Origin of the sequence: Allobosea vaviloviae (assembly GCF_001298265.1) — a bacterium.
Taxonomy (GTDB): Bacteria; Pseudomonadota; Alphaproteobacteria; order Rhizobiales; family Beijerinckiaceae; genus Allobosea; species Allobosea vaviloviae_B.
This window is the reverse complement of the sequence record NZ_LGSZ01000047.1, coordinates 56,186-112,890: the sequence shown is the minus strand read 5'-3', so window position 1 is coordinate 112,890 and position 56,705 is coordinate 56,186. Positions and strand designations below refer to the sequence as shown.

Sequence of the window (56,705 nt, the reverse complement as noted above, 5' to 3'; positions counted from 1 at the left end):
GGTCGTCGAGGTAATCGCCTTGTCCGGTCAGGAAGCGCTGGTCCTCACGACGGCGGAGCGAACGGGAATCGTCTGGTGGCGATGTGAGCCGGGAGGAATCCAAAGCGGTCAGGCCGTCACTCATATCGATTTATTCTCACCTGAGGGCCTTGCGGGATGTCGTTGCCGAAGCAAGCGCGGGTGCAGCGCATCGCTGGTCAGCCCGTGCTGCGTTGCATAGCGCATGCCGATGCCGGCGGGCACCACGGATCAAACCAGATCTCCGTTGACAGCCGGTCGTTCCGAGCCTGGCCTCTACGCCGCGAAGTGCCATGGATTGAGGACGGTCAGGCCAATCCCGGCGAAATCGGCCACGTTCCGCGTGGCAAGGGCGGCGCCGCGCGACAGCGCTATCGCTGCGATCTGTGCATCGAACTGGCTGATCGGCTGGCCTGCCGGCGAGCGGCGGCGATGCCTGCATAGATATCGGCGGCCTGCGGATCGAAGGACAGGACGCGGTCTTCAAAATCCTCGGCGAATATCGGTCGGATCGCCGCCTCGAGCTCGGCCCGGCGTTTTCCGTCCGGGAGAAGGCGGAGCCCGTAAAGGATTTCCGCCTGCGTGATCGCCGTCGTGAAGATCGACGGCGGCGGCTGCGCGGCCAGCCATGCCTCGACGGAGGCGTTCGGCGCCGCTGTCAGCATTTCGGATATCACATTGGTGTCGAGGACGATCATCCGCCGAAATCGACGGGTTCACGGATGGGCTCGCGAGGGGGCAGGTCCAATTGCACCCCGCCGCTCTGCGCCATGCGCGCGCGGATCGCCGCGACCAAATTGTGCGAGGGGCGCTTTTCGGTCGAAAGCGCCGCGCGCAGGATGTCGCGGGCCTCGTCTTCCATGGAGCGACCATGCGAAGCCGCCCGCATCCGCAGGCGTGTCTTCAACTGGTCATCGATGTTGCGGATCGTCATGCTCGCCATCGCCACGCTCCGTCATCACTGATGGCAAATTAAGCAGTGATTGCATGTGAGACAAGCGGCGGGCCGGTTCGACCCGCTGCGCGACGCGTCTCAGCCCTTGCCAGTGAGATAGCCCGCAAGCCCGGCGGTCGAAGAATCATGCGCGTCAGCGGGTGCCTTGCCCTCGATGACCGGCAGCAGGGCCGTGGCGAGTTCCTTGCCGAGCTCGACGCCCCATTGGTCGAAGGCGTTGATGCCCCAGATGGCGGCCTCGACGAAGACGCGGTGTTCGTAGAGCGCGATGATGCGCCCGAGCGTGAAGGGGTCGAGCTTGCGATAGGCGATCGTCACGGAGGGGCGGTTGCCGGGGAAGACCTTGTGGGGAGCCAGCGCGTCGATCGCATCCGGTGCCATGCCCTGCCTTGCCAGGATCTCCCGCGCTTCCTCGAGCGTGCGCCCCTTCATCAGCGCCTCGCTCTGGGCGAGGCAGTTGGCCAGCAGCAGCTGATGGTGCCGGGCCAGGTCCGGCTCATGTCCCTCGGCCGCGACCAGGAATTCGCAGGGGATCGTGTCGGTGCCCTGATGGATGAGCTGGTAGAAGGCGTGCTGGCCGTTGGTGCCGGGTTCACCCCAGACCAGCGGGCCGGTCGGTCGCGTGACCGGTGAGCCGTCCTTGCGGACGCGCTTGCCGTTCGATTCCATGTCGAGCTGCTGAAGATAGGCCGGCAGGCGCAGCAGGCGCTGGTCGTAAGGCAGGATGGCGCGGGCCGGGTATTCGCAAACGTCGCGGTGCCAGATGCCGACGAGTCCGAGCAGAACGGGCAGGTTCTGCGCCAGCGGCGCGGTGCGGAAATGCTCGTCGAGCGCATGGGCGCCGGCGAGAAAGCTGCGGAAATTCGCAGGCCCGATCGCGATCATGACCGGCAGGCCGATCGCGGACCAGACGGAGTAGCGGCCGCCGACCCAGTCCCAGAAGCCGAAGATGCGGTCGGGCGCGATGCCGAAGGCGCCGACCTTGTCGAGCGCCGTCGAGACCGCGGCGAAATGGGAGCCTACCGCCGCCTCGCCGAGCACGCCTGCGATCCAGCGCCGGGCGGTCGCCGCATTGGTCATGGTCTCGACTGTGGTGAAAGTCTTGGAGGCGACGATCACCAGGGTGCGCGCCGGATCGAGCGTCTTCAGCGTGTCAGCGATATGGGCGCCGTCGACATTGGACACGTAATGCAGGCGCGGGCCGTCGTGATAGGGCGCCAGCGCCAGCGTCGCCATGACCGGGCCGAGATCGGAGCCGCCGATGCCGATATTGATCACGTCGGTGAACGGGGCGCCGTCGGAGGATGCGATCGAACCGCTGCGGATGCCGTCGGCAAAGGCCGAGAGCTTGTCCAGCATGGCATGGACCTCCGGCATCACATCGGCGCCGTCGACCATGACGCGACTGCCGGCCGGGGCGCGGAGCGCGGTATGGAGCACGGCGCGCTTTTCGGTGGTGTTGATCGCCTCGCCTGCAAACATCGCATCGCGCTGGCCCGCAACATCGGCCGCTTGCGCCAGTTCGAGCAGCAGCGCCATCGTGTCAGAGGTAACGCCGGTCTTCGAATAGTCGAGCAGGAGATCGTCGGATCGGGCTGAGAACCTGTCGAAGCGGGCGGCATCGTCGCTGAAAAGCGTGCGCAGATGGCGCGTTTTCGTCGCAGCGCGATGGTCGGCGAGCTGCGCCCAAATCTCGTCCTGCACGATGAAGCTCCTGTTTCATGCCATGGGCCACGGTCATGGCCGCTCCGGCAACCCGTCGAGCGGGGCGCCGGTTCCAGGTCGGTCTGCGGAAGGGTGGTCCGAGGGGCGCCGCGAATCAACCCCGTCGCACGCTTCAGGCGACGCTGAGGCCTGCAACGCCATGCCTGGCGATCAGTTCGCCGACGAAGCCGGAGGCCTTGGCGGTTTCGACGAAGCGGGTGAGCCAGGCCAAAGCGGCATCGGTCTGGGAATCGCCGGTTCGCGCGATGCCGATGGCCTGCTGCACGGTCATGAAGCGGCCATCGAGGATGCGGGCGCCGGGCAATTGCACGACATCGGTGATCAGCCGGGCGCGCAGGCCTGCGAGCGCGTCCAGCTTCCTGTCGCGGAAATCGGCCAGGGTCTCGTCCATGGTGGTGGAGCGGATCAGCTCGGCGCGGCTGATATTGCGGTCGAGCCAGAGGCCATAGGCGGTCTTGGCGGTGACGGCGATCCGCACGCCCGGGGCATCGACGTCGGCGATGCTGGTCAGGTTGGAGCCCGCTGGCACGAGATAGGTCGCCTCGATGGCGGCATAGGCCGTGGTGAAGGCGATCGTCTCGGCGCGCTGGGGCTCGGCGCCGATCAGGCCGATGTCCCATTCGCCGCGCGTCGCCGCATCGGCGAGCAGGGCCGGGGAAGCGTAGGGCACATAAAGCAGCGCCACGCCGAGCCGGTCGGCGATGGCGCGCGCCATGTCGGGCGAAACGCCGGCGGGGCCACCATCGGACGTGCGGGACGAGACCAGCAGGAAGTTCGACAGGTTGATGCCAGCGCGCAACGTGCCGCCGGGCGCGAGGCGTTCGCGCAGGGCCGGTGAGACCGGTTCGAGATCGTCGTCAGACCGCATGAAGGCTTCCTTGATGTCGGCTTACCGGGTCGTGCGCGCCGGATCAGCCCCTTGCGAAGGGGGCGAAGAGCGCCGCGACTTCGCGATAGACGCCCTGCTTGAAGGGAATGATCAGCGAGGGCGTCGCGTCGAGGCGTTCCCAACGCCAGGCGTCGAATTCGGCCTTGTGGCCTCCGGCCGGCGTGTCGATGTCGATCTCGCTGTCGGGACCGCTCATGCGGAAGGCGAACCATTTCTGCGACTGCCCGCGCCAGCGGCCCTTCCAGGCCTCCTTGCCGATATCGACCGGCAATTCATAGGTCAGCCAGCCCGGCGCCTCCGCCAGCAGCGTGACGGAGGTGACGTTGGTCTCTTCCTGCAGTTCGCGCGTGGCTGCCTGCAGGGGAGCCTCGCCCTTGTCGATGCCGCCCTGTGGCATCTGCCAGCTATGCTGGTCGTCGACATGCTCGCGCTGGGATTTGTTGGCGCGCCGGCCGATGAAGACCAGGCCTTGCGCATTGAACAGCGCCAATCCGACGCAGGGGCGATAGCCGTCCGGCGCCGTGTCGGTCATCACGGTCTTGGTCATCGCAGCGATCCGGTGGTTTTGGGGTTGCGCAGGCCGCGCGCCGCACTCATCGGCACGAGTGCCAGGCCCTTGCCTTCGAGCGACTGCGCCCAGCGCGCGATCCGCTCGATCGAGACGGGCAGGGCGCTGGCGCTGGCGACCGCCACGCCCTGGTCGCGCGCCATCGCCTCGAGCGCTGCCAGCTCCTTGTCGATGGCATCGGGGCGGGCCACGCTGTCGAGGACGCGATCGACTTTCATCGTGGGGATCTGCGCGCGGGTGGCGGAGGAGGCGAGCAGGCTGCGCGAGGACGAGCCGTCATCGACCACCATCAGCCCGCGGCCGGCGAGTTCGCGCAGGATCGGGGAGAGCGCGGCCTCATCGGAAGTCAGGCGCCCTCCGAGGAAATTGACGATGCCGACATAGCCGGTGAAACGGCCGAGCACCCAATTCAGCCGGTCGATGTTGTCGGCCGATTTGGGACCGGTCAGCAGGGTGTGAGGTCCGGGATCGTTGTCGGGATAGTCGAACGGCTCCATCGGCAACTGGAGGAAGACCTCGTGGCCTTCGCTGCGCGCGCGTTGGACGGTGCGTTCCAGCTCGGCGCCATAGGGAGCGAAGGCGAGCGACACGGCACCGGGCAGCCGCGCGATCGCGTCCGCGGTGCCGCTCTGGCTGATGCCGAGGCCACCGACCAGGATGGCGATGCGCCCGCCGATCTTGCCGGTGGGTGGGGGACCGGCCGGACGCGCATAGATCTGTGCCGGCGTCGATCCGTCTGGGCCTATCTTGGGCAGCAGTCCGTAGCGGGTGCGCTCGACCAGCCGGCTGTCGGGGGCGGGGGCCAGCCTGACGGTTGCGTCGCTGTCGGGGATGGTGATGACGATGGCGCCGGGCACTTCGGCGCCGGGCCGCACGACATGGACGCCCGATTCGGTTTCGAGCTGTCGGGCGCTCGACTGGCCGCGCGCGACCTGCGTCGTGTCTGGCTGGGCCGCGCCAGGCTGGGAGATCGTCGGCGCGGGCTGGATCGGGGCGGCGCGCTTCTCGATCCGGGCGATCGCCATCGGCTGGCCGCCGTCGGGATCGCGGCGAATAGCGACGATCAGGGCGATCGACGCCCAAGCCAGACCGACCACGCCTGCGAGCGACAAGGCGAGCCAGCGTCCCCAGGGCTTGCCAGGGGGGGCGGCACGATCCTGGCCCAGTGGCCGGTTGAGCTCAGTGAGCGGCATTTCGGCCAAGCGAAGCCGTCCTCAAGCTTGCGAAGCGGACCCGAATCAGTGGCCGCAAAGCGAGACTCTGTCAGATTCGGATGGAATCAGACAGAGTCCGTATTGCCTCACAGCTGTTTCTCTGCGGCGCCCGGCGAACTGGGGCGCTGGCTGTACTGGCTTCAGTTGGGCTTGGGAGCCTCTGTCGCGGGAGCCGGAGCTGCGGCGTCCTTCTTGACGCCACGGATCTGGTCCAGCGCAGCGATCAACTGGGTATCCTTGGCCGCATCGCTGGGAACATAGGAGGCCGAGCCCGACTGCTCGTCCTTGCCGTCGCCGGTCTTGAGGTGCCCCTTGAGCGAGGCCTCGCCCTTGTTCTCGACGAGCTTGTCCTTGAGCTCGGGCGGAATGTCCTGGAGGACCTCGACGTCCGGCGTAATGCCCTTGGCCTGGATCGAGGAGCCCGACGGCGTATAGTACCGGGCCGTGGTCAGGCGCAGGCCGCCATTGCCGGCGAGCGGGATCACGGTCTGGACCGAACCCTTGCCGAAGGAGCGCGTGCCCATGATGGTCGCGCGCTTGTGGTCCTGCAGGGCGCCGGCGACGATCTCGGCGGCCGAGGCCGACGAACCGTTGATCAGCACCACCACCGGCTTGCCCTTGGTCAGGTCGCCCGCCTTGGCGTTGAAGACCTGGGTCTCCTCGGCGTTGCGGCCGCGCGTCGAGACGATCTTGCCGCGTTCGAGGAAAGCGTCGGAGACCAGTACGGACTGGTCGAGGCGCCCGCCGCGATTGTTGCGAAGGTCGATGACATAGCCCTTGATCTTGTCGATGCCGATATCGGCATTGACCTTCTCGATGCCCTTGCGCAGGCCTTCATAGGTCTGCTCGCTGAAGGTGCCGATGCGGATATAGCCGACATCGCCCTCGACCCGCTCCTCGACGGCCGGCACCACGATGGTGGTGCGCGTCAGCGTGAATTCGAGCGGCTCGGGCTTGCCCGGGCGGTCGATCTTGAGCTTGACTTGGGTGTTGATGATGCCGCGCATCTTCTCGACCGCCTGGGTGAGGGAGAGACCCTTCACCTCCTGGCCATCGATCTGGCTGATGATGTCGTTGGTCAGGATGCCGGCCTTGGAGGCGGGCGTGTCGCGGATCGGCTTGGCGACCTTGAGGATGCCGTCATCCATCGTGACCTCGATGCCCAGCCCGCCGAACTGGCCGCGCATGTCGGTGTCCATGTCGCGGAAGGACTTCGCGTCGAGATAGGACGAGTGTGGATCGAGCGAGGAGATCATGCCGTTGATGGCGGCCTCGATCAGCTTCTGCTCGTCGGGCTTCTCGACATAGTCGGTGCGGATCTTCTCGAAGATGTCACCGAACAGGTTCAGGCTGCGATAAACCTCGGCCGATGCCGCGACCGCGCTGGTGGAGGTCAGCAGGCGCGTCTGCGTGACCATGCCGGTCAGGCCCGCGCCGAGAACGGCTCCGGCGAAAACGAGAGAAACCTTGCGCATCATCCGCGAACCTTTTCGCCAAGCGGTTTCGTCCACCAGGGCCCCGGATCGACCGAGACGCCGTCTTTTCTGAACTCGATATACAGAACCGGCTGGCCGGCTCCCGAACCTACGATCGTCGAAGCAGCTTCGGACGTTTCACCCATAATCGCAACCGGCTCTCCCGCAAGGACGAACTGGTTCAACGCGACATCGATCCGCTGCATGCCCGCTAGCAAAAGATAGTACCCCCCGCCGGCGTTCAGGATCAAGAGTTGCCCGAAGGAGCGGAACGGCCCTGCATAAACCACCCAAGCGTCCGAAGGCGCCGAAACTAGGGCACCGGGACGCGTCTCCACGGAAATTCCGCGCGTCGAGCCGCCAGCGCCGTCGGAATCACCGAAGCCACGCAATTGTGATCCTGCCACGGGCCACGGCAGCAGGCCCCTGGCTTCGGCAAAAGCGATCTTCGGGGCGAGCCGCGCCGGGTCCTTGAAGGCAAGCGCCGCCATGCGCTGGCGCTGCTCGCGAGTCTCGGCCTCCAGTGCCTGGCGGGCTGCGTCTGCAGCGCGGGTGGCGACGGAGATTTCCTTTTCCATCCGCTCCACGAAATCGCGCAGGCTGCGGGCCTGGGCGGCGAGTGCGCTGTCCTGGCCGCGCTGGGCGTCGGCGTCCCTGGTGGCGCTGGCCTCGCGGTCTCTGCGGGCCTCGACCAGAGAGGCGAGGCGCTGGCGCTCGCCCGCGAGCTGTTCCATCTCGGCTCCGATGGCCTGGCGCTCCTTGCCGATGCTCTCGCGCAGGCGGACGAGTTCGCCGAGATCGGTGCCGAGGACCTCGATCTCCTGGCGCAGATCGGGAACCACCGCGCCCAGCAGCATCGAGGCCCGCACGGCTTCGAGAATATCCTGGGGGCGGACCAGCACGGCCGGAGGCGGGCGGCGACCGATGCGCTGAAGGGCGGCCAGCACCTCGCCGATCAAGCCGCGGCGGCCTTCCAGCGAGCGGCGGATCGCCGCCTCGCTCGATTGCAGGAGCGCGAGCCGCTGTTCGATCGCGCTGACGCGCTGTTCTGCAGCCTGCGTCCGGGCGGCGGTGTCGAGCAAGGCCTTGTTGAGCGCGGCGCGGTCGGAACGGATGCCGGCGATCTCGGCCTCCAGCCTGGCGCGGGCCTCTGCATTTCCCGCCAAGCGTTGCTCGATCGCCTTCAATTCGGCCTCGCGAGCCTGCTTCTCGACCAGCTTCTGCATCGCCTCGCGGGAGAGAGCGGCGGGGTCGGGCGTCTGGGGCTGGGCGGCGGGGGGAGAGCAGGCCAGCGAGACGGCGACAGCGATGGCGGCCAGGCATGACAGAACTCCCTCCCCCCGCTTGCGGTGGGCAGGGTTGGGGCGGGGGGCAGTGCCGCCCGGCGAGACGATGAAGGATGGTGCTCTGGCTTTACCGCCCCCCATCCCTAACCCTTCCCCACCGCAAGCGGGGGGAAGGGGACAGTGTGCGCTTCGACGAATCAGGGGCCGGAAATGGCTCATGCGCGATGATAGGGGTGTCCGGCCAGGATCGTCATCGTCCGGTAGAGCTGTTCGAGCACGAGCACGCGCACGAGCTGGTGCGGGATGGTCAGCGCGCCGAAGGCGAGCGTCAGCCCGGCCGCGTCGCGAATCTCCTCGGCGAGCCCGTCGGCACCGCCGATAATGAGGCTGGCGCAGGGGGTGCCGGCGTCGCGGGCGGCGGCGATGCGGGCGGAGAAGGCGTCGCTATCTTGGCTTTTGCCGCGCTCGTCGAGCGCGATCACCAATCCGGGCGACAGTTTCGCCGTGATCGCCGCGGCCTCGTCGCGCTTGCGCTCGTCGGGCCTGCGGCCGCGGCTTTCCGGCAGTTCGATGATTTCGGGGCCGCTCAGCCCGAGCCCGCGCCCCAATGTCGCGGCGCGCTCGCGGTAGCGCTCGCAGAGCTCCCGCTCCGGCCCGTCCTTGAGGCGGCCGACCGCGATGAGGGCAAGACGCATCCGGCCGGAGGCGTCAGCTGACGAGGCGTTCGTTGGGCCGGTCGGCGCCCCACATCTTCTCGAGATTGTAGAACTGGCGAACTTCAGGGCGGAAGACGTGGACGATGATGTCGCCGGTGTCGATCAGCACCCAGTCGCAAGCCGGCATACCCTCGACCTTCGGGGTCTGGAGGCCCGACGCCTTGAGCGCCTCGACCAGCGAGTCGGCGATGGACGCGACATGCCGATTCACCCGGCCCGTCGCAATGATCATCGCGTCCGCCAGGGAGGTCTTTCCAACCAGGTCGATGACGGTGATGTCTTCGGCCTTCATGTCTTCGAGGACGTGCAGCGCAAGGGCTATGCTGTCGGCGGAGGGGTTCTCCGGCACAGCGGCCTGGGGAAGCGGCTTGGGCTCGGCTTCGCCAAAGGGTGCCTGGCCAACGGTTGAACGGTTCAGTTCCGTATCCTCACATGTCCGACGCGCTCAGAGCGCGACCTAGGAAAAATACGCCGGATCGGGCCGAAATTCAATCGTGCTGCGCCTGTTGGCGCAACATCGTCGAAGACAGCTCCGAGCGGCGGCCATGCAGGAATATCCAGGCCGGTGCCTTGGCATCGGCCAGCGCTGCGCCCTGGCTCTCGGAAATCCGCCAGCGCGACAACCAGTTGGCGGCCGGGGAGGCGACGGAGGAGTGGGTCGAGCCCGGCCGGTCGATCACCGCGATCGGCATCATCCGGGCGATGGCGCGCCATTCGTTCCAGCGGTGAAAATTCTTGAGGTTGTCCGATCCCATGATCCAGACGAAATTGACGCCGGGGCAGCGCCGCTTCAGCGCCCGCAGGGTGTCGGCGGTGTAGCGGGTGCGCAGCATCGCCTCGATGCCGGTGACATGGATGCGCGAATGGTCCGCGAGCTTGCGGCTGAAGCGAACCCGTTGCGCCAGCGAGGGCAGGGCGGTGTTGTCCTTGAGCGGATTGCCGGGCGTTACCAGCCACCACACCCGGTCGAGCTGGAGCCGGCGCAGGGCCGTCAGGCTCGCCATGCGGTGGCCGTCATGGGCCGGGTTGAAGGTGCCGCCGAACAGGCCGATGCGCAGCCCCGGCGCATGCGGCGGCAGGCGCAGGTGCTCGGTGGTCACGGAAAGAGTGTGCGTCGCCGCGGGACGATTGTCCTCCAAATCCTGGGTCACGGCCGGATCTGGCCGCTGCCATGGACGCGGTATTTGAAGGAACAGAGCTGCTCGACTCCGACCGGTCCGCGCGCATGCATGCGACCGGTGGCAATGCCGATCTCCGCGCCGAAGCCGAATTCGCCGCCATCGGCGAATTGCGTCGAGGCATTGTGGAGGACGATGGCCGAATCGACCTCCGCCAGGAAGCGGGCAGCTGAGTCCGTATCGCCGGTGACGATGGCGTCGGTGTGGTGCGAGCCGTAGCGCTCGACATGCGCTATCGCGGCATCGAGCCCGGCGACGAGCTTCACCGCGATGATCGCGTCGAGATATTCCGTCGCCCAGTCGGCTTCGGTCGCAGGCGTCACGCGGGCGTCGAGCGCCTGTGTCGCGGCGTCGCCGCGCACCGCGCAGCCGGCATCGAGCAGTGCCGCGACCAGCGGCGCGAGAAGGGTCTCGGCGCAGGCCTCGTCGACCAGAAGCGTCTCGGCGGAGCCGCAGACGCCGGTGCGCCTGAGCTTGGCGTTGAGGACGATCTCGCGGGCCATGGCGAAATCGGCTTGCGCATGGACATAGACATGGCAGTTGCCGTCGAGATGGGCGAAGACCGGCACGCGAGCCTCGCTTTGGACGCGGGCGACCAGACTCTTGCCGCCGCGCGGCACGACGACATCAATGGCCCCGTCGAGGCCCTTCAGGATTTCACCGACGGCGGCGCGGTCCCGCGTCGGCACGAGCTGGATCGCGTCGCCGGGCAGGCCGGCGGCCTCCAGACCCTGGCGCAGGGCCGTGGCGATCTCGGTGGCCGTGCGGAAGCTGTCGGAACCGGCGCGCAGGATCGCGGCGTTGCCGCTCTTGAGGCAGAGCGCGCCGGCATCGGCGGTGACGTTGGGCCGGCTCTCGAAGATCACCGCGATGACGCCGAGCGGGGTGGCGACGCGCTCGAAGCGAAGCCCGTTGGGCTGTGTCCAGGAGGCGAGCACTTTCCCGAGCGGGTCGGGCAGGTCGGCGACGCCGGCGACGGCCTTCGCGACGCCGTCGAGCCTGCCGGTGTCGAGCAGCAGGCGGTCGATGAAGGCGGCGTTCTGGCCATTGGCGCGAGCCTCCGCGAGGTCCTGTGCGTTGGCGGCGAGGATCGACGCGGCGCGCTCGCGCAAGGCGGCGGCCATGGCGCGCAGCGCCGCATTGCGCTGGCTGTCCGGGGCGAGCGCGATGACGCGCGCAGCGGCACGGGCACGCTGGCCGAGCGCCTGCATCTGCGCGGCGACGTCGCCTCGCGTCGCGGCGTCACCGGCCAGATCGTCTCTGCCCGTCATCCCGCCGTTACGGGCCGCGCCGCTGTTTGCGACCACGCGGAGAGCGCTTTCGCTCGTCATTTCCACCCTGCCAAAAGCCATTGCGGTGCAACCCTAGAGCAAGATGCCGAAAAGTGGGAACCGGATTTCAGACGACATCATGCTCTAACTCTTTGATGAGAGACGGATTCAGATTTTGGATGGGATCACTCCGAGATTCGATCCGAAATCATCCTGCTCTCGTCGATGCCGAGCGCCATGTCGTCCCGATGGATCATCTCGGCACGGCCGGGATAGCCCAGGATCGCCTCGATGTCGCGCGAGGCCTTGCCGAGCACGAGCGAAGCCTCTCCCGCATCATAGGCGACGAGCCCGCGTCCGAGAACGTGGCCGTCGGGATCGCGGATCAACACCGCATCGCCGCGGGCGAAATCGCCCTCGATACGGCTGACGCCGACCGGCAGAAGGCTCGCGCCGCCACGCAGAGCCCGCGCGGCGCCAGCATCGACATAGAGCGCGCCACGCGGTTCGAGCGAGCCTGCGATCCAGGTCTTGCGGGCGGTCGCGGGCGTCGAGGCCGTGAGGAACCAGGTGCAGCGAGCGCCTGCGACGATCGCCTCCAGCGGATTCTTGGGCCGCCCGTCGGCGATCAGCATATGGGTGCCGCCGCTCGCCGCGATCTTGCCGGCCTCGATCTTGGTGCGCATGCCGCCGCGCGACAGCTCGGACGCCGCGCCGCCCGCCATTGCGTCGATCTGCGGGGTGATGCGCTCGACCAAGGGGATGTGCCGTGCGTCGGGGTTGCCGGCGGGAGGGGCAGTATAAAGACCGTCGATGTCGGAGAACAGAACCAGCAGGTCGGCGCCGGCCATCGTGGCGACGCGGGCCGCGAGGCGATCATTGTCGCCGTAGCGGATCTCGGTGGTGGCGACGGTGTCGTTCTCGTTGATGATGGGGATGGCGCGGAGATCGAGCAGGCGTCCGAGCGTGGCGCGTGCATTGAGGTAGCGGCGGCGCTCCTCGGTATCGGCCAGCGTCAGCAGAATCTGGCCGGCCGTCAGGCCATGGGCGCCGAGCGCCTCCGACCAGGTTCGCGCCAGCGCGATCTGGCCGACAGCGGCTGCCGCCTGGCTTTCCTCCAGGCGCAGCGCGCCCGAGGGCAGGCCCAGGACCGTGCGGCCGAGCGCGATCGCCCCCGAGGAGACGACCAGCACGTCGGCGCCGCGCTGATGCAGCGCGGCGATGTCCTCGGCCAGGGCCGCGAGCCAGGCCTGGCGCAGGCGGCCGCGGTCGCGGTCCACGAGCAGGCTCGATCCGACCTTGACGACGATGCGGCGGAACTGGTTCAGCGACGGCGTCTGCACAGGATGGAGCCGGACGGGTTGACGATGGAGACACGCTGCCTGTTGGCGAAAAGCGCGCCGTTGTAAAGCGCCTGGACCGGGGGGAAGCCACGCGACCAGCGCATTCGCGCGACAGTTGCATTGACAATGAGGTTTCAAGCGCCCATATGAGCCAAGTCGATATTTAGGCCGAACGACGTGGCCCCGCGCATGAAAATGCGCCTGCTGACGACCTTCCTGCTCAAATTCGAAAAACCGGCGCGTGAGTTCTCACGCGCTTCAACAAATGCTGAGAAAGGGTTCGTCATGAGCGCCGGCACAGTCAAGTGGTTCAATTCTACCAAGGGTTTCGGTTTCATTCAGCCGGATGATGGCGGCCAGGACGTGTTCGTCCACATCAGCGCCGTCGAGCGCGCCGGCATGCGCGATCTCAGGGAAGGTCAGAAGATCTCCTATGAGCTGACGCAGGACAAGCGCTCGGGCAAGATGTCGGCCGATCAGCTTCGCGCCGAGTGAGCCGACAAGCCGCGTCAGCGGGCCAGGAGATCAGGAAGGGCGACCACGGATGTACTGGCGCCCGCCATTCCCAGCCTAGACGATGCGGCATGACGAAGGGTCGGGGACCAATGCCCGGCCCTTTTTTCATCCTCCAACCGCAGGAGTGAGACATGCAGGTTCTCGTTCGCGACAACAATGTCGACCAGGCCCTTCGGGTCCTGAAGAAGAAGATGCAGCGCGAAGGCGTGTTTCGCGAGATGAAGCGCCGTTCGGCCTATGAGAAGCCGTCCGAGAAGCGCGTTCGTGAGAAGGCCGACGCCATCCGCCGCGCCCGCAAGGTCGCCCGCAAGCAGATGCAGCGTGAAGGCCTGATCGCAGCGCCGAAGCCCAAGCCGAAGCCGGTCCGCGCTGGAAGCGCACCTGCGCCGCGCTGATTTCAGTACCATTCGGGCGCAATTTGGATTATTGCGCCCTCGCGGGCCGCGATGCGCCCGTGACAACCCGAGAGAAGGCCAGCCTTGAAGAACCCGACCGACCGCAGCTTCACTGATCGTCAGGCCAACTCCGCGGCCGCCAAGAAGGCGCTCCTCGAGCGTTTCAAGGCACGGCCCGGTCCGGATGACCCGATCATGCAGCAGCGACGCGCGGAACGCGAAGCCGTCGCCGCCGCCCGCGCCGAGCGCGAGGCCGAAAAGGCCGCCGCCCGCGCGGAGCAGGAGCGCCTCGCCGAAATCGAGCGCCTCCGCCTCGAGGAGGAAGAGCGCATCGCCGAGATCGCGCGTGAAGTCGAACGCAAGGCCGAGCAGGCCAGGCGCGATGCCGAGCGCCCGCGCAAGGTGCTGCTGGAGGCCGTCCAGTACATGCAGATGCGTTCGGCCGGCAAGGGCGGCCGCCGCTAAGAGAACTTCCGACGCCGGGTACGATTGCGTTCCCGGCGCCGTGCTGACGGGGTTTCGCGCGCACGCCCATGGCGGCAGGAGGCTCGGCAGTCGATGACCCGGCCAAGGTGGATGCCCAGTGGCATGCGTTCTGGCCGGCGTGACACGCCTCCCCTGAGGAGACGGGTCGCTTCCGGCCGTTCGGCCTGAACCGTGAACCCGCCTTCCCCGCTAATCCGGAGCGAGCCACCATGGCGACGCGAGGACTCTCCCCCGACGAGATCAAGCGTCGCGCCCAGCTCGCCTTCGACAAGGCCGATGCGCGCAAGCAGGAAGCCTCTCGCGCGATGGAAGCCGAGCAGCTCGAGCGCGATGCCGTGCTGCAGAAGACCGCGCGACTGAAGGCGCTGCGCCTTGCCAAGGAATCGGCCGACGCCGAAACGGCGGCCATCGTCGCAGCCGAGCAGGCCCGCGCCAAGGCCGAAATCGCCGAGGCGAAAGCTGCCGCGAAGAGCGCCAAGACTGCCGCTGCGGTCAAGAAGGCGGCCAAGGTCAAGGCCAAGCCGGTCGTCTGAGGCGTTCCGGTTCGCGAACGAGCCGATAGGCTCGCTTCCAGCCCTGGCATGCAGCCCCATCCAGCGGCCATTGCGCCGCCTGTTCTCCGCGCGCCTCCGCGATCAGGCTGCGCCTCTCCGCACAATGACGTCTTCATCGCCCCATTTCATCGGGCACGTGACCACGCGCGTGATCCTCGTCGATGCCGCGTAGCGTCGGGCGTTCGATCACGTGCGCGAAAATGCGGCTTGAACGCCCGATTCAGGCCCATCCTGCCCGCATGTTTCGCCCCACCGCGCCGTTCGACGCAGGTTCCGTCACATCCGATTGACCACGGTTGTCGATTACCTATGGAGAATCGCGGCGGCGCGATTAATCTCTCCGCCGATTGAACCATTTCCTCGCTCGCCGCGACCAACCTTTGCGAGCCGGATGTCAGGCCTCGAGGGCAATGCATACGGAATCGGACGAAGATCTCGTCAAGCGGATCGCCAGCGCGGACCGGCTCGCAATGAAGGTGCTGTTTTCGCGGCACCAGACGCGGGTCTATCGTTTCGCGCTGCGGCTGTTGCGCGACGAGACGATGGCGGAGGATGTGACCGGTGACGTCTTCATGGATCTGTGGCGTCAGGCCGACCGTTTCGAGGCTCGTTCCTCGGTCACGACCTGGCTGCTCACCATCGCGCGCAACAAGTCCTATTCGGCCTTGCGCAAGCGCCGCGACGCTGCCCTCGACGACGAGTTCGCCGAGAGCATCGAGGACGATGGCGACGATCCGGAGATCGTGCTGCAAAAGCAGGACAAGGGTCTGGCGATCCGCGCCTGTCTCAACCAGCTCTCGCGAGAGCATCGCGAGGTCATCGATCTCGTCTATTATCACGAGGGTTCAGTCGAGGAGGTCGCGAAAATCGTGGGCATCCCCGAGAATACCGTCAAGACACGCCTGTTTCACGCCCGCAAGAAGCTGGGCGAACTGCTCAAGGCGGCCGGTATCGACCGGGGCTGGCCCTGAGGCCAGCCGGGACCTGCCGCCGCGTTCTTGCCGTCAACCGAGCCCGCTTCGTTCATCGAGCTGTTCTGGAGTTCAGTCATGACCGACACCATCGCGACCGACCCGAAGCGCTCGGAACTCGAGGAACTGCTGCCGTTCTATGCCAATGGCCGGATCTCGCCGGCCGACAAGGCACGGCTCGATGCGGCGCTGGCGAGCGATGCCGAACTGGCGGCGCGGCTCGACATCATCCGCGACGACATGGCCGAGACGACGCTGCTCAATGAGAGCCTCGGCGCGCCCTCGCCACGGGTTCTCGACAGGCTGATGGCCGGCATGGACGCCGAACCCCGCCATCTCGGTCTTCTCGCCACCGCAAAGGGCGGGTTCATGACCTGGCTCGGCAATCTGCTCGCCGCGCAGCCGCCGCGCCGGCTGGCCTATGCGGGGGCCGCAGCCTGCGCCCTGATCGCAATCCAGGGGCTCGCACTGACCAGCTTCGCCTTGCGTGAAACCACCGGCTACGAGACGGCGTCGGCGCCTTCGCTCTCCTCGGAGCGCTATGTGCTGCTGAGCTTCGCTTCGGATGCACGGGCTGGCGACATCGCCTCGTTCTTCAAGCGCTTCGATGCCTCGGTGGTCGATGGTCCCCGCGCCAACGGCTTCTTCAAGGTTCGCGTCGGCGACGCCTCGCTGACTCAGGCCCAGGTCGACGCGATCGCGGCGCGGATGAAATCCGAAGCAGCCATCGTCCGTTTCGTCGCACCAGCGCCGTGAGGCAAAGGGTGCCGTGACAGTGATGGACGCGGTGACGGATCGGCGCCATTCTGGTGCTCGGTGGCTGAGCCAGCCTGCATCGGGAGTGCGTATCATGACGTTGCCCCGCCTCCAGCATCATCATGCCGGCCCGGCCCTGCGTCTGGCCGGCGGCGGCTGTCTTGCCCTCGCGATTGCCCTGGGCGCCGTTCCGGCTTCGGCGCAACAGCCTGGATCGGGCGCGGGCACGCCCACGGTCGGGCAGGCCGACCGCTCGATGCGGGTCGCGCCACGCCCGTCGCGCACCGTGGTACCGGCGGCGAGCGAGACCCGCTTCGTGCCCGACGAGATCCTGTTCGAACTCGCGCCCAACGTGTTGGCGGAGACCGTGCTGCGGCGGTATGGCGCGACATTGATCGCCAGCCGCCGCATCGAACTCGCCGGCACCACCATCATCCGGGCGCGGCTTGAGGCCGGGCGCGATCTGCGCGCGGTGCTGGCGCAGATGGCCGATGACAGCGCCATCGCGGGCGCCCAACCCAACTTCACCTACGAACTCCAGCAGGAGCTGGCCCAGACGGTCAGCACCGCTTCGGGTGGACAGAGGTCTGCCGATATGCCGACGCTCAGGTTGTCAGATCCGACGGCCGTTCGGGCGGCCCCTGCGCCAAGCCGCGATCTGCCGATGCAATATGTCGTCGACAAGCTGCGCCTGCTCGACGTGCACAAGCTGTCGCGCGGCGCCACGGTCCGGGTGGCCGTGATCGATTCGGGCGTCGATATCGGCCATCCCGAGTTGCGTGGCGCCGTCGCCGGGCATTTCGATGCGCTCTCCGAGGAGTTCGTGCCTCATGCCCATGGCACTGCCATGGCCGCGGCCATGGTCGCGCAAGGCCAGTTGCAAGGCGTGGCGCCGGCTTCGCGGCTTCTGGTGGCCCGCGCCTTTTCGGGTCGGGCCAGTTCGGCTTCGGCCAGCGGCACGAGCCTGCACATCCTGGCGGCGATCGAATGGGCGGTCGGCCAGGGCGCCCGCGTCATCAATCTCAGCTTCGCCGGCCCGGAGGATCGCCTGCTCTCGCGCGGTCTCGCCGCGGTCGCGGCCAGGGGCGTGATCGCGGTTGCCGCGGCCGGCAATGGCGGGCCCACCGCCGCGCCGCTCTTTCCGGGCGCGGATCCGAGCGTGATCGCCGTCACGGCCACCGATGCCGACGACAGGATTTTTCCGCGCGCCAATCGCGGGTCGTATATCGCGCTTGCGGCACCGGGCGTCGATGTCCTCGCAGCCGAGCCGCAGGGGCGCTACGCCTTCTCCTCGGGCACTTCGATCGCTGCCGCCCATGTCTCGGGGCTGGTCGCGCTGGTGCTCGAGAAGCGTCCCGATCTCGACCCCGCGGGCGTCCGCCGGCTGCTGATGGACAGCGCGGTCGATCTCGGCGCCAAGGGGCGGGATCAGGTCTATGGCGCAGGGCGCATCGACGCGGCCGCGGCGCTGGCGAGGGCCGTGCCGCTGACAGCGTCGCGGCCCTGAGGCTACGTCGTCGTAGCGCTACGACGTCGGCTTGGCGGTTCCGGCGAGGCGCTGCGCCGGTTCGTACTGGCCTTCCAGCCGGTTGGCGTGGCGATGCAGCAGCCGCCAGCCGCCCTCCTCGAAGCGAAAGACATGTGTGACGCGGTTGGTCCATTGCGTCGGCCGGTCCATGTCCGGCAGCGTCACGTCGAAGGTTTCGATGTCGGTGGTATAGGCGAGTTCGTTGGCAACCACGGTGGTGACGTTCTCGTGGCGGACGGTGCCGCCCTTGAACTGCTGCCCGGCCCAGTCCCAGCGCCGCGAGATAGCTTCCCACCCCTTCTCGTAGCCGCCCCAGCCATACATGCTGGTCGCGTCGTCGGCATGGGAATAGAGCGCCTTGATCGGCCCGACATCGCCATTGGCGACATGGGCGAGCGCCGCGCGCAGTGCGTTATAGGCAGCCGGAAAGGTTTCCGCCGCCGCGTGTTTCGATGATCCGTCCATGCGCGCCTCCGTGACGCTGCGACGCTAGCATGCCGGCGGGCCGTTAGATCAACATCCGAATGCGCGGGTTTCCATGCACGGCGCGCTTGACGTTGCGCGCCGCATCGGACTGATGTCGCGCCATGGCCCGCCCACGACTTCTTTTCGTCGCGACCGAAGACTGGTTCTTCGCCTCGCATTTCCTGCCGATGGCGCGGGCGGCGCGCGAGCTCGATTTCGACGTGGCGGTGATCGCGCGCGAGCGGCAGCATCGCCGCGTCATCGAGGCGACGGGGGCACGGTTGATCGCGCTGGAGGCTGAGCGCCGCAGCCTCGATCCGCGCGCCCTGTTTCGGCAGATCGTGACGCTGAAGCGGCTGATCGAGGCGGAGCGGCCCGATATCCTGCATTGCATCGCGCTGAAGCCGATTGCGCTGGCGGGACTGGCCGGCCGACTCGCGGGCGTCGAGCGGCGGGTCTACGCGCTGACGGGCCTGGGCTTCCTCGGTGCCAAGCAGGGTTTCGTCGCCAGCGCGGCGCGGCTGGCGGCGACGCTTTGGCTGCGGGGCGCGATCGATGGACCACAAGTGCGTTTTCTGTTCGAGAATCCCGACGATCCGGTGACGCTCGGGCTCGACCCCCAGGATAAAAACAAGGTCGCCCTCGTCGGCGGTGCCGGTGTCGATCCGCTGATCCTGATGCCGGAGCCGATGCCCGCGACGCCGCCGCTCAAGGTCGCGCTGGTCGCACGCATGCTCTGGTCGAAGGGCATCGATCTCGCCGTCGAGGCGATCAGGCTGGCGCGGGCCGAGGGGGCGCGGGTCGAGCTGACCATTCATGGCGCACCTGATCCCTCCAATCCCAAGGCGATCCCCGAGGACACGCTGAAGCAGTGGGCGTCGCGGCCGGGCATCATCTGGGCCGGGCCGACCCGCGATATCGAAGGCGTCTGGCGCAACCATCATCTGTGCATCCTGCCCTCGCGCGGCGGCGAGGGCCTGCCCCGCACCATTCTGGAAGCGGCGTCCTGCGGCCGCCCGATCCTGACGACGGATGTGCCGGGCTGCCGCAGCTTCGTGCGCGACGGGCAAGACGGCATGGTGGTGCCGGCCGGCGATGCGGCGGCGTTGGCGCGAGCGCTGATCGTTTTCGCGCGCGCACCGGCGCTGGCCGAGCGGATGGGCGCCAGCGCCCGGGCCCGGCTGATCGACGGGCACACCGAGCGCGATGTGATGAATGCCATCAAGGCGTTGTATCGGTCGATGCTGGGCCGGCCGACCACGGATGTCGTGGCATGAGCGCGCCAGCCGCGCAGCTCGACCGGCGCGGCTTCATCCTGGAGCACACACGCATCCTGCCGGTGCCGCACGCGCCCGAAATCAGCGTGCATGTCGCGGAGGAGGCGACCGAACTCTGGCAGAAGACCGAGGACGAGCTGGCGACGATCGGCCTGCCGCCGCCGTTCTGGGCCTTCGCCTGGGCCGGCGGGCAGGCGCTGGCGCGCTATCTGCTCGATGCTCCGGAGACCGTGCGCGGTCTGCGCGTGCTCGATTTCGCCAGCGGGTCGGGGCTTGTCGCGATCGCGGCGGCAAAGGCCGGTGCGGCGTCAGTCGAGGCCTGCGATATCGATGCCTTCGCGGCGGAGGCGATCGCGCTGAACGCTGCCGCCAACGGGGTGCGCGTCACGGTCAGGCTCGAGGACCTCGTCGGACAAGACGAGGGCTGGGACATCGTCTGCGCCGGGGATGTCTGCTATGAACGGGGGATGGCAGATCGCGTGATCGCGTGGCTGAGCGCGCTCTCGGGCCGGGGCACCCAGGTGCTGATCGGCGATCCCGGCCGCAGCTATCTGCCGAAGGACCAGCTCGACAGGCTGGCCTCCTATCAGGTTCCAGTGACGCGCTCGCTGGAGGATGCCGAGATCAAGCAGAGCTGTGTCTGGCTTCTGAAGCCATAGACCACGCCGTGGCTTCAGCCGGCCGCGTGGTCACGCTGCCCGGCGGGCGGCCGGAACGCTCGCCCCGCGGCTATCCTGCGTGCGGAAGGTCGAGATCAGCCGGTTGAGCTGCGCGATCTGGTCGAGCAGCGTGCGGGCGGAGGCCGCGCTCTGCTCTGCGAGCGCCGCGTTCTGCTGGGTGATCTCGTCCATGTGAGTGACGGTCTGGCTCATCTCGTCGATGCCGTTGGCCTGCTCGCCGGTGGCGCTGGCGATTTCCTCGACGGTGGTGGAGACGGCCGCCGAGGCCTCGACGATCTGTTCAAGCGTATCGCCGGCCAGCCTGACGAGCTTCACGCCCTCGGTCACCTCCGCGTCGGAGGAGGCGATCAGTCCGGTGATGTCCTTGGCCGCGTCCGACGAGCGCTGCGCCAGGGCGCGGACTTCGGCCGCGACGACCGCAAAGCCGCGCCCGGCATCGCCGGCGCGGGCCGCCTCGACGGCTGCATTGAGCGCCAGCAGATTGGTCTGGAAGGCGATGCCGTCGATGACGCTGGTGATCTCGGAGATTTTCTTCGAGGCTTCCTCGATGCGCGCCATGGCGTCCGTCGCGTTCTTGACGATGGCGCCGCCGGTGCGCGGGCGATCTGGGTGGCGTCGTCGGCGAGGGAGACGGAGCGCCGCGAGGCCTGCGCCGAGGTCTTGACGGATGCGGCCAGCTGCTCGGTCGTCGCTGCGCTTTCCTCAAGGGCGGAGGCCTGCTGCTCGGTGCGCAGGGACAGATCCTCGGCGCCGGAATTGATTTCCTGGGACGAGGCCGCAATGGCTGTGGAACTGGCCTTGATGGTCGCGACCATCTGCTCGAGGCGGCCCATGGCATCGTTGAAATTGTCGCGGATCAGTCCGTATTCCTGCGGAATGTCCTGGCCGATGCGGAAGGTCAGGTCCCCCTTTGCGAGCGCAGCCATGCCTTCGCTGACGGAAGCAACGGCCTTTTCGCGTTCGCTCGCCTGTGCCCGCTCGACGGCTTTCGCTTGCTCCTCGACCTTGAGGCGGGCGGCTTCCGAGGCCTCGAGATAGACCGAGATGGCGTAGTCCATATCGAGCAGGGCGGCCTTCACGATCGCGCTGATCTCGGCTGCGCGGTCGGCTGCGCCTGCGACCTTGCCGCCAAAGCGGTGCTTGGGCCAGCGGGCGATCAGCACATCGGTGATGATCTTCTCGAGGATCAGCGCATAGCCACCAATATACCAGCGCGGCTCAAGGCCGATGCGGGCATGGACCTCGCCCACCGTGGTGACGGCGGCGACATAGTCCTTGTCGAATTGGCCGCGGGCGATGCGATCCCAATGCGAGGACTGGCGTTGCTTGGCGGACTCGATGTGCTTTTCGCTGCTGAAGAAACGCTGCGTCTCCGGCGAATTCCTGAGCTGCGTATAGAAGGCTTCGAGAGCCCCAGGCAGCGCGGCGACGACGTCGTCATGGATGCCGTCGATCTTCGCTCGCGCCTGGGCATCGAGCTTCATGAAGGACAGGCGGCTGTCGAGGTGATCCGAAGATGACATACGAGGCTCCCTACGCCCGAGCCGCAGATACGCAGCGCCGACGCCCATAAAGCGCTCGTTTGGTTAACTACCAATGAATGTCACAGTTGTTCTTTGTAAAATCGACACGGACTGGTTGTGTCTGCCTCTGCGTCAAGATGAAATCGACACGGCGGGATTGTGCGATGCCTATCCGGCAGGCGGCCTGTCAGGCCGTCGTCTCATGGCGCTCGAGAAAAGCCTCGACGGACAATGCCCTGAAATCGGGCAACGCCGCCTGCAAGCGCGCATGCTCCCAATCCCACCAGGCCAGTGCGACGAGCCGATCTGCAATGGCTTCCGGGAAGCGGCGGCGGATCGGCCGGGCCGGGTTGCCGCCGACGATGGTGTAGGGTGCGACATCCTTGGTGACGACCGCGCCGCCTGCCACGACGGCGCCGGTGCCGATGCTGCGGCCGGGCAGGATGATCGCGCCATGGCCGATCCAGACGTCGTGGCCGATGGTCACGGGGGTGGAGCGGCGCCAGTTGAAGAACGCGGCATCATCCTCGGCACCGGCGAAATAGGCGCTGGCGCGGTAGGTGAAATGCGATTGGCTGGCGCGCTGCATCGGGTGGTTGCCGGGGTTGATCCGGGTCATCGCAGCGATCGAGCAGAACTTGCCGATGGTGGTGTAGATGATGTTGGAATCGTTCACGACATAGGAATAGTCGCCCATCGTCGACTCGACGAAGGAGGTTCGCGCACCGATCTCGGTGTAGCGCCCCAGGGTGGCGTCGCGCACGCTCGCCGTGGGATCGATGGCAGGCTCGAGGCCGAGGTTCTTGGACGCCATGTCGTCGTCTCCGCGTTTTCGGGGCAGGCTCGCTCAGCGGCCGAGCACGAAGCTGTCGAGCAGATGGAAGCGGCTCTCGCGGTCGGGCTGCCGGAACAGGCAAACCCGGTCGATCGCGACGGGCTCGGCCGGGATTGCAGCGGCATAGGCGCCGGCGAGTGCCACCGCGGTGCCGCTGACCGCGTCCTGCGGCAGCGAGCCGGTCAGCGTCATGTGGAAGCGGAAGGCGTCGCCGACATAAGGATAGCCATAGGCTTCGAGGTAGGCGCGCTGCGCCGGGGTCAGCGGGCTTGCCAGCCTGCGCTCCAGATCGGCGGCACCCAGCGGCGCCCGGAAAGGCTCGAAGGCCTGGACCATGTCGAAGGCGAGCTTCTGCAAGGCTGGGCTCGGCTCCGACGGCGTCAAGGCGACGAAGCGGCCAAGCGCGGTGACGTTCAGGCCAGCCAGGGGCACGGCTGAGAGGCCGGCCGCGATCTGATGGGCGAAGGCGCGCAACTGCCCCTCGCTGCGGCCGTTCGCCAGATGGAAGGGCGCCTTCAGGGTGGCGTGGAAGCCGTAGCGGCGCGGCTCGGCGGTGGCTTGCGGCCAACCTTCCGCATCGCAGCCGGCCGGGACGGAGAAGGCGATGTCCTGGCCCGTGAAGGCGTCATAGCCCAGCGTCGCGCAGCCGAAGCGCCAGAGCGCGCTGTCGGAGGCGGGGGCGTAATAGAGGGCGTAGCGCGGCGTGCTCAAAATGCGCGATGCCCTTGCGACCAGACGGCGGCTAGGACCGGGGTCGGGCCGAGAGCCTTGAACCGGACCAGATCGGCGCGAAGGCCGGTGCGAAGATGGCCGCGATCCTTCAGCCCGAGGATGTCGGCCACCTTCCAGGTCACCATGCCCATCGCGTCGGGGAGGCCGAGTCCGTGATCGGCATGCAGTTTCAGGACCGCCTGGAGCAGGCTGGCGGGCACGTAATCCGAGGACAGCCCGTCGAGCAGGCCCTTCTCTGCCAGTTCGGAGACCGAAACGCCACCCGAATGCGAACCGCCGCGCACGACATTGGGCGCCCCGGCGATGGTGGCCAGCCCGCGCTGCTTGGCCGCCTGGGCCGCCTCGACGGTGGTCGGGAATTCCGAGATGACGGCACCGGACGCGATGCCCTCCTCGACATGCTCGACCGTGGTGTCGTCATGGGTCGCGATCGGGATGCCGCGCGCGCGGAACAGCTCGACGACGGCGCTCCAGTTGCTGGAGACATTGGCGGCGCCCTCCTGCTGGCGCATGACGACGTCTTCCTCGAACTCGGCCACGGTCTTGCCGTTGCCGACCGCATAGGTCTTGAGGTGCTCGAGATTGCGCCATTGCCGCTGGCCGGGCGTGTGATCCATCAGCGAGACGAGCTGGACGAGGTCGTCGTTCTGGTAGGGCTCGATGTCCTCCAGCAGGCCGGGGCTGGTCAGCTCGCAGCGCATGTGGATGCGGTGGTCGATGCGGAAGACACCCTCGCGCCGGCCCTCGGCGAGCGCCTTCATGACGTCGGCGAAGATGTCCTTGCGATAGTCCTTGGCCGAGAAGGGCGTGCCGGCGCAGATCGCGTCATAGACGGTGGTGACGCCGGCCGCCGCCATCTGGGCGTCATGGACGAGCGCAGCCGCGAGCCCGTTCGGCCAGAAGACCTTGGGCCGCGGCATGAAATGCTTTTCCATATTGTCGGTGTGCATCTCGACGAGACCGGGCGCGACATAGTCGCCGCCAGCGTCGATGGCTGACGGCAGCGAGGACAGGCCCTGATCGACAGCTGTGATGCCGCTCTCGTCGAAGACGATCGTTCCCGTGACGACCTCGTCTTCGAGGATCAGCCGGGCATTGGTCAAAACGGTCTGCATCAGGAGGCCTTCCGGAAGTCGGTAATGTCGAGATAGCGCGTCGCGACACGTTCGCGCACGGCCTCGTCGTGGAAGATCCCGACGATGGCGGAGCCTTTACCACGGGCTTCGGCGATCAGCTCGACCACGACGTCGCGGTTGGCGGCGTCGAGCGAGGCGGTCGGCTCGTCGATCAGCATGATGGCTGAGGGATCGACGAAGGAGCGGGCGATGTTGACGCGCTGCTGCTCGCCGCCCGAGAAGGTCGCAGGCGCGAGATTCCAGAGCCGTTCGGGAAGGTTGAGGCGGGCGAGCATGGCTTTGGCGCGCTCGCTGGCCTCCTCGGGCGTGGCGCCGCGCGCCAGCAGCGGGTCGCGCACGATGTCGAGCGCGCTGACGCGCGGGATCACCCGCAGAAATTGCGAGACGAAGCCGAGCGTGCGGCGGCGGATGTCGAGCACGGTACGCGGAACGGCCGCGACGATGTCGACGGGCTTGCCGCCATGGGTGATGTGGATCGTGCCCGAGCTCGGCCGGTAGTTGCCGTAGAGAATGCGCAGCAGGCTCGACTTGCCGGCGCCCGACGCGCCCGCGAGCACCAGCGCCTCGCCGGCCTCGACCGAGAAATTGACGTCGCCGAAGACGGGCAGCCGCACGCCGCCCTGATTGTGCAGGGTGAAGGCCTTGGCAACGTTCTCGACGCGAATCATCGTGGTCATGGTGTCCAGAATCCTGGGATGAGTGCCTTGTCCGGGCGCGGTGACGCGGGTGTGACGGAAGGCGGTGGCGCGGCGGCCTGTCCAGCTTCGAGCGGTAGCGCGGCCGCTGCCAGATTTTGGATCTGGGCTGCCGCCTGCCCGAGAACCAGGCGCTCCACCTCATGCCCAGCCCTCTTGCTGGCATCACCCGTTCCGCTGATCGCGGATGCGGCGGCGCCGGAAAAGCCCGACCAGGGCGGGTGGACGAAGCCGCTCATACGCTGAGCACCGCCGAGGTCAGCAGTTGCGTATAGGCGTGGTGGGGGTCGTCGAGGACCTGGTCGGTCAGACCCTGCTCGATGACATGGCCGTCCTTCATCACCATCAAACGGTCGGTGAGGAGGCGTGCCACCGCAAGGTCGTGCGTGACGATGATCGCGGCAAGGCCGAGATCGCGCACCAGCACGCGCAGCAGGTCGAGCAGCTTGGCCTGGACCGAGACGTCGAGCCCGCCGGTCGGCTCGTCCATGAAGACCAGGCGCGGCTCGGACACCAGCACGCGCGCGATCTGCAGGCGCTGCTGCATGCCGCCCGAGAACTGGCGCGGCCGGTCGTCGATGCGGGTGCCGGAGATCTCGACCCGCGACAACCAATCGAGCGCGCGCTCCCGGATCTGCCCGTAATGCCGGTCACCGCGATCCATCAGCCGCTCGCCGACATTGCCGCCGGCCGAGACATCCATGCGCAGACCGTCGCGCGGGTTCTGGTGGACGATGCCCCAGGCGGTGCGCATCAGCTTGCGGCGCTCCTGCTCGGGCACGGAGTAGATGTCGAGCGGGGTATCGAGACCGCGGAACAGAACCTCGCCCGCATCGGGCCTGTCGATGCCGGCGAGGCAACGCAGCAGCGTCGACTTGCCGGAGCCGGATTCGCCGACGACGCCGAGCACCTCGCCCGGCCAGAGGTCGAAGGAGACGTCCTTGCAGCCGATGCGCTCGCCATAGAAGCGCGAGACGCCGGCGACGGAGAGCAGCGGGGCGGGGTCGAGGGCAGTGTCGGGGAAGGTGGCGTGGAGGGTCATGAGTCAGCTCCCGTTTCCACCTTCGCATCGTCATCCCGGGCAGAGCGAAGCGGAGACCCGGGATCCATGCCTGAGCCTTGGCCGGCTGGGTTCCGGAATGGATCCCGGGTCTCCCTGCGGTCGCCCGGGATGACGGTGGAGGATGAAGGATCGACGAGCCCATTCGCCGTGGCATCGCCCAGCATGGTGCCGCGATGACCCTCAGCCCGCCTCGTCTCGCAATGATGGCTGTCGGAGCAGACGAACATGCGCGAGCCCTGGTCGTCGATCACCACCTCGTCGAGATAGGAGTCGGTTGCGGCGCAGAGCGCGCAGGGCTCCTTCCAGCTCTGGATGCGGAAGGGGTGGTCCTCGAAATCGAGGCTGCGGACGGATGTGTGCGGCGGCAGCGCATAGATGCGCTTCTCGCGGCCGGCCCCGAAGAGCTGGAGGGCCGGCGACATGTGCATCTTCGGGTTGTCGAATTTCGGGATGGGCGAGGGCGCCATGATGTAGCGGCCGTTGATCATGACGGGATAGTCATACGTCGTCGTCACCTCGCCGAAGCGGGCGATGTTCTCGTAGAGCTTGACCTGCATCAGCCCGTATTCGGCCCAGGCGTGCATCTTGCGCGTCTCGGCCTCGCGCGGCTCGAGCTTGCGTAGCGGTTCCGGCTGCGGGACCTGGTAGACCATGATCTGGCCTGCGGTCAGGGGCGCCTCGGGGATGCGGTGGCGGGTCTGGATGATCGTCGCAGCTTCCGTCGCCTCGGTGGTGCGGGCTTGCGCCGTCTTCTCGAAGAAGCGGCGGATCGAGACGGCGTTGGTGGTGTCGTCGGCGCCCTGGTCGATGACCTTCAGCGTATCTGCCGGGCCGATGATCGCGGCGGTGACCTGAATGCCGCCGGTGCCCCAGCCGCGCGCCAGCGGCATCTCGCGCGAGCCGAACGGCACCTGATAGCCGGGCACAGCGACGGCCTTGAGCAAGGCGCGGCGGATCATCCGCTTGGTCTGCTCGTCGAGATAGGCGTAGTTGTAGGCGGGAACCGCCTCGTCGGCCGGCAGAGTCTGATGGGCGTTCATTCTGCTGCCTCCGGCAGAGCTTCGTTTTCGCCGGCAAGGCGCTGTTCGCGCTCGTGGCGAATGCGGCGGATCAGTTCGAGCTCGCCCTGGAAATCGACATAGTGCGGCAGCTTGAGATGCTCGACGAAGCCGGCTGCCTCGACATTGTCGGAGTGGTAAAGGACGAACTCGTCCTGCTGGGCGGGATACTCCGCCGCCTCGCCGAATTCGCGGCATTTCAGCGCCCGGTCGACCAGCGACATCGACATCGCCTTGCGCTCGCTATGGCCAAAAGAGAGCCCGTAGCCGCGGGTGAACTGCGGCGCGACGTCCTTTGAGCCGGCAAACTGATTGACCATCTGGCATTCGGTCAGGGTGATCTCCCCGAGATCGACCGCGAAGCCGAGTTCCTCGGGGATGAATTCGACGCTGACTTCGCCGACGCGGATCTCGCCGACGAAGGGATGGTTGCCGCCGAAGCCGCGCTGCACGGAATAGCCGAGCCCGAGCAGGAAACCCTCGTCGCCGCGCGCCATCGCCTGCAAACGGACATCGCGATCGGCCGGAAAGGAGACCGGCTCGCGGGTGAGGTCGAAGGGGCGCGGGTCGCCCTCGGGCGGGACTTCGGGCTCCATCAGGCCCTCGGCGCCGAGAATGTCGGGCACGCGCGGCATGTGGGCGTCGAGGGAAGCCACGTCATGCTCGGGCTTGACCCGAGCATCTCCTGCCGCGGTTGCGCCCTCTCGTCCCGAGATGGTCGGGTCAAGCCCGACCATGACGCCCTCGTTGTCCATCAGCGCGAAATCGAACAGCCGGTGGGTGTAGTCATAGGTCGGGCCGAGCACCTGCCCGCCGGGCAGATCCTTGTAGGTCGCAGACACCCGGCGGCGGATCGCCATCCGCGCGGTGTCGACGGGCTCCGACGAGCCGAAGCGTGGAAGCGTCGTGCGGTAGGCGCGCATCAGGAAGGCGGCTTCGATGACGTCGCCCTGCGCCTGTTTCAGCGCCAGCGCGGCGAGATCGGCGTCGTAGAGCGAGCCTTCGTTCATGACGCGGGCACAGGAGAGGCCCTGCTGTTCGCGGATCTGCGCCACCGAGATTTCGGGCACGGCCGCGTCGCCGCGCCGCGCCTGCGCGACCAGATCATGCGTGGCGAGGATTGCGGCCTCGCCGCCCTTGACCGCGACATACATCAGGCGAACTCCACAATGCGGGTCGAACGCGGGAGGCCGAGGACGGCGTCCGCGTGGCTGAGCAGGAGATCGATGCCGAGCGGATAGGCTTCGTTGTTGGCGGCGACCTCGGCCCAGAAGCCGGGGCGAAGGCCGGACGGCGCGATCACGCGGGTTGTGGCGATGCCCGGCCCCGTCAGCGTCACGGCCTCGCCGCCCTTGAGCGCCGCGCACTGCACGATGAGCGTCGTCGAGCGGTCGGGAAACTGGTCGCTGCCGGCGTCGAACGCCGCCAGCGCTGGTTCCGGCGCTGTGCCATCGATCACGGCGAAGGCGGCCTGGGCGGGATCGGAGACCAGCGCCGCGCCGCAATGGAACCGCAGCCAGGCGCCGGCGGCGCCGTCACGCAGCGTAGGGGGCAGCCAGATTGGCGTCTCGTAATCGGCGAGCGTCAGCAGGGCGGTCGCCGTCGCAGCCTGCAGGCCCTCAGGCGGGATGATCGCGCCCGGGAGGACATGGCGCGTGCCAGGTTCGGCGAGGGCGGCCAGAAGCGCGCGGAAGGCGCCTTGCGACTGGAAGACGGGGTCGGAGAAGCCCGGTCCGATCAGCGTTTCCGTCGTCATCACGCGCCCCTGACCAGAGTGAAGAAATCGACCTTTGTCGCGGCCGCCTTGCGCGAGGCGAGATCGCGTGCCGCGCTTTGGCGCTCCGCGAGAGCGTCGACGGCGCGATGCAGCGCGGCGCCCGGCGCCGCCCTTTGAAGCCTTGCGTCGAGGATGGCGGCGAGGCGCGCCTTGCGACCGTCGCGGCCGAGCGCATAGGAGAAGCCCATCGCGCCGTCGTCGAGCCTGATGATGCAGCGGGTCACGGTCGCCTCGCCGAGATTGAAGCGGCGTCCGGCGCCGCCGGCGCGGCCCTCGACCATGACGGTGCCGGTCTCCGGCGCCTTGAGGATGTCGTGGCGCGGGACGTCCGTGCCGACGAGTTGCGCGATCTCGGCGCGCGAGGCGCGGGAGAGCACGGCCATCCAGCGCTGCCTTGGTGTTGCTTCGCTTCGCGTTTTGTCCGCGGTGTGCGCCGTCATCGTCATCCGCCGTCTGGTCGTTTTCTAATGTCTAGACTATAATAGGCCTGTCACGGTGAAAGGTCTATACATTTTGCATGAAACTTTGATGACTGCGGATGAGGCCCCGGCCGATGCAGGCACCGCCTGGCGCCGGATCGCGGACGAACTCGCGGGCGCGATCGGCAAGGGCGACTATGCCGCTGGCGACACGCTGCCGGCTGCGACCGCGCTGGCGGAACGCTATGGCGTCCATCGACACACCGTGCGGCAGGCGTTCCGGCATCTTGCCGAGCAGGGGCTGGTGACGGTCTCGCGCGGACGCGGCACGCAGGTCAGTGCCAGGCGCGTGCCCTATCCGCTCGGCCGTCGCGTCAGCATGCGCGCCAATCTCGGCCGGATCGGCATCGTCGGGTCGAGCACGGTCCTGTCGGGCGAACAGATCATCGGCGAGCCCGAGACCTGCGAGGTGCTCGGGCTCGATCAGGGGGCGGCGTTGTGGCGGCTCGAGGGCCTCAGCCTCGCCGACGGCACGCCGATGGGCACCGGAACGCATTGGCTGTCAGTGGCGCGGTTCCCCGCCTTCGATGCTGCCTACCGCGGGGCCGACGGGTCTATAACGGCGGCGCTGAAGGCCTGTGGCATCACCGATTATGTCCGCCTCTCGACACGCCTGACCGCCAGGCTCGCCAGCGAGCGCGAGGCAGAGCTGCTGCGGATCGAGCTTGGCGCTCCGGTGATGGTGTCGGTTGCGGTGGATGCCCTGCCGGACCTGACCCCGATCCACCTCGTCAGCAGTGTCTTTGCCGGCGAGCGCATGGAGATGGTGGTCGAGCCCTTCAACGAGGAGGCCCGCTAACTCATAATGTCGGCGCCGCTTGTGCCGGCACGGGTTCGGAGCGATGCTTCGGGTGGGAACACGCGACATCAAGATCGCGCGGAAACCGATCCGAGGAGTAATCGTCATGAATCCTGTCATCGGGCTGCTGCGCGCGGCCGTCCTCATTGCATCGTGCGGCATTGCGGGGCTGGCGCTGGCGGCGGATTATCCCGCGCCCAAGCGCGGCGTCTGGGTCGCCAAGGATTTCCGCTTCAGCACCGGCGATACGTTTCCGGAGCTGAAGCTGGGCTATGCCACGGTTGGAGAGCCGACGGGCGAGCCCGTCGTGATCCTGCATGGCACGGCCGGCTCGGCCGCGAGCATGCTGTCGCCGATCTTTGCCGGAGAGCTGTTCGGAGCAGGCCAGCCGCTCGATGCCAGCAAATACTACATCATCATCCCCGACGCGCTCGGTGCGGGGGCGTCATCGAAACCGTCCGATGGGATGAGGGCAAAGTTTCCCCGCTATAATTACGAAGACATGGTCAAGGCCCAGTACAGGCTGGTGAGCGAGGGCCTCGGCATCCGCCATGTCCGTCTCGTGCTCGGCAATTCGATGGGCGGCATGCAGACCTGGATGTGGGGCGTGACATACCCCGATTTCATGGATGCCCTGGTGCCGATGGCATCGCAGCCGACCGACATGTCCAGCCGTAACTGGATGATGCGGCGGATGATCATTGATGCCGTTCGCAATGATCCGGAGTGGAAGGGCGGAGATTATACGGTCCAGCCGCCAGCGCTCCGGATCGCCAATGTGTTCTTCGGCATCGCCACCAGCGGCGGCACGCTCGCCTTCCAGCAGATGGCGCCGACGCGCGAGGCCGCCGACAAGCTGCTCGACGAACGGCTGAAGGCGGCGTTCAACGCGGACGCGAACGACTTCCTCTACCAGTGGGATGCGTCGCGCGACTACAATCCTGCGCCGAAGCTCGACGCGATCAAGGCGCCGGTGCTGGCGATCAACTCCGCCGATGACGAGCGCAACCCGCCCGAGACCGGCATTATGGAGCGCGAGCTGAAGCGCCTCGGCAGCGCGCGGCTACTGCTGATCCCGGCCAGCGCCGATACGCGCGGCCACGGCACGACGGGGCTCGCCAGGTTCTGGGCGAAGGATATGGGTGCCTGGCTCACGAACGTGCCGAAGCGGCCGGCGGGCAACTGACCGGGATAGGTCGCCAGCGGTTCAGACGGCCCGCTTGCCGATGATGGCGAAGCGCAGCTTGGCGGAGAGGAAGTCGATCGCGGTTACCGCCGCCAGGATCAGCAGGATCAGGAAGGAAACCTGCTGCCATTCCAGCGTGCGGATGGTCTCGGCGAGGTAAAGGCCGATGCCACCGGCGCCGACGATGCCGATGATGGTCGAGGAGCGGGTGTTGGACTCGATATAGTACAGCACCTGGCTCGCGATCACCGGCAGCACCTGCGGGATCAGGCCGAAGCGGATCTCGTGCAGCTTGCCGCCGCCGAGCGATGTGACGCCCTCGACCGGCTTGCGATCCGCGGATTCGATCGCCTCCGAATAGAGCTTGCCGAAGGCGCCGAGATCGCTGGTCATGATCGCGAGCATGCCGGCGAAGGGGCCGAGACCGACGACGTTGATCCAGATCAGCGCCCAGATCAGCGCATCGACGCCACGCACCGTGTCGAGCGAGCGGCGTGCGAAGAAATGAACGATTTTGTTGGCGACCACGTTGCGGGCGGCGATGAAGCCGAGCGGGAAAGCAAGGATCGCGGCCAGGATCGTCCCGAGGAAGGCGATCGCGATCGTCTCGAAGAGGGCCTTCACGAAGATGATGGCGCGGGCCAGCGAACCCGGATCGGGCGGCAGCATCAGCACGACGAAGGTGCCGAGATTGCCGAAGCCCGATAGGATGCGCCAGATCGATACGTCGAATGTGCTGACGCCATAGACGAACAGGCCGAGCATGCCTGCGACGACAGCGATGGTGGTCAGCTTCGTCTTCAGCGAGCCGTCGATGGCGGCCTGGTGGCGGCTGACGAGCGCGGCCTGATCGACGGGGGAGAGGGCGAGGCTCACTTGCCGTGCTCCAGGCTGATGAGGGAATGGCGCAGCCGCTCGGTGCCGTAATCAATCAGCATCACGGCGGCGATGATCAGAAGCAGGATGGCGCTGACATCGGTGAAGTAGAATTTGCGGATGGCCTCGATCAGGTCCTGGCCGATGCCGCCGGCGCCGACGAAGCCCATGATCGAGGCGCCCCGCACGTTGATCTCGAAGCGCAGCAGCGTGTAGCTGGCGAAGTTGGAGAGCACCTGCGGCACCACCGCGAAGCGGATCACCTGCCACCAGCCCGCGCCGGTCGCGGTCAGGCCGTCGACCGGCTTCATGTCGATGTTCTCGACGACTTCCGAAAACAGCTTCCCCATGGCGCCGGTGGTATGGATGGCGATGGCCAGAACGCCGGGCAGGGGGCCGAGGCCGAAGGCGATCACGAAGATCAGGGCGAAAACGATTTCGGGAACCGTGCGGCAGAATTCGAGGTAGCGCTTGGTAACGAAGCGCAGCCAGCCGGAGCGGCCGAGATTGGCGGCGGCAACGAAGCAGAGCAGAAAGCCGCCGACCGCGCCGAGGATGGTGCCGGTATAGGCGATCAGGATGGTCTGCCAGAGCAGCTTGAGCCAGCCCTTCCAGCCCCAGAACCACTCGGCCATGTCGGCACCGAAGCTGTTCCAGCGCAGCACGGGCACGGTCTCGAGAATGTATTTCGGGAAGCGCCAGGCGTTCGCGATGAACTTGCCGGGATCGACCTCGGAGCCGAGCGCCGCGAGCCAGATCAGCACCGCGAGGATGGCCGCGCCGATCAGCGCCTGGCGACGCTTGGCCGCCATGGCGGCGGCATAGGTCGCGGCATGGGCGCGAATGGCGGGGTCGTCGCGGTCGATCGCGAGGGTCATGAAGGGCGCTTCCGTTGCCGATGGGGCGCGGGGAACCCTCTCCCGTAGGGAGAGGGCAGGGTGAGGGGGCGGCCGTTGGACACCGTGGCTGTGACCTGACCGCAGCCGCCGTTGGGTTTTCGCCTTGCTGGTCCAGGGGCCTACACCTCACCCCTGCCCCTCTCCTTACAGGAGAGGGGTTCCCCGCGCGGCGTCCGTCAAGCGAGGGGAGAGCTTACGACGACTTCTTCTTGCGGAGCGCGTCGACGAACTTGTTCAGTTCGATGATCGGGTCGTAGGCCTTGTTGTCGACGGCAACGAGCGGGCCCTGCTTGCCTTCATAGATCTTGTCGAAGGCGACCTTGTCCTTGGTGGCGAGGTTCAGGACGCTGTCGCGGATCTTGGCCTTGAGATCGGTCGGCATGTCGGAGAGATAGGCCATCGGCGAGTTCACGATCTGCTCGGACTTGTAGATGATCCGGAAATCTTCCGGCTTCACCATGTTCTTGCGGCCCATGCGCAGAAGGTTGGATTCCTGCTCGTCATTCCACCAGTTGGCGGCGACGTCGACGGTGCCCTGGCCGAGCGCGATGATGGCGTTCTCGTGGCTGCCGGTGTAGACGACCTTGCTGAAATAGGTCTCGGGCTCGATCTTCATGCCGTCGAGCGCGAAGCGCGGGACGTTGTTGCCCGAGGTCGAGTTCGGATCGACGAGGCCGAGGTTCTTGCCCTTCAGGTCTTCGATCTTCTGATAGGGCGAGTCCTTCTTTACGTAGAAGACCGAGTAATAGCCCTTGGTGCCGTCAAGGTTGGTCTCGATCGCGAAGGCGTCGATCTTGGCGCCGGTCATCAGCGCGCGGGCGAATGAGGAGGGTCCGTACATGCCGACATGGATGTTGCCGGCGCGCTGGCCCTCGATCACGGCGGCGTAGTCGTTGGCAACGCGCAGTGTGACCTTGGTGCCGAGTTCCTTCGACAGGTAGTTGACGAAGGGGGTGTAGCGTTCGACCACGCCCGAGGCGTTCTCGGCGGGCACGATACCGAACACGATTTCGGGGTACTTCGCCTTCCAGTCCTGCGCGAAAGCGGGGGCCGCGAGCGAGGCGGCGAGGGCCGCGGTGGCAAGCGTCAGGGTATGACGACGGGTCAGCATGGTATGCTCCTGGTGTTGCAATGGTCTTCGTTTGGAAGGTCTGGGTGGTGTCGAATGCCCCGGCGAGCCGGGCTGGCTTCAGGCGACGTTCTGCTTGGCGCGCTGGGCTTCCTCGCTGGCGATGGCGTCGAGCTGGTCGAGCGCCTCGGCGCCGGCATCCTTGGCTTCGATGCCGTAGAGCTTGGCCGCGATTTCGCTGGTGAGCTGGTGGGGCGGGCCGTCGAAGACGACCTTGCCGCCGGCCATGCCGATCAGGCGGTCGCAGTATTTCGATGCGATATCGAGGTGATGCAGGTTCGAGACGACCGTGATCCCGTCCTCGCGATTGATCCGGAACAGGGCATCCATCACGACCTGCGTGTTGCGCGGGTCGAGCGAGGCGATCGGCTCGTCGGCGAGGATGATCTGCGGCTCCTGCACCAGGGCGCGGGCGATCGCGACGCGCTGCTGCTGCCCGCCCGAGAGCGTCTCGGCCCGTTGCGCCAACAGATGGCCCATGTCGAGCCGCTCGAGGGCGGCGATGGCGCGGATCTTGTCGTCTCGGGAAAAGCTCTTGACCAGCGTCAGTGCTGTGGAACGATGGTTCAGCCGACCGAGCAGGACATTGGTGAGAACGTCGAGGCGGCCGACAAGGTTGAACTGCTGGAAGATCATCGCCGTGTCGCGACGCCAGCCCCGCAGCGCCGCGCCCTTGAGTGCCGTGACGTCGCGCTCGCCGGAGATGATGCGGCCTTCGCTGGGATCGGCAAGGCGGTTGAGCATGCGCAGCAAGGTTGATTTGCCGGCTCCGGACCGGCCGATGATGCCGACCATCTCGCCCTTGGGAATGGAGAGCGTGACATTGTCGACGGCGGCGTTTCCGCCGAAGCGCTTGGTCAGGCCTTCGATGCGCAGCATGACGGCTTTCTCGGTTGCGGCACGAGCATGAATTTGGCCCGAGGCAGCGGCTGCCGTCGGGTTCATGCTTCCTGATGCGAGAGAGCTAGCCAGCGCAGATGACAGGCCCGTGACAGGTCATCCCTGAGGGGCGGGCCGGTCGCTGATGGCCGTGTCCCGGCCAGCGATTGGTCAGGCAGGCGTGTGCTGGGTTCCGGCGCCGCGCAGAAGCAGGTCGACGCAGGCCTCGACATAGGCGCTGCGGCCGGCCGCGGTTGCCGGCTCGATGCTCAGCAGGCCGCGCACCTGGTGAAAACCGCGCAACATGCCGATGAACTGCTCGGCGAGAATACGGGCCTTGTCCTCGCTCAGGGGGGTTGCCAGGCTATCACCGATTTGTGAACGCTGCATCAAGAGCGTGGACAGGTCATGAATCATCCGCATGGCCCCCGCCTCATAGGCGACACGGCCCAGATCCGGAAAGCGCGCGGCGGCGCTCATGACGAGCCGGTGCAGGTCGAGAGAGGCCGGGTGCAGCATCATCGCTAGCGTATCCTCTCCCAGCCGGGTCAGCGTGCTGCGAAGATCGCCTTCCGCTGCGGATTTACGCAGCGGAATCGTCAGTCTTTCAGTGAGCTCCGTGCAGATCGCCCGGAACAACCCTTCCTTGTCTGAGAAATGGCTGTAGATGGTCTGCTTGGAGACGCTGGCGCGCTGGGCGATCTGGTCGAGACTGACCCGTTCGAAGCCGTCCGCCAGAAACATTTCCGAGGCGGCCTTGGTGATCGCGCTATGCTTGCTCGGACGCACCTTGTCGGACGGCAAGCGTCTTGCATCCGTCACCGATGTCGCGGATTTTCTTTCCGCGGCCGTGAGTGCCATGTTGTCGCCCATCGAGCCCCTTATCAAACTGGACCGTCCAGTCTAAGATACCAAGCAACTCCGGAGCGTCCAGTTCTATGAAGCGGTTTGTCTATCTGCTCCTGATCATCGGCTTGGCGGGCGGTGGTTATTACGGCTATCGCCATTTCAAGGCTGGAACTCCGGCGGCTCAGACGGCTGCTGCCCCCGCGCGCGCTTCCAGCGTGCCTGTGGAGGTTGCCAAAATCGAGCGGGCAACCGTCAACGAGGAGGTCGAGGCACTCGGCACCCTGGCCGCCGATGAGTCCGTCGTGATCGCTCCCGAGATCGCCGGCCGCGTCATCGCGTTGGGTTTCAAGGAAGGCGAGCGCGTCGAGAAGGGTCAATCCCTCGTCAAGCTCGACACCGCGATCCTCGATGCCGAGCTGAAGCAATTGCAGGCCGATCTCGGCCTGGCGAAGGATACCTTCGAGCGCAACCGTTCGCTCAACCAGCGCGGCGTCGGCACCCAGGTTGCCTATGACGAGGCGACCGCCAAGCTCGCTTCCGCCGAGGCGCGTGTCCAGTTGTCCCAGGCCAAGCTCGCCCAATCGGCGCTGATGGCGCCGTTCAGTGGTGTCGTCGGGCTGCGCTCGGTCAGCGTCGGCGACTATGTCGCGGTCGGCAAGCAACTGATCACGCTGACCAATATCGATCCGATCAAGGTCGATTTCCGCGTGCCGGAAATCTTCCTGTCCCAGGTGAAGCTCGGCCAGTCGATCAGCCTCAAGGTGGACGCGGTTCCGGGCCAGGATTTCCAGGGCAAGATCTTTGCCGTCGATCCGGTGGTCGATGTCAACGGCCGCGCGATCAAGCTGCGCGCAACGGTGCCCAATGCCGACCTGGTGTTGAAGCCGGGTCTCTTCGCCCGCGTGACCATCGTGGTCGACCGCCGCGAGAATGCGATGCTGATCCCTGAATCGGCCGTCGTTCCCGATGGCGTCGGCAAGATCGTCTACGTCGTCGAGAACGGCAAGGCGAAGCGGGTTGCCGTCGTGCTCGGCAAGCGCCTGCCGGGGAAGGTCGAGATCGTCAAAGGGCTGACGCCGCAGATGATGGTGGTCAGTTCCGGCCAGATGCGCCTGCGTGAAGGCTCGACCGTCTCGATCAAGAACGCCCAGCCGCCCGTGCAGACGAGCGCCCTGCCGGGCTCGGCATCGAGCGCCCAACAATGAGCCTGTTCGAGCTCTTCGTTCGCCGACCCGTCCTGTCGACGGTGCTGAGCCTGCTCGTCCTGCTGATCGGCGCGGTGTCGTATACGCGGCTGACGGTGCGCGAATACCCGAATATCGACGAGCCGATCGTCTCGGTGCGGACGGACTATACCGGCGCCAGCGCGGAGATCATCGAGACCCAGGTCACCCAGGTCCTCGAGAATTCGATCGCCGGCATCGAAGGCATCGAGATCATTTCGTCGACCAGCCGCCAGGAACGCAGCTTCATCTCCGTCCGCTTCCGGCCGGATGTCGATCCCGATGTCGCGGCGTCCGACGTGCGCGACCGGGTCAGCCGTGTACGCGGCCGCATGCCGACGGAGATCGAAGAGCCGATCATCGCCAAGGTCGAGGCGGACGCGCAGCCGATCCTGTTCCTCTCGCTGATCAGCAAGCGCCACAACCCGCTTGAACTGACCGATTTCGCCGACCGCTTCATCACAGACCGCGTGCAGAACATCACCGGCGTCGCCGAGGTGCAGATCCGTGGCGAGCGGCGCTACGCGATGCGGATCTGGCTCGATCGCGCCCGCATGTCGGCCTACAACATCACGGTTCAAGAGATCGAGGCGGCGGTTCGCGCCCAGAACGTCGAGATTCCATCCGGCCGCATCGAGAGCAACAACCGCGAATTTACGGTCCTCTCGCAAACCGGGCTGACGAGGCCGGAGCAGTTCCAGCAGATCGTCGTCAAGGATGTTACCGGCTTTCCCGTCAAGCTGCGCGACATTGCCAAAGTCGAACTCGGTGCGCTGGCGGAGCGCAATGCCGCCTGGTTCTCGGGCAACCCCTCGGTCACGATCGGTATCGTCAAGCAGGCGACAGCCAACCCGCTCGACGTGTCGAACGGCATCCGCGCGGCACTGCCCGACATCATCGAGGACCTGCCCGATGGCATGACAATCGCGACCTCCTACGACAGCTCCGTCTTCATCGACCGCTCGATCCAGGCGGTCTACAGCACGATCCTCGAAGCCGTGGGGCTGGTCGTCCTGATCATCTTCATCTTCCTGCGCTCGGTGCGCGCGACGCTGATCCCGCTGGTCACGATTCCAGTTTCGCTCGTCGGTTCGTTCGCGCTGATGTATGCGCTGGGCTTCACCGTCAATACGCTGACGCTGCTCTCCATGGTGCTGGCGATCGGCCTCGTCGTCGACGATGCCATCGTCGTTCTCGAGAATGTCCACCGTCATATCGAGGACGGAATGGAGGCCAACGCAGCGGCGATCAAGGGCATCAACGAGATCGCCTTCGCCGTCATTGCGATGACGCTGACGCTGGTCGCGGTCTATGCGCCTATGGCCTTCTCGACCGGCCGCACCGGCAAGCTCTTCATCGAGTTCGCGCTGACGCTCGCCGGCGCGGTGCTGGTCTCGGGCTTCGTCGCGCTCACCCTGACACCGATGATGTGCGCCAAGCTGCTCAAGCACGAGAGCTCCCATGGCTGGGTCTACAATCTCTTCGAGAGCGGCTTCAACGCGCTGTCGCGCGGCTATCGGGCCTCGCTGCGAGGGGCGCTGGCCGTCCGTCCGCTGATCGTTCTCCTGGCGGTCTGCGTTGCCGGCGGGAGCTACTACTTCTTCACGAGCCTGCGCTCGGAACTGGCGCCAGTCGAGGATCGCGGCAGCTTCACGGTCATCGGCGTCGCGCCGGAAGGGGCGACCATGGGTTTCACCTCCGAATATGCGCGGCGGGCCGAGGAATTCTTCAAGAAATACCCGGATGTCCAGACCAATCTCGTCATCGTCGGCTTTCCGGACGTGACGCGCGCCATCGCCTTCGCGCGGCTGAAGCCGTGGGAGGAGCGTGACACCAAGCAGCAGGCGATGGTGACCGACATCAACCGCAACCTGTCGCAGATCCCGGGCATCCGGATGTTCGCCACCAACCCGCCCTCGCTCGGGCAGGGCGGCGCCAACAGCAAGCCTGTCGAGTTCGTGCTGCGCTCGTCGGAGCCCTATGCGCAGATCAAGGACTATGTCGACGCGGTGCTGGCGGAGGTCGCCGGTTCGCCCGTGTTGACCAATGTCGAGTCGAACCTGATCCTCGACAAGCCGCAGATCAAAGTCTCTATCGATCGGCAGCGCGCCGCCGATCTCGGCGTCGGTGTCGATGTGATCGGTCGGACCATGGAGACGCTGCTCGGTGGCCGGCAGGTCACGCGCTTCAACATGAACGGCGAACAGTATGACGTCGTCATCCAGGTCGGCGGAGAGGATCGCAATACGCCGCAGGCCTTGCAGTCGATCTATCTGATGGGGCGCAGCGGCGCGATCGTGCAGCTCTCAAGCGTGGTCCAGATCGAGGAAACCGTGGCGCCCAAGGAGCTGATCCGCTTCAACCAGCTCCGTTCCGCGACGATTACGGCCGTCCCGGGGGCGGGCTATTCGCTCGGCGACGCACTGGCGGTGCTCGATCAGGCTGCGGCCAAGGTGCTGCCGAAAGCGGTGCAGATCGACTATTCCGGCCAGAGCCGCGAGTTCAAGCAGTCGGGCGCCTCGATCGCGATCGTGTTCCTGCTGGCGCTGGGCTTCATCTACCTGGTGCTGGCGGCGCAGTTCGAAAGCTTCATCGATCCGGTCGTGATCATGGTCTCGGTGCCGCTCTCGCTGACGGGCGCGCTGGCAGCGCTGTACTTCACCGGCGGCACGATGAACGTCTACAGCCAGATCGGTCTGATCACGCTGGTCGGCTTGATTACCAAGCACGGCATCCTGATCCTGGAGTTCACCAACCAGCTCCGGGAAGAGGGCAAGGAGATGATCGATGCGCTGGTCGAGGCGGCTGAGCTTCGCCTGCGGCCGATCCTGATGACGACGGGCGCGATGGTGCTCGGCGCCGTGCCGCTGGCGCTCGCCCATGGTGCGGGCGCCGAAAGCCGCTCGCAGATCGGCTGGGTCATCGTCGGCGGCATGAGCTTCGGGACGCTGCTGACCCTCTACGTGGTGCCGGTCGCCTACTCCTATCTCGCCAGCAAGAAGCGCTTGGTGCATGGACATGCGGTGCATGGCAGTGATCACGCGGCGCATCCGCAGCCGGCGGAGTAAGCGCTCGGCGTCATTCTCGGGCGAAGCGAAGCGCAGACCCGAGAATCTCGGACCACGCCGGCTGCATCGACCGAGTTGGGACGCGTCCCGAGATGCTCGGGTCAAGCCCGAGCATGACGCGCAGTTTCACTGCAGCCTGACCGAGACGCTTTCGCTGGCGCCGCTGCCGTCGATCACCGAGATCCGCATGAAGCCTTTGCCCGGCGGCTGCCAGGCGGCTTCACGCCGCCGCGTCGGCGCGAGGACCGGTGCCCCATCCACCAGCCAGGTGTAGGGCGCGACGCCGCCCGCGACCTTGAGGTTGAGCTGGACCTGACCCTCCGCAGCTGAGGCGGCGAGATCGATCGTGGCCCCTTCGGGCGGGAAGGCCAGTTTGAGTGTCGGTGTGGCCATCGCGGACACGGTCTTGGGCACATCCTGGCGCAGGTGGCGCAGCGGCGGGGGCAGATGCGCCGATGTCGCGACCATGGCGTCGGGTGGCTGCGGGAAGGCACGCGGATCGAGCCCGAGGCGGGCGAAGGCATCGAACAGGATTGGCGCGGCGACGGTGCGCCCGACCAGCCCGGGCACGGCGCCGTTATCGGCCCGGCCTACCCAGACTCCGATCGTATGCTTGCGGTCGAAGCCGACGGCCCAGGCATCGCGATAGCCGTAGGAGGTCCCGGTCTTGTAGGCGATGCGGCCGGGCATGGCGTTGAGCGGGGGCGGCGCGCCGAGCAGCGTATCGGCGACATACCAGGCCGCGACGGGCTCGACGAGACGGGGGGCGGGGGAAGCCCCGGCATCGGCCCGCAACCTCAGTTCCGGCACCTCGCCGCCACGCGCCAGCCCGACATAGAGCCGCGTCAGATCCTGCAGCGTGATCCCCAGTCCGCCGAGCCCGACCGCCAGCCCCGGTGCGCCGCCCTCCCTGGGCATGGCGATGGCGACGCCGGCATCGCGCAGGCGCGACAGGAAGCGCTGCGGCCCAAGCGCCGAGAGCAGTTCCACCGCCGGGACGTTCAGCGACAACTGCAGCGCCTTGCGCGCCGAGACCATGCCCTGGAAGGTCATGTCGAAATTTTCGGGCACGTAGATGCCGTAGCGCGCCGGCCGGTCCTCCAGCATGGTCTCGGGGTGGGCGATGCCATTGTCGAAGGCCAGCGCGTAGATGAAGGGCTTGAGCGCCGAGCCTGGCGAGCGCAAGGCGCGGGTCAAGTCCAGTGAGCCGGCGCGCTCCGCTGCAAAGTAGTCGACGCCGCCGACCGAAGCGCGGACCTCGCCGGTCTCGTTGTCGACGGCGAGGATGGCGATCGAGACCTGGGGCGCGAGACCCAGGCTGCGCTCGCGGGCAAGGCTTTCGAGCCCGGCCTGCAGGCGGGCATCGAGGCTGAGGCGATGCCGGCGCGTTGCGGGCGCCTCCGCGACGACCTGCTCGGCGACATGCGGTGCGAGGTTCGGGAAAGGCTTGCGCGCGCTCGGCAGCGGCTCGTCGCGTGCGGCTGCGACCTCGAAGGCCGTAGCGAGCCCGGCCTGTTCGACCCGGGCGAGCACGCGTTCGCGCGCCTTGCGGGCGGACTCTCCAAAACGATCTGGCCGGCGCGTCTCCGGCGATTGCGGCAGCGCGACGAGCAGCGCCGCCTCCGCGGTCGAGAGGCGCTTGGGCTCCTTGCCGAAATAGGCGAAGCTCGCGGCGCGCACACCTTCGAGATTGCCGCCGAAGGGGGCCAGCGTCAGGTAGAGGCCGAGAATCTGCGGCTTGGTGAAGCGGCGTTCGAGCTCGACGGCGCGCACCGCCTGCCGCAGCTTGGCGGCCAGGCTTCGCTCCTCGCGCGGTTCGAGCAGGCGGGCGACCTGCATGGTCAGCGTCGAGCCGCCGGAAACGATGCGGCCGTTCAGCAGAATCTGGCCGGCGGCGCGGAAGAGGCCGAGCGGATCGATGCCGGGATGGCTGTCGAAGCGTTTGTCCTCGAAGGCTTTGAGCATGGCGAGGTAGCGCGGATCGACATCATCGACACCGACCGGGAGCTTCCAGCGCCCATCGGCGGTCAGGAAGGGGCGCAGCAGCTTTCCCTCGCGGTCGAGCACGACGGTCGAGCGGTCGGTCGCGGCGGCGAGGTCGAGCGGGGGGAGGGTGGCGGCGTAGTGGAGGAGGGCGGCCGCTGTGGCGAGAACGAACAGGGCGCAGGATGCCGCGGCGATCTTCAATGTGCGGAAGCCTTGTCGCCGCGCCGTCATGCTCGGGCTTGACCCGAGCATCTCAGGCAGGGAGGTCGCTCCATCCTGCGAGAGATTCTCGGGTCGAAGCCCTGCTTCACCCGAGAATGACGATGTGGTGATGGGCTCCATTACCGAGCCGAGGCGATATCGACAGTCCCGAACGCCGTCCGCCCGAACCGGTCAGGCCGGTACATGTCCTCGATCACGGCGGCCGGCGCGACATAGCTGCCCGGCGACACGGCGCGCGCGATATAGGCCACCGTATAGACGAGCTTTGCGCTGGTGCCGCCGAGCCGTTCGAAGGCCGCCACATAGCGGTCGTCGCGCGCCTCGGTGTGGACCGGGGAAACCTCCTGCTTCAGCCAGTCGAGCCCCGCGACAGAGGCGCCCTCGGTGAGGTTGGCGTTCTCGATCTCCAGCCCGGCGGGAACGGGATCGACCAGCAGCAGCCGGCCATAGCGGCTCGCAGCTTCCGTCACCGTCAGCGCCACGACATAGCGCTCGTTCTGGCGTAGGCGGGCGGGGTCGGCCCGCTCGCCCTTCATCGTGTAGATCACCCGCTCCAGCCCGAAGCCCTGGTTGAGGGCGGGTTCGGGGCTCGTCGGAATGCCCGAAACGGTGATGACGGCCTGTGCGGTCGCGGCGCCGGGATTGGCCACGGTCAGCGATTTCGCTTCCAGCGCCTCCGCCGAGATCGTGCGGTAGAGCGGACCCTTGCGCTCGGCGCCATCGACGGTCAGCGACATGCCCTCGGCGTCCTTGGCCATGGCCTGGGCCGCCAGCACCATCCACATCTGCTCCTGCGTCGAGGTGTAGCGCGAAGCGTTGCGGGCACTGTCGAGGATGCCGGCGGCGCGTGTGATGTCGGCGCGCTCGCCTGAGGATTCGGCGATGAGGGCGAGGACTGCCGCACCGTCGCGCAGGCGGGTGCCGTAGTCGGGCCGGGAGAGGCCGTCGTCGCGGGCGTCCTGCAGGCTGGCGAGCGCGCTGGTGAAGGCCGCGCGTCCGCGCCCGCGATCGCCCAGTGCCGACAGCGCCGCGCCGATCTGGGCGCGGGCGAGCGGGGTGGCGAAATCCGCGAGCTTGTTGTCGGCGAGATAGCGCAGATCACCCATCACCGGCCGGCCGTTGCGGGCCAGCACATAGAGCGCATAGGCGATGCCGGCCGCCTCCTCCTTGACGATCTCGCCGGTGTTGACGACCTGGTTGCGCAGGCGGTCGAGTGCGAGGTTAAAGGCGGTCTGCGGCACCGGAAACTGGCGCTCGCGGGCCCGCGTCAGGAAATCGGCGGTGAAGGCGTCGAGCCAGAGATCGTCGCCGCCGACGCCCCAGAGACCGAAGGAGCCGTTGGCCCCCTGGCGGGCCAGCACCCGTTCGATCGCGTTCTGCACGCGCTCGTCGGCATTGGCGTCAAGCGCGAGGTTCTCCAGGCTCGCGAGCTTGTTGACGGCGAGCAGCGGCAAGGCGCGGCTGACGGTCTGCTCGGTGCAGCCATAGGGATAGCGGTCGAGCGCCTTGAGCAAGGCGGGTACGTCGAGCGCGGCGAGCGGCGAGACCGACACCGAGACCTGGCCGGAATTGGGCACGAGATCGGCCATCAGATCGGACGAGACGGTGATTGCGCCGCCATTGCCCGGGATGGGACGCACGATCCGGCGGGCGATCGTGTTGGCGGAAGGCTGCACGCGCACGGCGAGATTCTGGACCGTTCCGACGCCGCCCGGCCCGGTGATGCGGACGTCGAACTCGGCGCGGCCGAGCCCGGCGGCGGTGACGGGGATCGTCATCTGCGATTTGGCGCCTGCCGCGAGTTGGATCGTGCGGCGGGTCGCGTCGGCTGCCACCAGCACCGGCCCGCGCACATCGAGATCGACGACATAGGCACCGGCCGGTCCCTCGACATTGTCGATGGCGAGGTGGAAGCGCGACTGGTCGCCAATCGCGAGGAAGCGCGGCAGCGTCGCTTGCGCGACCACTTGGTCGCGCACGATGACCTCAGTGCTGGCCTGGCCGGTGCGTCCGGCCGACCAGGCGACCGCCATGACGCGCAGCGCGCCGTTGAAGGCCGGCAGGTCGAACTCGATCCTGGCCATGCCGTCGGCTTCGACCTTGACCACGCCCGAATAGCGGGCGACGGGCTCCTGCGTCGGCTTCTCGCCTTCCAGCGCGGGCGAGATGTCGCCGCCGGTGCGGATCGCGCCGCGCACGCCCTGCATGCCGTCGATCAGATAGCCATAGAGGTCGCGCAGCTCATGGCCGATCTGGCGCTGGCCGAAGAAGAACTTGCTCGGGTCGGGGCTTTCGAAGCGGGTCAGGTTGAGGATGCCGACATCGACGGCCGCGACCGTGATGAAGGCGTCCTCGCCGGCGCGCGCGCCGGTGACCTTGACCGGCAGGGAGAGCTTCGAGAGTGGGCGCACCAGATTGGGAGCGCCGAGATCGAGCGCCAGCGTGCGGTTCTCCTTGCCGATCGCAAACCAGGACAAGCCGATGGCGCGGCCCGGTAGGCGCTGGGCTGCGGTGTCCATCGGCCTGTGCGCGAGCACGACGAGATAGGCGCCTGCGCCCCATTCGGCCTTGACCGGGATGCTGGCGGTGGTGCCGCCGGGCGCGATGTCGATGGTGCGGATATCAGCGACGCGGTCGCTGATCACGGCCAGCGTCGCCTTGCCGGCGAAGCGCGGGGCGAGCCGCACCTGCAGGCTCTCGCCATCGGCGTAAGATGCCTTGTCGAGGGCGACGTCGAGCACATCGGGCGTATCGGCGGTCTTGTCCGCCTCGTAGCCGACGCTGAAGGATACCGAGGTCTCGGTCGAATCAGGGCCGTCGGCGGCGACATCGAGGCGGTAATTGCCCCATGCGACCTGCGCGGCGATGCGGGCCACTGCGGCCTCCGTCACTGCCACCTCGCCATCGGCGACGCGGCGGGTCGATTTCACGCCCTCGAAGTTCCAGCGGCCGTCCTGGAAGAACCACTGGTAGTTGCGGGTGACCTTGGACAGGGTCCATTTGACCCCGGGTCGTGCGAGGCGCCGGCCGTCGCCATTGGCCATGATGACGTCGAAGGTCGCGGTCTGGCCGTTGCCGACCTCGCCATCCTTGAACGCCTTGCGCACGCCGATGGCGGCGCCCTTGGGCACAATCGGCAGGGTCACGGAGCGCGCGATGGCGCGCCCGCCGGGCTCGCCGACGCGGATGGTGAACTCCGCTTCGAGCGGCCGGTTGGTCTCGGGCTGCGCGACCGGGTTGGTCACCGTGACCTTGCCAGCGGCGTCGGTGGTGGTGCTCTCCTCGAAGTCCGACTGGACCGGCTGGAACTCCTCGTCGGTCAGGCCGACCTGATAACCGGCAAAGCCCGGAATCGCCGATTGGCCGGCGGCGCGGATCGTCATCGAGCCGTTGACGTCGAGCGCCGAGCCCGGCGCCCCGTAGAGATAGCGCGCGGTGACTCCGATCTCGGCCGGCTCGCCGGCCTGGAGGACGGGCGCCTTGGGCGCCAGCGTCAGTTCGAGACGCTCGGGGACATAATCCTCGACGAGGAAGGAGACCTCGCCGATGGCCGGGCCCTTGGGGTCGGCATAGGCCTGGACCCGCCAGGTGCCGGTCGCGGCCCCCGACAGGAGCTGGATCGAATGGGCACGTCCGCCGGCGCCCTGGTCCTCGACCTGGCGGCGGCGGTATTCGACGCCGTCGGGGCGCTTGACCGAGAGCGTCAGCGGCAGGCCCGTGACGGCGGCGCCGCGCGCATCGCGCAGCAGGGCGGTGAGGTAGACGGTCTCGCCGGAGCGGTAGACGCCGCGCTCGGTGTAGAGGAAGGCGTCGAGCCCGGCGGGCGCGACGCGCCCCTTGACGCCGCGATCGGAGAGATCGAACGCCGTCTGCTTGAGGTCGAGGAAGCCGTAATCCTCGGAGAGCGAGGCGGTGACGAGACCAGGCGCATTGCCGCCCTGGCCCTTGGCGAGGCCGGCATCGAAGCGGGCATAGCCATTGGCATCGGAGCGGACGGTCGCCAGCACCTCGTTGTTGCGGGCGAGAAGGCGCAGCTCGGCATTGGCGACGGGGGCCGCATTGGCGAGCGAGCGCACCAGCACATGCACGCCGTCGGGGCCGGAGAAGGAGGTCAGGCCAAGATCGGAGACGACGAACCACTGCGTCGCGCGGGTCGTGCCGTCGCCGTAGTCGCCATCGCCGTCTCCATCTGAGACGGGCGCGACAGCATTGCCGCCGGCCGGCTTGGCGAACATCACATAGATTCCGGGCTTCAGGGCGCCGACCGCCTCGACCACAGGGAAGGCAGTGACGACGTCCTTGTTGAGCTCGGATTTGACCTCCATCGAGCCGGTCCAGACGCTTTGGCCCTTGTCGGAGGCGATCTGCCTGGACTGATAGGCGCCGAGCTGGCCGAGGAAGTCCTCGGAATGGACCGAGTTGATCAGGTTGCGGTCGCCGATGCGCATGACATCGAGGTCGAGCCGGCCGGTGTTGACCGAGACCACCGGCACGCCCTGCTGGCCGGTGCGCGGCAGGACGTAGTTCTTGCCGGTGAAGCGGACGGACGGCGTGCGGTCGCGGACATAGACCTCGTAGTCCGCCGATTTCAGCAGCTTTTCGTCAGGGATCGCCGAGGGCACGCCCTGGCGGATGACGAAGCCGTAGCGTTCGCCATGGCGCAGGCCGTCGACGCAGATCTGCTTGTCTTCGGCCGAGACCGCGAAGTCGCCTTTGCCGCCTGAGATCGCGACGTAAGGCGCGAAATCGACGCGGCCGCGCGCCAGCGGTTCGGAAAACTCGAAGCAGGCGCGGGGCGAGGCGGCGTCGGCATCGACCTTGTTGGAGGTCAGACGGAAGCCGCGCTGCTCGCGCAGGCCTTCATAGGCGGTGCGCAGCGAGGCGTTGTCGACGAGGTCGAGGCTGAGCCGATAGGTCGTCAGCGCCGGACGCCAGAGCTCGTTCTTCTCGAATATGCGCGCGAGCACGCCGAGCGATGCGGCCTCGTCGTTGCGGCCGATGGCGCGCTGATAGGCGAGATAGGCGGCGCTGATGGCGCGCTCGCGCAACTCCCAGCGCTCGCGATAGTCGCGCGGCTCGATCGCGTTGGCAGCGCGCGCCATCAGGCGCCAGCCGGCGGCGCCGGCGGGGTCGGCGACGACGGCGGCATTGGCCTGGGGCAAAGCGGCGCGGGCATCGCCGCGGGCCAGCGCCGCCTCGCCGGCGCGCACGGCGTCGGCTGCGGGGCGTGTGCTCGAAACCTCGCGCTTGAGCCGCTCCTCCAGCCGCTGCCCGTCGGCTGCGAGATCGTTGCGGACATAGGCCTTCTGGGCCAGGGCCGGATGGGCGGCGAGGGTGAGGCCGAGGAGGAGCGCAAGACGGGCGAGCAGGGTCATCGTCGTTCCTCTGGGTCCGGTCCGCCTCTGCGTCGGGTCCGTCGACGGCGTCGGTGGACAAACGCTTCAGCCCATCGCGGGGTGAGACCGGGCGGCAGGCTATCACTGCGTCGCGCGCGTTCAAGTCATGCGAATGAAGGTCGTCGCGAATGAAGGTCGTTGCAAGATCCGCCCTGCGGATCATCTCGCCGCGCGATGTCGGGAGCCCGCAGTTGCGGCGCGGGCCGTTCTGACGCTCAATGGCGCCGCTTCGCCCAGCTTCGAGGACGAGACCCATGTCGCGCGCCCGTCTGCCTCATTCCCGCACCCAGCAGGTCCTGGCCGTCGCACTGGCGCTCGCCCTGCTGGGCGCGCCGCTCGCAAGCGCGCAGCCCGCGCCCGGACCCAATCCTCAGCTCGCGGCGGCCCAAGCGAGCTTCGAGAGCCTGCCCGAGGCGGAACGCAAGGCGATCCAGACCGATCTGATCTGGACCGGCCATTTCAACGGCGCGGCGAGCGGCTCCTATGGCCCTCTGACCTTCCGGGCCATCAACGCGATGAAAGCCGCCGCGCGCGGGGCGCCCGACGGCATGCTGAACCCGGCCGAGCGGCGGGCGCTGGCTCAGGCAGCTCAAGCCGCGCGCGATGCGGCTGGTTTCCGGCTGATCGCCGACGAGAAAACCGGCGTGCGCATCGGCATTCCGGCCAAAATCCTGCCGAAGCGCGACGTCTCGCCCTCCGGCAGCCGCTGGCAGAGCGAGGACGGAAAGGTCACGCTCGACACCTCGGCCACGACGCCGGGAGAGACGCTGGAGGCCGTGTTCGAGAAGGCGACGGCGCCGACCCCGAACAATCCCGGCCGCAAAATCACCTACAAATTGCTGCGGCCGGACTTCTTCGTCGTCACCGGCGAGACGCCGACAGGCAAGTTCTACCGCCGGCTGGCGGCCGGGCCGTCTGGCCTGCGCGGCTTCTCGATCGGCTATGACAAGGCGCTCTCGGGCACGGTCGACAAGCTGGTGATCGCCATCGCGTCGAGCTTCGAGCCTTTCCCGACCGGGCCGATGCCGGCTGCCCCCGCCGTCGCAGCGGCTCCTCCGGCGCGTGCGACGGGGTGGCTGGTGCCTCAGCTGCGCTACGGCGTCGCGCTCGCAGTGGCCGAGCGCGTGGCAGTGACGGCGTCCGCCGTCGTCGAGGGCTGCAAGTCCGTGCAGGTCGGCGATCGCGGAGCCAAGCTGCGTGGATCGCCTGAAAGCGGGCTCGTTCTGCTCGATGTCGCGGGCGGCCCGGCTTTCGCGGTCCAGCCCTTGCGAGGAGAGGCGCCCTCCGACCGCGAGAGCCTCACGCTCGTCGCCTATGACGAGGACGGCTACCGCCGTACGGGGCCTGCCCTCCACGGCGTTAGCCGCATGGCTGTCGCGCTCCCCGGACAGGCCGTGCATGTCGGCAGCCATGCGGCGGTGCTCGCGCCGCTTCAGCCAGGGCATGCCGGCAGTCCGGCCTTCGACCGCCAGGGCCGCCTTGTGGGGATCGTCACCGCCAACCCTTCCGACAAGGTGTTGATCGCAGGCGTCGCGCCGCAGCGCGCCTATGCGATCGCGGATGGGGCGGCGCTGCATGCGCTGCTGACGAAGGCAGGCGTTTCGCCGGTGGCCGCAACGCCGGGCCCCGAACTCAGCACGGGCGCTGTCGTCGCCAAGGTGGCGAGTTCCGTTCTCCCGGTGATGTGCGGATTGTAGGATATTCGCCGAAAAGTCCTGTTGTCTCCGCTGCGACAATCGGCTCAGATGCAACCGTCTCAGATGTAACCGTCTGACGAGCCACCGTCCCGCAGGGGTGCCCCGTTCAAGCGACGAGGAGCGCCCGGGAATTCAAACGATTTAGGGAAGAGGAACCACCCATGACCGACATCATCAGCAGGCGCGGTGTTCTCAAAGGCGCTGCGGCTGCCGGCGCAGCCGGTTTGATCGCGGCACCTGCGATCGCGCAGGCAAAATGGCCGAGCCGGCCGGTCACCATGATCTGCCCGTGGGGCGCCGGCGGCGGCACCGACGCTGTGGTGCGGATCATCGCCGGCCTCCTGGAAAAGAGCCTCGGCCAGCCCTTCGGCGTCGTCAACCGCACCGGCGGCTCGGGCGTCGTCGGCCATTCCGCCATCGCCACCGCGGCGCCGGACGGCTACACGCTCGGCATCATCACGTCGGAAATCGCGATGATGCATCACCAGGGCCTGACGCAGCTCACCTATCAGAACTACACCTCGCTTGCGCAGATGAACGACGATGCGCCAGGCGTCCATGTGAAGTCCGATTCGCCCTACAAGGACATCAAGGCGCTGGCCGAGGCGATCAAGGCGGCGCCTCCCGGCAAGTTCAAGGCTTCTGGCACCGGACAAGGCGGCATCTGGCATCTCGCCCTGGTCGGCTGGCTGCAGGGCATGGGGCTGAAGCCGGACCATGTCGCCTGGGTGCCCTCGAACGGGGCCGCGCCGGCGATGCAGGACCTCGCCGCCGGCGGCCTCGACTTCAACACCTGCTCGGTGCCGGAGGCCCGCGCCATGATCGACGCCGGCAAGGCCAAGTCCCTCGCCATCATGGCGGATGCGCGGATGCCGCAGTTCAAGGACGTGCCGACGCTGAAGGAGACGCTGGGCATTGACATCACGCTCGGTTCCTGGCGCGGCATCGGAGGCCCGAAGAACCTGCCCGCCGATATCACGAAGCTGCTCGGCGCCGAGCTGAAGAAGATCTACGACTCCAAGGACTACAAGGAGTTCATGGATTCGCGCGGTCTCACGATGAAATATGCCGACGGTGCCGCGTTCGAGGCCTTCATGGCCGACAGTGACAAGAAGATGGGTGCCTTCATGAAGGCGGCCGGACTCGCCAAGGCCTGAGGCCTCGACATTGCGGTGAGCCGAGGGCCTGCGGTCCCGGCTCACCGCCTTCGTTTCACGCACGAGTTATACGCCAATGCTGATGTCCGACCGTTTGACCGGCGCCGTCGTCGCGACGCTGGGGGCGCTTTCCTTCGCCTATGGCTCGCAGTTGCCGCCCGTTCCGGGCCAGCAGGTCGGGCCTTCCGCCTTTCCGATGGTGATCGGCGTAGGCCTCGTGCTCTGCGGGGCCCTGATCGTGCTGGGCGTCGGACGCCGCCTCGAAGAGGTGGCGGAAGCGGATGTCGCCCTGCATACGGCGCCTGAACTGCTCAAGCCGCCACCACCCTGGAAAGCGTGGCTCGCGCTGCTGCCGCCAGCGCTCGTCGCCTTCTACGCGCTGGCCTCCGAGGCCCTGGGCTTTCTGCCGACCGCGGCGATCATGGTCGCGACGGCGAGCTCTGCCTTTGGCGCGCGCGCCAAACTCGTGATCCCGGTCGCCATCATCGCCCCCTTCGTCGTCAACCTGATCTTCCTGAAGCTGCTGCGCGTGCCGCTTCCGGGCGGTCTCTTGCCCTTCCCCTGGTGATGGCGCCATGATGAACACCATTGTCCAGGCCTTCGGGCTGGTCTTCCAGACCGACGTCTTGATCGCGATCTTCGCGTCTGCCATCTACGGACTTGTCGTTGGCTCCCTGCCGGGCCTCTCCGCCACCATGGCGACGGCGCTGCTCGTACCCGTCACCTTCTATCTGTCACCGATCGCGGCGGTGGCGACGATCATTACCGCGTCGGCCATGGCGATCTTCTCGGGCGATATTCCCGGCTGCCTGCTGCGCATTCCCGGCACGCCGGCCTCGGCCGCCTATACCGACGAAGCCTATGCGATGACCCGCAAGGGTCAGGCCGAGACGGCGCTCGGCATCTGCCTGTGGTTCTCGGCGCTCGGCGGCATCGCCGGCACGCTGTCTTTGATGGTGCTGGCGCCGGTCCTGGCCGAATTCGCGCTGTCCTTCTCGACCTATGAGAATTTCTGGCTCGCCATGCTCGGCCTGATGTGCGCGACGCTGGTCGCGCGCTCCTCGCCGATCAAGGCGATCGCCTCCATGCTGCTTGGGTTGCTGATCACCTGCATCGGCATCGACAATCCCGGCGGCGTGGCGCGCTTCACGCTGGGGTCGACCGATCTTTTGGGCGGCATCGAGCCAATCCCGGCGCTGGTCGGCGTCTTCGCGCTGGCCGAGGTGATGCGTTCGATCACCGAGCGCGAGCCGCCCAAGCTGGAGCACAGGCGCCTCGGCAGCATTCTCAAGGGACAGTGGAAGCTGACCAAGGAGTATCCGGTCCAGCAGACGCGCGGAAACATCATCGGCATCATCATCGGCGTTCTGCCGGGCGCCGGCGCCGACATGGCGGCCTGGGTCAGCTACGCCATGGCGAAGCGCTTCTCGAAGACGCCGGAGAAGTTCGGCACCGGCCATCCCGAGGGGTTGATCGAGGCTGGTGCCAGCAACAACGCCTCGCTGGCGTCGGGCTGGGTGCCGGCGCTGCTGTTCGGCATCCCCGGCGACACGATCACCGCGATCGCCATCGGCGTGCTCTACATGAAGGGGCTCAACCCCGGCCCGACGCTGTTCTCGTCGCAGGCGTCGAGCATGTACGCGCTCTACATCATCTTCATTCTGGGCAACATCATCATGATCCCGCTGGGCATCGTGATGATCCGCATCGCCAGCCGCGTCGTCAGCGCACCGCGATCGGCCGTGATGCCGGTCATCCTGGTGTTCTGTGCGGTGGGCGCCTTCGCGACCGCCGGCAACAATCTCTTCGCCGTCTGGTGCGTCGCCGTCTTCGGGCTGGTCGGCTTCTTCATGGAGAAGAACGGCTATCCAGTCGCGGCGATGGTGCTGGGCATCGTCATGGGCACGATGGTCGAGCAGAGCTTCGTTACCTCGCTGATCAAGTCGGACGGCTCGATCCTGCCCTTCTTCGAGCGGCCGGTCGCGAGCGTGCTCGCCGCCATGACGCTCGCCGCGCTGCTCTGGCCGGCTTTCTCCTGGGGGTTGGGAAAAATGCGGGGCGGGCGGGCTCAGGCGGCCTGAGAGGCTCGGCGCGATCGGCCCCTTCATTCGCATGATGAAGGGGCTCGTGAGGCGTGCGAATAAAGGGGCCGACCTACAACAGGGGAGAGGCTTCGATGGGCAATCCCAAGAGCCAAGCCTTGCTGACCGGCGTGGCCGGCGCGTGGCTGGCTTATGACATGGCAACCTCGCGGGAGACGCCGAGCATGGCGCTCTCGGTGCTGCAATGGGTCATCCTGGCCGGGTGCGTCATCGGCTTCATCGGCGCGATGAAGCAGTGGCTCGGCGGCGCGGATCGCGAGCCGGGTTAGCGCTTGAGGAACGCCGCGAAGGCGGCCTGCGCTTCCTCCGAGCGCAAGCGCTCGCCGAAATGGCGGCCTTCGGTGGCGATCGTCTCGGCGACGGTGGTCGCATGGCCACGCTTCAGCAGCAGCTTGGTCAAGGCGACCGATTGCGGTGGCAGGGCTGCGAGCGCGCTCGCCTTGTCCAAAGCAGCCGCCAGCGCGCCGCCCTGCGCGACGACCGCGTTGAGGAGGCCTGCGTCCAGCGCTTCGCGAGGCCCGAAGGCCTCCGCCAGCATCAGCAGTGCGGCCGCCCGCTTCGAGCCCGCGACCAGCGGCAGCAGATAGGACGACGCGCCCTCGGGCGAGAGGCCGAGCGCCACGAAAGGCATGCGGAACACCGCAGCATCACCGGAAAAGGCGAGATCGCAATGCAGCAGCATCGTCGTGCCGATGCCGACGGCAAAACCCTCCACGGCGGCAATGACGGGTTTGGTCGCGGTCGATATCGTGGTCAGGAAATCCATGGCGATGCGGGCGCCGTCGCCGGCCGCGGCGGCGAAATCGCGGATGTCGTTGCCGCTGGTGAAGCAGTTGCCCGCGCCGGTGATGACGATGGCGCGGATATCCGGATCAGCCTCTGCTGCGGCGAAGGCCTCGATCAGCCCGACATAGCTGGCGCGGTCGAGCGCGTTCTTGCGCTCCGGCCGGTTCATCGTGATCTGGCTGACGCCGGGCGCGACGGTTTCGATCAGAACGGCGGCGGTCATCGGCAGATCCTCGTCCCTGCGGCCCCGATCGATGGTGCGGCACGCATTGTAGGGTGCCGGCCCGAGGCTCGTGATTGTCGTTGGACGAGGCTTGGCACGGCCTTTCACCGAGGGTCAAGGCGGGCGCCGTGACCGGTGGCGTCTGCTCCTGTGCCGACGCGCCCTGCCGTCGTCCCGGCTTGACAAAAAGCCGAGCGGCGGACTTCCTCCTTCGCGCTCAACGGCCAGGCTAGGCGCCCGGCACCAGCCTGAGGATATACGCCGATGGAGACCGTCCGGCTCGCCCGTCAAGGCGAGATCGCGATCGCCACGATCGACAACCCGCCGGTCAATGCGCTGGGCCAGGCGCTGCGGGCCGATCTCGCCCGTGTCCTGTCCGAGGCGAGCACCGATCCGGCGGTGACGGCCATCGTGATCGCGGCTGCCGGCAAGGCCTTCATCGCGGGTGCCGACATCAGCGAGTTCGGCAAGCCGCCGCTCGCTCCGCTTCTGCCCGATGTGCTCGACGCCATCGAGGGGTCGGAAAAGCCGGTCGTCGCGGCGATCCAGGGCGTAGCGCTCGGCGGCGGGCTCGAGGTCGCGCTGGCCTGCCATGCTCGCGTGGCGGCGGCATCGGCCATGCTCGGCCTGCCCGAGATCAAGCTTGGCCTGATCCCGGGAGCGGGCGGCACGCAGCGGCTGCCGCGCCTGATCGGGGCGGCGAAGGCGTTCCCGATGATGCTGTCGGGGGAGCCGGTTTCCGCCGGCAAGGCGCTGGAACTCGGCCTCGTCGATGAGGTGGCGGGCGGCGATGTCGTCGCGGCGGCCGTGACGCTGGCACAGGCGCTGGTGGCAAAGGGCGCTCCCGAGCCGGCTCGCGAGCGGGACGACCGCCTGACCGCGAAGGATCGCGAAGCTTTCGAGGTGCTGGCGGCTGAGGCCAGCCTGAAATCCGGCGACATGCCCAATGCGATGGCGCTGATCGAGGCGGTGCGCGCCGCCTTCACCCTGTCTTTCGCGGAAGGGCTGGCGGCCGAGCGCGCCTTATTCACGGCGCTGCTGGCCGATCCGCGCTCGAAGGCGCTCCGTTATGTCTTCTTCGCCGAACGCGAGATCGCCCGCGTGCCGGGCATCGACAGCGCGGTGAAGCCGCGCGAGATCGCCAGAGCTGCCGTCATCGGCGCCGGCACGATGGGGGGGGGCATCGCGATGTGCTTCGCCAATGCCGGTATTGCGGTGACCCTGATCGAGCAGGAACAGGCGCAGATCGACAACGGCATGAACCGCGTGGCGGCCATCTACGAGATGTCGGTGACGCGCGGCTCGCTGACGCCTGCGAAGCGCGACGAAAGGGTGGCGCTGATCACGCCGGCTGTCGGGCTCGGCGCTGCGGCCGAGGCCGACATCGTGATCGAGGCGGCCTTCGAGGAGATGGGCGTCAAGCAGCAGATCTTCGGCGCGCTCGACGCGATCGTGAAGCCGGGCGCGATCCTCGCCAGCAACACGTCCTATCTCGACGTGCCGACCATCGCGGCTGCGACGACGCGGCCGCAGGATGTGCTGGGGATGCATTTCTTCAGCCCCGCCAATGTGATGAAGCTGCTGGAGATCGTCCGTCCCGCCGGCGTCGCCGATGATGCGGTCGTCACGGCGATGGCGCTCGGGCGGCGGCTCGGCAAGGTTCCGGTCGTGGTCGGCAACGGCTTCGGCTTCGTCGGCAATCGCATGCTGGAGGCCCGCACCCGCGCCACCGAGCGCCTGCTGGTCGCCGGCGCGCTGCCGCATGAGGTCGATGCGGCGCTGACGGGCTTCGGCTTCAAGATGGGGCCCTGCGCCATGGCCGATCTCGCCGGCAACGACATCGGCTGGCGCTCGCGCAAGGCGCGCGGCAAGACTGCCGCCGTGGCCGATGCGATCTGCGAGGCCGGCTGGTTCGGCCAGAAGACCGGACGCGGCTATTTCCTCTATCCCGACGGCGCACGAACCGGGCAGCGCGACCCGGAGGTCGAGGCGCTGATTGCGCGGGTCTCGCAGGAGAAGGGCGTGACGCGGCGCAGCTTCACGGCCGACGAGATCCTGTCGCGATTGCTCGACCCGATGGTCAACGAAGGCGCCCGCATCCTGGAGGAGGGCATCGCGGCGAGGCCGGGCGACATCGATGTCATTTGGCTCAACGGCTATAACTGGCCGGCTTGGCGCGGCGGACCGATGCACTGGGCCGATACGATTGGGCTTGGCGTCATCGTCGCGCGGCTGGAAGCGCAGGCGGCGGAGACCGGCGACACGGCGCTCGAACCGGCGCCGCTGCTGCGCCGGCTTGCAGCCGAGGGCAAAGGCTTTGCCGATCTGAAGGCTAGGCCCGTCTAGTTTCCCAAGCAAACAAAAATCCGACAACAGGGATGAAGCGTCCATGACCGAAGCCGTGATCGTCTCCACCGCCCGCACACCGATCGGCAAGGCCCATCGCGGCGCCTTCAACCAGGTCCGCGGGGCCGATATGGCGGCTCACGCGATCCGGCATGCGCTGCTGCGCGCCGATCTGGAACCCGAGGCGGTCGAGGAGGTGGTGATGGGCTGCGGCTATCCCGAAGCCGCCACCGGCGGCAACGTCGCCCGGCATGGCGCGCTGGTCGCCGGCCTGCCCGTGCAGTCGGCCGGCGTCACGGTCAGCCGCTTCTGCGCCTC

The 56,705-nt window shown here is 67.4% G+C and carries 51 protein-coding genes and 3 pseudogenes (2 of these 54 running past the window's edge); 20 read left to right on the top strand and 34 right to left on the bottom strand.

What is annotated here, in order from left to right; genetic code table 11:
- The 14 genes and pseudogenes from AE618_RS15455 to proB all read right to left on the bottom strand — a co-directional run.
- Positions 1-124, bottom strand: the beginning of a protein-coding gene (locus AE618_RS15455) for a xanthine dehydrogenase family protein molybdopterin-binding subunit (protein ID WP_054209960.1). It extends 2,228 nt beyond the left edge of the window; the window shows 124 of its 2,352 coding nt (coding positions 1-124); the start codon lies at positions 122-124; its stop codon lies beyond the left edge, outside the window.
- A 170-nt stretch (positions 125-294) separates the two neighbouring features.
- Positions 295-716, bottom strand: a pseudogene (locus tag AE618_RS15450) (type II toxin-antitoxin system VapC family toxin).
- A complete protein-coding gene (locus tag AE618_RS15445; protein WP_054209959.1) occupies positions 713-961 on the bottom strand; it encodes a FitA-like ribbon-helix-helix domain-containing protein in 249 nt (82 codons plus the stop codon). Before AE618_RS15445 ends, AE618_RS15450 begins: the two are co-directional and overlap by 4 nt.
- Positions 962-1,051: 90 nt before the next feature.
- Positions 1,052-2,677 (bottom strand): glucose-6-phosphate isomerase, encoded by a 1,626-nt coding sequence (pgi, locus tag AE618_RS15440; RefSeq protein ID WP_054209958.1) that lies wholly within the window; start codon positions 2,675-2,677, stop codon positions 1,052-1,054.
- Between the two features lie 133 nt (positions 2,678-2,810).
- The gene (locus tag AE618_RS15435) at positions 2,811-3,566 is read right to left on the bottom strand and encodes a transporter substrate-binding domain-containing protein (protein WP_054209957.1); all 756 of its coding nucleotides are present in this window, start codon (positions 3,564-3,566) and stop codon (positions 2,811-2,813) included.
- 43 nt (positions 3,567-3,609) lie between these two features.
- Positions 3,610-4,134, bottom strand: a complete 525-nt coding sequence (locus tag AE618_RS15430; protein WP_054209956.1) for an RNA pyrophosphohydrolase — start codon at positions 4,132-4,134, stop codon at positions 3,610-3,612.
- Entirely contained in the window at positions 4,131-5,348 is a 1,218-nt protein-coding gene (locus AE618_RS15425) for a divergent polysaccharide deacetylase family protein (protein ID WP_054210097.1), read from the bottom strand. The genes AE618_RS15430 and AE618_RS15425 overlap by 4 nt, the downstream gene beginning before the upstream one ends.
- Positions 5,349-5,509: 161 nt before the next feature.
- The gene (locus tag AE618_RS15420; RefSeq protein ID WP_054210096.1) at positions 5,510-6,844 is read right to left on the bottom strand and encodes a S41 family peptidase; all 1,335 of its coding nucleotides are present in this window, start codon (positions 6,842-6,844) and stop codon (positions 5,510-5,512) included.
- Positions 6,844-8,271 carry a murein hydrolase activator EnvC family protein gene (locus tag AE618_RS15415; protein ID WP_082365298.1) on the bottom strand — a complete coding sequence of 476 codons (1,428 nt, stop codon included), beginning with the start codon at positions 8,269-8,271 and terminating at the stop codon, positions 6,844-6,846. The genes AE618_RS15420 and AE618_RS15415 overlap by 1 nt, the downstream gene beginning before the upstream one ends.
- A 74-nt stretch (positions 8,272-8,345) precedes the next feature.
- A complete protein-coding gene (gene rlmH, locus AE618_RS15410; RefSeq protein WP_054209955.1) occupies positions 8,346-8,825 on the bottom strand; it encodes a 23S rRNA (pseudouridine(1915)-N(3))-methyltransferase RlmH in 480 nt (159 codons plus the stop codon).
- A gap of 13 nt (positions 8,826-8,838) precedes the next feature.
- Positions 8,839-9,195 carry a ribosome silencing factor gene (rsfS, locus tag AE618_RS15405; protein ID WP_248310894.1) on the bottom strand — a complete coding sequence of 119 codons (357 nt, stop codon included), beginning with the start codon at positions 9,193-9,195 and terminating at the stop codon, positions 8,839-8,841.
- 139 nt (positions 9,196-9,334) lie between these two features.
- Complete coding sequence (locus AE618_RS15400) at positions 9,335-9,985, bottom strand: nicotinate-nucleotide adenylyltransferase (RefSeq protein ID WP_372690529.1); 651 nt, start codon at positions 9,983-9,985, stop codon at positions 9,335-9,337.
- 8 nt (positions 9,986-9,993) lie between these two features.
- On the bottom strand, positions 9,994-11,235 hold the full coding sequence (locus AE618_RS15395) for a glutamate-5-semialdehyde dehydrogenase (protein ID WP_054210093.1): 1,242 nt from the start codon (positions 11,233-11,235) through the stop codon (positions 9,994-9,996).
- A gap of 245 nt (positions 11,236-11,480) precedes the next feature.
- Positions 11,481-12,638 (bottom strand): glutamate 5-kinase, encoded by a 1,158-nt coding sequence (gene proB / locus AE618_RS15390; protein ID WP_054209953.1) that lies wholly within the window; start codon positions 12,636-12,638, stop codon positions 11,481-11,483.
- Between the two features lie 285 nt (positions 12,639-12,923).
- On the opposite strand from proB, the gene AE618_RS15385 reads away from it, so the two are divergent.
- The 7 genes from AE618_RS15385 to AE618_RS15355 all read left to right on the top strand — a co-directional run bounded on the left by AE618_RS15385 (position 12,924) and on the right by AE618_RS15355 (position 17,823).
- Positions 12,924-13,133, top strand: coding sequence for a cold-shock protein (locus AE618_RS15385; protein ID WP_054143126.1), 210 nt, complete (start codon positions 12,924-12,926; stop codon positions 13,131-13,133).
- Between the two features lie 152 nt (positions 13,134-13,285).
- Positions 13,286-13,549, top strand: coding sequence for a 30S ribosomal protein S21 (gene rpsU, locus AE618_RS15380; protein ID WP_054143127.1), 264 nt, complete (start codon positions 13,286-13,288; stop codon positions 13,547-13,549).
- Positions 13,550-13,633: 84 nt separating this feature from the next.
- Positions 13,634-14,014 (top strand): DUF6481 family protein, encoded by a 381-nt coding sequence (locus AE618_RS15375; RefSeq protein WP_054209952.1) that lies wholly within the window; start codon positions 13,634-13,636, stop codon positions 14,012-14,014.
- Positions 14,015-14,244: 230 nt separating this feature from the next.
- Positions 14,245-14,568, top strand: a complete 324-nt coding sequence (locus AE618_RS15370; RefSeq protein WP_054209951.1) for a hypothetical protein — start codon at positions 14,245-14,247, stop codon at positions 14,566-14,568.
- Positions 14,569-14,999: 431 nt separating this feature from the next.
- Complete coding sequence (locus AE618_RS15365) at positions 15,000-15,560, top strand: sigma-70 family RNA polymerase sigma factor (RefSeq protein ID WP_054209950.1); 561 nt, start codon at positions 15,000-15,002, stop codon at positions 15,558-15,560.
- A gap of 78 nt (positions 15,561-15,638) precedes the next feature.
- Positions 15,639-16,316, top strand: coding sequence for a hypothetical protein (locus tag AE618_RS15360; protein ID WP_054209949.1), 678 nt, complete (start codon positions 15,639-15,641; stop codon positions 16,314-16,316).
- 94 nt (positions 16,317-16,410) lie between these two features.
- On the top strand, positions 16,411-17,823 hold the full coding sequence (locus AE618_RS15355; protein WP_054209948.1) for a S8 family serine peptidase: 1,413 nt from the start codon (positions 16,411-16,413) through the stop codon (positions 17,821-17,823).
- Between the two features lie 18 nt (positions 17,824-17,841).
- On the opposite strand, the gene AE618_RS15350 is transcribed toward AE618_RS15355, so the two are convergent.
- Positions 17,842-18,309, bottom strand: a complete 468-nt coding sequence (locus tag AE618_RS15350) for a YybH family protein (protein ID WP_054209947.1) — start codon at positions 18,307-18,309, stop codon at positions 17,842-17,844.
- A gap of 122 nt (positions 18,310-18,431) precedes the next feature.
- On the opposite strand from AE618_RS15350, the gene AE618_RS15345 reads away from it, so the two are divergent.
- Entirely contained in the window at positions 18,432-19,586 is a 1,155-nt protein-coding gene (locus AE618_RS15345) for a glycosyltransferase family 4 protein (RefSeq protein ID WP_054209946.1), read from the top strand.
- Positions 19,583-20,245: a class I SAM-dependent methyltransferase gene (locus tag AE618_RS15340; protein ID WP_054209945.1), complete on the top strand. Its 663-nt coding sequence runs from the start codon at positions 19,583-19,585 to the stop codon at positions 20,243-20,245. The genes AE618_RS15345 and AE618_RS15340 overlap by 4 nt, the downstream gene beginning before the upstream one ends.
- Positions 20,246-20,275: 30 nt before the next feature.
- Here the strand turns inward: AE618_RS15340 and AE618_RS27410 are convergent, their stop codons facing one another.
- From AE618_RS27410 to phnG, 11 genes and pseudogenes are all read right to left on the bottom strand, one after another.
- On the bottom strand, positions 20,276-20,935 hold the full coding sequence (locus tag AE618_RS27410; RefSeq protein WP_282568520.1) for a methyl-accepting chemotaxis protein: 660 nt from the start codon (positions 20,933-20,935) through the stop codon (positions 20,276-20,278).
- A 410-nt stretch (positions 20,936-21,345) separates the two neighbouring features.
- Positions 21,346-21,750: pseudogene (locus tag AE618_RS29275) on the bottom strand (protoglobin domain-containing protein); the annotation flags it as partial.
- 226 nt (positions 21,751-21,976) lie between these two features.
- Positions 21,977-22,603, bottom strand: a complete 627-nt coding sequence (locus AE618_RS15330; protein ID WP_054209944.1) for a DapH/DapD/GlmU-related protein — start codon at positions 22,601-22,603, stop codon at positions 21,977-21,979.
- A 33-nt stretch (positions 22,604-22,636) separates the two neighbouring features.
- Positions 22,637-23,335 carry a DUF1045 domain-containing protein gene (locus tag AE618_RS15325; RefSeq protein ID WP_248310893.1) on the bottom strand — a complete coding sequence of 233 codons (699 nt, stop codon included), beginning with the start codon at positions 23,333-23,335 and terminating at the stop codon, positions 22,637-22,639.
- The gene (locus AE618_RS15320) at positions 23,332-24,471 is read right to left on the bottom strand and encodes an alpha-D-ribose 1-methylphosphonate 5-triphosphate diphosphatase (RefSeq protein WP_054209942.1); all 1,140 of its coding nucleotides are present in this window, start codon (positions 24,469-24,471) and stop codon (positions 23,332-23,334) included. Before AE618_RS15320 ends, AE618_RS15325 begins: the two co-directional genes overlap by 4 nt.
- On the bottom strand, positions 24,471-25,169 hold the full coding sequence (gene phnL / locus AE618_RS15315; protein WP_054209941.1) for a phosphonate C-P lyase system protein PhnL: 699 nt from the start codon (positions 25,167-25,169) through the stop codon (positions 24,471-24,473). The genes AE618_RS15320 and phnL overlap by 1 nt, the downstream gene beginning before the upstream one ends.
- 253 nt (positions 25,170-25,422) lie before the next feature.
- The gene (phnK, locus tag AE618_RS15310) at positions 25,423-26,229 is read right to left on the bottom strand and encodes a phosphonate C-P lyase system protein PhnK (RefSeq protein ID WP_054209940.1); all 807 of its coding nucleotides are present in this window, start codon (positions 26,227-26,229) and stop codon (positions 25,423-25,425) included.
- 170 nt (positions 26,230-26,399) lie between these two features.
- Positions 26,400-27,290 (bottom strand): annotated as a pseudogene (locus AE618_RS15305) (alpha-D-ribose 1-methylphosphonate 5-phosphate C-P-lyase PhnJ); the annotation flags it as partial.
- Positions 27,287-28,462, bottom strand: a complete 1,176-nt coding sequence (locus tag AE618_RS15300) for a carbon-phosphorus lyase complex subunit PhnI (protein ID WP_054209939.1) — start codon at positions 28,460-28,462, stop codon at positions 27,287-27,289. The gene AE618_RS15300 and the pseudogene AE618_RS15305, both read right to left, overlap by 4 nt.
- Positions 28,462-29,064, bottom strand: coding sequence for a phosphonate C-P lyase system protein PhnH (gene phnH, locus AE618_RS15295; RefSeq protein WP_054209938.1), 603 nt, complete (start codon positions 29,062-29,064; stop codon positions 28,462-28,464). The genes AE618_RS15300 and phnH overlap by 1 nt, the downstream gene beginning before the upstream one ends.
- Positions 29,064-29,525, bottom strand: coding sequence for a phosphonate C-P lyase system protein PhnG (gene phnG, locus AE618_RS15290; RefSeq protein ID WP_156330295.1), 462 nt, complete (start codon positions 29,523-29,525; stop codon positions 29,064-29,066). Before phnG ends, phnH begins: the two co-directional genes overlap by 1 nt.
- A gap of 88 nt (positions 29,526-29,613) precedes the next feature.
- On the opposite strand from phnG, the gene phnF reads away from it, so the two are divergent.
- Positions 29,614-30,363 carry a phosphonate metabolism transcriptional regulator PhnF gene (phnF, locus tag AE618_RS15285; RefSeq protein ID WP_054209936.1) on the top strand — a complete coding sequence of 250 codons (750 nt, stop codon included), beginning with the start codon at positions 29,614-29,616 and terminating at the stop codon, positions 30,361-30,363.
- A gap of 106 nt (positions 30,364-30,469) precedes the next feature.
- A complete protein-coding gene (locus AE618_RS15280; RefSeq protein WP_054209935.1) occupies positions 30,470-31,549 on the top strand; it encodes an alpha/beta fold hydrolase in 1,080 nt (359 codons plus the stop codon).
- 21 nt (positions 31,550-31,570) lie between these two features.
- Here AE618_RS15280 and phnE (AE618_RS15275) read toward each other — a convergent pair whose 3' ends face one another.
- The 5 genes from phnE (AE618_RS15275) to AE618_RS15255 all read right to left on the bottom strand — a co-directional run bounded on the left by phnE (AE618_RS15275) (position 31,571) and on the right by AE618_RS15255 (position 36,205).
- On the bottom strand, positions 31,571-32,425 hold the full coding sequence (gene phnE, locus AE618_RS15275; protein ID WP_054209934.1) for a phosphonate ABC transporter, permease protein PhnE: 855 nt from the start codon (positions 32,423-32,425) through the stop codon (positions 31,571-31,573).
- Entirely contained in the window at positions 32,422-33,303 is an 882-nt protein-coding gene (gene phnE / locus AE618_RS15270; protein ID WP_054209933.1) for a phosphonate ABC transporter, permease protein PhnE, read from the bottom strand. Before phnE (AE618_RS15270) ends, phnE (AE618_RS15275) begins: the two co-directional genes overlap by 4 nt.
- Before the next feature lie 214 nt (positions 33,304-33,517).
- The gene (phnD, locus tag AE618_RS15265; RefSeq protein ID WP_054209932.1) at positions 33,518-34,435 is read right to left on the bottom strand and encodes a phosphonate ABC transporter substrate-binding protein; all 918 of its coding nucleotides are present in this window, start codon (positions 34,433-34,435) and stop codon (positions 33,518-33,520) included.
- Positions 34,436-34,513: 78 nt separating this feature from the next.
- Positions 34,514-35,332 carry a phosphonate ABC transporter ATP-binding protein gene (phnC, locus tag AE618_RS15260; RefSeq protein ID WP_054210092.1) on the bottom strand — a complete coding sequence of 273 codons (819 nt, stop codon included), beginning with the start codon at positions 35,330-35,332 and terminating at the stop codon, positions 34,514-34,516.
- 171 nt (positions 35,333-35,503) lie between these two features.
- Positions 35,504-36,205: a TetR/AcrR family transcriptional regulator gene (locus tag AE618_RS15255; RefSeq protein ID WP_054209931.1), complete on the bottom strand. Its 702-nt coding sequence runs from the start codon at positions 36,203-36,205 to the stop codon at positions 35,504-35,506.
- A gap of 65 nt (positions 36,206-36,270) precedes the next feature.
- On the opposite strand from AE618_RS15255, the gene AE618_RS15250 reads away from it, so the two are divergent.
- Together AE618_RS15250 and AE618_RS15245 are read left to right on the top strand one after the other, a co-directional pair.
- On the top strand, positions 36,271-37,386 hold the full coding sequence (locus AE618_RS15250; RefSeq protein ID WP_054209930.1) for an efflux RND transporter periplasmic adaptor subunit: 1,116 nt from the start codon (positions 36,271-36,273) through the stop codon (positions 37,384-37,386).
- Positions 37,383-40,472: an efflux RND transporter permease subunit gene (locus AE618_RS15245; protein WP_054209929.1), complete on the top strand. Its 3,090-nt coding sequence runs from the start codon at positions 37,383-37,385 to the stop codon at positions 40,470-40,472. The genes AE618_RS15250 and AE618_RS15245 overlap by 4 nt, the downstream gene beginning before the upstream one ends.
- Before the next feature lie 126 nt (positions 40,473-40,598).
- Here the strand turns inward: AE618_RS15245 and pbpC are convergent, their stop codons facing one another.
- Together pbpC and AE618_RS15235 are read right to left on the bottom strand one after the other, a co-directional pair.
- Positions 40,599-42,689, bottom strand: coding sequence for a penicillin-binding protein 1C (gene pbpC / locus AE618_RS15240; protein ID WP_156330294.1), 2,091 nt, complete (start codon positions 42,687-42,689; stop codon positions 40,599-40,601).
- A gap of 110 nt (positions 42,690-42,799) precedes the next feature.
- A complete protein-coding gene (locus AE618_RS15235; RefSeq protein ID WP_054209927.1) occupies positions 42,800-48,055 on the bottom strand; it encodes an alpha-2-macroglobulin family protein in 5,256 nt (1,751 codons plus the stop codon).
- Between the two features lie 275 nt (positions 48,056-48,330).
- Here AE618_RS15235 and AE618_RS15230 point away from each other — a divergent pair, with 275 nt between their 5' ends.
- From AE618_RS15230 to AE618_RS15210, 5 genes are all read left to right on the top strand, one after another.
- Complete coding sequence (locus tag AE618_RS15230; RefSeq protein WP_054209926.1) at positions 48,331-49,773, top strand: trypsin-like peptidase domain-containing protein; 1,443 nt, start codon at positions 48,331-48,333, stop codon at positions 49,771-49,773.
- Between the two features lie 161 nt (positions 49,774-49,934).
- A complete protein-coding gene (locus tag AE618_RS15225; RefSeq protein ID WP_054209925.1) occupies positions 49,935-50,930 on the top strand; it encodes a tripartite tricarboxylate transporter substrate binding protein in 996 nt (331 codons plus the stop codon).
- 82 nt (positions 50,931-51,012) lie between these two features.
- The gene (locus tag AE618_RS15220; RefSeq protein WP_248310890.1) at positions 51,013-51,498 is read left to right on the top strand and encodes a tripartite tricarboxylate transporter TctB family protein; all 486 of its coding nucleotides are present in this window, start codon (positions 51,013-51,015) and stop codon (positions 51,496-51,498) included.
- Positions 51,499-51,505: 7 nt separating this feature from the next.
- The gene (locus AE618_RS15215) at positions 51,506-53,011 is read left to right on the top strand and encodes a tripartite tricarboxylate transporter permease (RefSeq protein WP_054209923.1); all 1,506 of its coding nucleotides are present in this window, start codon (positions 51,506-51,508) and stop codon (positions 53,009-53,011) included.
- 95 nt (positions 53,012-53,106) lie between these two features.
- Complete coding sequence (locus AE618_RS15210) at positions 53,107-53,301, top strand: hypothetical protein (protein ID WP_054209922.1); 195 nt, start codon at positions 53,107-53,109, stop codon at positions 53,299-53,301.
- On the opposite strand, the gene AE618_RS15205 is transcribed toward AE618_RS15210, so the two are convergent.
- Positions 53,298-54,041: an enoyl-CoA hydratase-related protein gene (locus tag AE618_RS15205; RefSeq protein WP_054209921.1), complete on the bottom strand. Its 744-nt coding sequence runs from the start codon at positions 54,039-54,041 to the stop codon at positions 53,298-53,300. The two genes, AE618_RS15210 and AE618_RS15205, sit on opposite strands and share 4 nt — an antisense overlap.
- Positions 54,042-54,305: 264 nt before the next feature.
- Between AE618_RS15205 and AE618_RS15200 the strand changes: the two genes are divergently transcribed.
- Together AE618_RS15200 and AE618_RS15195 are read left to right on the top strand one after the other, a co-directional pair.
- On the top strand, positions 54,306-56,387 hold the full coding sequence (locus AE618_RS15200) for a 3-hydroxyacyl-CoA dehydrogenase NAD-binding domain-containing protein (protein ID WP_054209920.1): 2,082 nt from the start codon (positions 54,306-54,308) through the stop codon (positions 56,385-56,387).
- A gap of 43 nt (positions 56,388-56,430) precedes the next feature.
- Positions 56,431-56,705, top strand: partial view of an acetyl-CoA C-acyltransferase gene (locus tag AE618_RS15195; protein WP_054209919.1) — the beginning only. 913 nt of this gene lie beyond the right edge of the window; the window shows 275 of its 1,188 coding nt (coding positions 1-275); it begins with the start codon at positions 56,431-56,433; its stop codon lies off the right edge, out of view.

Coding starts and splice junctions, on each gene's coding strand:
- AE618_RS15445 (WP_054209959.1), bottom strand. CDS start 961: ATGGCGAGCATGACGATCCGCAACATCGATGACCAGTTGAAGACACGC.
- AE618_RS15435 (WP_054209957.1), bottom strand. CDS start 3,566: ATGCGGTCTGACGACGATCTCGAACCGGTCTCACCGGCCCTGCGCGAA.
- AE618_RS15430 (WP_054209956.1), bottom strand. CDS start 4,134: ATGACCAAGACCGTGATGACCGACACGGCGCCGGACGGCTATCGCCCC.
- AE618_RS15425 (WP_054210097.1), bottom strand. CDS start 5,348: ATGCCGCTCACTGAGCTCAACCGGCCACTGGGCCAGGATCGTGCCGCC.
- AE618_RS15420 (WP_054210096.1), bottom strand. CDS start 6,844: ATGCGCAAGGTTTCTCTCGTTTTCGCCGGAGCCGTTCTCGGCGCGGGC.
- AE618_RS15415 (WP_082365298.1), bottom strand. CDS start 8,271: ATGGGGGGCGGTAAAGCCAGAGCACCATCCTTCATCGTCTCGCCGGGC.
- rlmH (WP_054209955.1), bottom strand. CDS start 8,825: ATGCGTCTTGCCCTCATCGCGGTCGGCCGCCTCAAGGACGGGCCGGAG.
- AE618_RS15395 (WP_054210093.1), bottom strand. CDS start 11,235: ATGCAGGCGCTCGGCCAGCGTGCCCGTGCCGCTGCGCGCGTCATCGCG.
- AE618_RS15385 (WP_054143126.1), top strand. CDS start 12,924: ATGAGCGCCGGCACAGTCAAGTGGTTCAATTCTACCAAGGGTTTCGGT.
- rpsU (WP_054143127.1), top strand. CDS start 13,286: ATGCAGGTTCTCGTTCGCGACAACAATGTCGACCAGGCCCTTCGGGTC.
- AE618_RS15370 (WP_054209951.1), top strand. CDS start 14,245: ATGGCGACGCGAGGACTCTCCCCCGACGAGATCAAGCGTCGCGCCCAG.
- AE618_RS15365 (WP_054209950.1), top strand. CDS start 15,000: ATGCATACGGAATCGGACGAAGATCTCGTCAAGCGGATCGCCAGCGCG.
- AE618_RS15360 (WP_054209949.1), top strand. CDS start 15,639: ATGACCGACACCATCGCGACCGACCCGAAGCGCTCGGAACTCGAGGAA.
- AE618_RS15355 (WP_054209948.1), top strand. CDS start 16,411: ATGACGTTGCCCCGCCTCCAGCATCATCATGCCGGCCCGGCCCTGCGT.
- AE618_RS15350 (WP_054209947.1), bottom strand. CDS start 18,309: ATGGACGGATCATCGAAACACGCGGCGGCGGAAACCTTTCCGGCTGCC.
- AE618_RS15345 (WP_054209946.1), top strand. CDS start 18,432: ATGGCCCGCCCACGACTTCTTTTCGTCGCGACCGAAGACTGGTTCTTC.
- AE618_RS15340 (WP_054209945.1), top strand. CDS start 19,583: ATGAGCGCGCCAGCCGCGCAGCTCGACCGGCGCGGCTTCATCCTGGAG.
- AE618_RS15330 (WP_054209944.1), bottom strand. CDS start 22,603: ATGGCGTCCAAGAACCTCGGCCTCGAGCCTGCCATCGATCCCACGGCG.
- AE618_RS15320 (WP_054209942.1), bottom strand. CDS start 24,471: ATGCAGACCGTTTTGACCAATGCCCGGCTGATCCTCGAAGACGAGGTC.
- phnL (WP_054209941.1), bottom strand. CDS start 25,169: ATGACCACGATGATTCGCGTCGAGAACGTTGCCAAGGCCTTCACCCTG.
- phnK (WP_054209940.1), bottom strand. CDS start 26,229: ATGACCCTCCACGCCACCTTCCCCGACACTGCCCTCGACCCCGCCCCG.
- AE618_RS15300 (WP_054209939.1), bottom strand. CDS start 28,462: ATGTATGTCGCGGTCAAGGGCGGCGAGGCCGCAATCCTCGCCACGCAT.
- phnH (WP_054209938.1), bottom strand. CDS start 29,064: ATGACGACGGAAACGCTGATCGGACCGGGCTTCTCCGACCCCGTCTTC.
- phnG (WP_156330295.1), bottom strand. CDS start 29,525: ATGACGGCGCACACCGCGGACAAAACGCGAAGCGAAGCAACACCAAGG.
- phnF (WP_054209936.1), top strand. CDS start 29,614: ATGACTGCGGATGAGGCCCCGGCCGATGCAGGCACCGCCTGGCGCCGG.
- AE618_RS15280 (WP_054209935.1), top strand. CDS start 30,470: ATGAATCCTGTCATCGGGCTGCTGCGCGCGGCCGTCCTCATTGCATCG.
- phnE (WP_054209933.1), bottom strand. CDS start 33,303: ATGACCCTCGCGATCGACCGCGACGACCCCGCCATTCGCGCCCATGCC.
- phnD (WP_054209932.1), bottom strand. CDS start 34,435: ATGCTGACCCGTCGTCATACCCTGACGCTTGCCACCGCGGCCCTCGCC.
- phnC (WP_054210092.1), bottom strand. CDS start 35,332: ATGCTGCGCATCGAAGGCCTGACCAAGCGCTTCGGCGGAAACGCCGCC.
- AE618_RS15255 (WP_054209931.1), bottom strand. CDS start 36,205: ATGGGCGACAACATGGCACTCACGGCCGCGGAAAGAAAATCCGCGACA.
- AE618_RS15250 (WP_054209930.1), top strand. CDS start 36,271: ATGAAGCGGTTTGTCTATCTGCTCCTGATCATCGGCTTGGCGGGCGGT.
- AE618_RS15245 (WP_054209929.1), top strand. CDS start 37,383: ATGAGCCTGTTCGAGCTCTTCGTTCGCCGACCCGTCCTGTCGACGGTG.
- pbpC (WP_156330294.1), bottom strand. CDS start 42,689: ATGACGGCGCGGCGACAAGGCTTCCGCACATTGAAGATCGCCGCGGCA.
- AE618_RS15235 (WP_054209927.1), bottom strand. CDS start 48,055: ATGACCCTGCTCGCCCGTCTTGCGCTCCTCCTCGGCCTCACCCTCGCC.
- AE618_RS15230 (WP_054209926.1), top strand. CDS start 48,331: ATGTCGCGCGCCCGTCTGCCTCATTCCCGCACCCAGCAGGTCCTGGCC.
- AE618_RS15225 (WP_054209925.1), top strand. CDS start 49,935: ATGACCGACATCATCAGCAGGCGCGGTGTTCTCAAAGGCGCTGCGGCT.
- AE618_RS15220 (WP_248310890.1), top strand. CDS start 51,013: ATGTCCGACCGTTTGACCGGCGCCGTCGTCGCGACGCTGGGGGCGCTT.
- AE618_RS15215 (WP_054209923.1), top strand. CDS start 51,506: ATGATGAACACCATTGTCCAGGCCTTCGGGCTGGTCTTCCAGACCGAC.
- AE618_RS15210 (WP_054209922.1), top strand. CDS start 53,107: ATGGGCAATCCCAAGAGCCAAGCCTTGCTGACCGGCGTGGCCGGCGCG.
- AE618_RS15205 (WP_054209921.1), bottom strand. CDS start 54,041: ATGACCGCCGCCGTTCTGATCGAAACCGTCGCGCCCGGCGTCAGCCAG.
- AE618_RS15200 (WP_054209920.1), top strand. CDS start 54,306: ATGGAGACCGTCCGGCTCGCCCGTCAAGGCGAGATCGCGATCGCCACG.